The sequence below is a fragment of the Xanthomonas sp. F1 genome, from assembly GCF_014199855.1.
The window spans coordinates 158684-216354 of record NZ_JACHOK010000002.1 but is presented as its reverse complement, the minus strand read 5'-3'; the positions used below and the strand labels follow the sequence as shown (position 1 = coordinate 216354).

The window sequence follows — 57671 nt, the reverse complement described above, 5'->3', positions numbered from 1 at the left end:
CTGCTCTCGCTGCCGTCGGGCTTGCGCACGATCCAGGGCTGATAACGGAAAATGGCGAGGCGCGGCTCGGTCCAGGACTCGAGCTTGGCCTCGCCACGGATGCCGAACGCGCCGAGGACCCGACCGAGCAGGATGCGGCGCTGGCTGTCTTTCATTGGCGCAAACGCAAGGGCCGCGCCAGGCGCGGCCCGCGGGATCAGGCCGCGGCGGCCTGGTTCTTGGTGGCTTCCCTGTACAGGTTGCGCACCTTGTCGGTCAGCTGCGCGCCATTGGACACCCAATGGTCGACGCGGGCCAGGTCCAGCACCACGCGCGGCTCGGCGCCCTGGGCGACCGGGTTGTAGTAACCGACGCGTTCGATGTTGCGGCCGTCGCGCGCGCTGCGCACGTCGGTGACGATGATGTGGTAGAAGGGGCGCTTCTTGGCGCCGCCACGGGTAAGGCGGATCTTGACCATGGTGAGTTTCCGGTATTGCCCAGTCGCCAGGATGGCGCGGTGAACCGACGATTATAGCGGCCGGCCCCGGCTCTGCCAAGTCTGGGCTGTGGCCTGCGGCCGCGGGATTGGGGATTCGAGATTGGGGATTCGCCAGGAGCGGCAGCCATGCCGCGATGGCCGTCCACGGAGTGCTCAGATCGCCTGCCAGGGCTGGGTGTGCAGCGCATCCTCCAGCAACGCCAGCAGTTCCTCGGGCGGGCGCAACGCACGCCCGTCCACTGACGCCACCGCCTGCTGCCCGCGGGCATTGCAGGTGAAGGCGGCCACGTCCGGACCGAATTCGTGGAGCGACAGCGGCCGCACTGCCTGCGCCACGCCCAGCGCGGCGAGCCCCGCCTGCAGCAGCCGTTCCTGGGTACCGCGCAGCGCCGGTGCCTGCGGCCAGTGCAGGCACGCCCCATCCCACAGCCCCAGGTTCCAGGTCGGCCCTTCGGCCACCTGCCCCTGCGCGTCGACGAACAACGCGTCGTCGCTACCAGCCTGCAGCGCCAGGCGGCGCTGGTGGAACGCGCCGAAGGTACCGACGTGCTTGAACTGCGCCGCCTCGCGTGCGAACACGCTGCTGCGCAGCCGCAGCAGCGCAGGGTCGGCCTGCGCCGGTTCCGCCAGCGACACCAGCAGCTCCGCCGCGCAGTCGGCGTCGGCCCGGCGCAGGGTGAATGCCGGCGAGAACACGGTGACGCGCAGGGACGCGTCGCCCCTGCCGAACGCAGCCAGCGCCGCGCGTAACTCGTCGCGCACGCGCTCGGCCGCCAAGGCGCTGCCGAACAGCGCCGTATTGGCCTGTTGCAGCCGCTGCAGATGCAGGTCGAACCCGCGCACGGCGCCATTGCGCACCTGCATGGTGCTGAAGTGCCCGTAGTTCACCAGCGCGGCCGCGGCCAGCAGTTCGGCGCCCGCCGGCTGCCCGTGATGGAAGACCTGTGCGCTCACAACAAGGCCTGTGCCTGCACCCACCAGCGCACCAGCAGCTCTGCCGCGGGCTCGCCCGGCGCCATCCAGGCCGACTGCCCGGCCCAGGCCTGCATCGTCGCCAGGCGGTCGGCGCGCTGCGCGGCCTGGCGCATCGGCGCGGTCAGCCCACGCTGCACCGGGTACGGCCGCGGCGGCGGCGCATCCGGTGCGGCGGCAGCGCGCACGTAGTCGGTATCCAGCGCCCGGCCCAGGCGGCCCGAGAAGGCGCGGGTCAACGTGGTCTGCTCGGGTTCGGCCTGGGCCAGCGCGGCCGCCCAGGCCGGTGCCAGCGCCGCCTCCGGACTGCGCAACAAGGCGGTGCCGATCTGCACCGCGCTCGCGCCCAGGGTCAATGCGGCGGCGATGCCGCGGCCGTCGCCGATGCCGCCAGCGGCGATCACCGGGATCTGCAGATGGTCGGCCAGCCGCGGCAGCAGCGCGAACAGCCCGGTCAGTTGCCGCTCGGCGCTACCGGCTTCGAAGGCGCCGCGGTGACCACCGGCCTCGGCCCCCTGCGCGACCACCGCATCGGCGCCGGCGGCCTGCGCGGCCAACGCCTCGTCCAGGGTGGTGGCGCAGGCGAACCAGGCGATCCCGGCCTGCTGCAGGCGTTGCACCTGGTCCGGCCGGAACAGGCCCATGATCGACGAGGCCACCGCCGGACGCGCCGCGAGCAGGGCCTCGAACTGGGCGTCGAAGTCGGCCGGCGCCGCGTCGCCGGCGGCGGCATCGACCGGCGGACCCCAGGTACCGAGCAACGCACGCATCGCGGCTTCCGCGGCGGCATCGCGCACGGGCGGTGGATCGGGCACCCAGAGATTGATCTGCGCCGGGCCGTCGCCGGCAGCGCGGAACGCGTCCATCCACGCCACGATGTCCTGCGGCGCCGACAGCACCGCGCCCATCGCGCCCATGCCACCAGCCGCGGCGACCGCGGCCGACAGCGGCACCGGGCAGGCGCCGGCCATCGGGCTGAGCAGAATCGGCAGGCGCAGGCCGAAGCGGGCGCAGAAGGCGCTGACGCGGTGCTGGAGAGCGTCGTTCATGGCATCGGGGCTGCGGTCGCGGCGCGTCGGAGGATGCCGCGAATGATATCGCCGGCGTCTGCGCCGTGGTCGCGTCGCGACAGGCGCAGGCGGCAACGCGGCCGGATGGCGTCCGGATGGTGCGATGATTGAGGGCGTCGCTTCGCGGTTGCGCCGACACACGCCCCGCTTGTCTCCGGCACTGTCGCGCCGCGCGTCGTTGCTTGGCTGGGTGGCTTCGCCCCGCACCCTCACCCCTCTCCCGGGGGCGAGGGGCTTCTCGAGGCTCAGCGGAACGGCAGGCCGCCGCGGCCGCCCATGCCGCCCATCATGCCCTTCATGCCGCGCATCAGGCCCTTCATGCCGCCGCCGGCCATCTTGCTCATCATCTTTTCCATCTGCTGATACTGCTTCATCAGCTTGTTGACGTCGGCCGGCTGGGTGCCGGAGCCGCGGGCGATGCGCGCGCGGCGCGAGCCGTTGAGCAGGCCCGGGTTGCGCCGCTCCTTCTTGGTCATCGAGCCGATGATGGCGATCATCCGCGGCACGTCCTTGTTGCCGGCGACCTGCTGCTTGAGGTGCTCGGGGATCTGGCCCATGCCCGGCAGCTTGTCCATCAGCCCGGACAGGCCGCCCATGTTCTGCATCTGCTCGAGCTGGTCGCGCATGTCGTTGAGGTCGAACTTCTTGCCCTTGGCGACCTTCTCGGCCAGCTTCTGCGCCTTGTCCTTGTCGACCTGGTGCTCGACCTGCTCGACCAGCGACAGCACGTCGCCCATGTCGAGGATGCGGCTGGCCAGGCGATCGGGATGGAACACGTCCAGGCCGTCGGGCTTCTCGCCGACGCCGATGAACTTGATCGGCTTGCCGGTGATGTAGCGCACGCTCAGCGCGGCGCCGCCGCGGGCGTCGCCGTCGGTCTTGGTCAGCACCACGCCGGTCAGCGGCAGCGCCTCGCTGAACGCCTTGGCGGTGTTGGCCGCGTCCTGGCCGGTCATCGCGTCGACCACGAACAGCGTCTCGGCCGGGACGATCGCGGCGTGCAGCGCCTTGATCTCGGCCATCATCGCTTCGTCGATGGCGAGGCGGCCGGCGGTATCCACCAGCAGCACGTCGACGAAGGACTTGCGCGCGTCGGCGATGGCGGCGCGCACGATGTCCACCGGCTTCTGCGAGGCCTCGGACGGGAAGAACAGCACCCCGACCTGCTCGGCCAGGGTCTTGAGCTGCTCGATCGCGGCCGGGCGGTACACGTCGGCCGACACCACCATCACCTTCTTCTTGCGCTTTTCCTTCAGGTGCTTGGCCAGCTTGCCGACCGTGGTGGTCTTGCCCGCGCCCTGCAGGCCGGCCATCAGCACGATCGCCGGCGCCGGCACGTTGAGATTGAGGTCGCTGGCGGCCGAGCCCATCACCGCGGTCAGCTCGTCGCGCACCACCTTGATCAGCGCCTGGCCCGGGGTCAGGCTCTTGAGCACTTCCTGGCCGACCGCGCGCACCTTGATGCGCTCGATCAGCGCCTGCACCACCGGCAGGGCGACGTCGGCCTCGAGCAGCGCGATGCGCACTTCGCGGGTGGCTTCGCGGATGTTCTCCTCGGTCAGGCGACCGCGGCCGCGCAGGCGCTGCATGGTGCCGGAGAGGCGTTGGGTGAGGGATTCGAACATGCGGGCAGGTCGCGGACGGGAAACGGCCGTCGATTATAGCCGGGCGCGCCGGCGATCCCCCGGCGCCGCCGTCACGGCCGCCGGCGCGATATGCGAAACTGACCCGATGCTCATCACCGTCCTCGCCACCCTGCTGTACCTGGCCGCCAGCGGCCTGCTGATCGCCGCGGTGGTGCGCGACCGGGTGGACCGCAGCCGGGCATGGCTGTGGCCGGCCCTGCCGGCGGTGGCCCTGCATGCGGGCTATCACGTGCAGGTCGCCCTGCATACCGCCGGCGGCCCGGACATGCACTTCTTCGCCGCGCTGTCGCTGGTCAGCCTGGGCATGGCGCTGATGACCGCGCTGGTCGGCGCCAGCGGGCGCATGGCCGCGCTGGGCGTGGTGGTGTTCCCGCTGTCGGCGGCGCTGCTGCTGGCCTACCACGGCTACGGCCATGAGCCGGCGCCGGTGCTGGACTGGCGGCTGCAGTTGCACGCCTGGCTGGCGCTGCTGGCCTACGCCACGCTGGGCATCGCCGCCCTGCTGGCGGTGATGCTGTGGCTGCAGGAGCGCGCGCTGCGACGCCGCGACTTCCATCCCTGGCTGCGCGCGCTGCCGCCGCTGACCGCGCTGGAGACGCTGCTGTTCCGCACCATCGTGGTCGGCTTCATCCTGCTGACCCTGACCCTGCTGACCGGCGTGCTGTTCGTGCAGGATTTCCTGGCGCAGCGGCTGGTGCACAAGACCGTGCTCAGCGTGCTGTCGTGGATCGTGTTCGGCGCGCTGCTGTTCGGCCGCTGGCGCTACGGTTGGCGCGGGGTCAAGGCGGTGCACTGGACCCTGGCGGCGATGGTGTTGCTGCTGCTGTCGTTCTTCGGCAGCAAGTTCGTGATCGAACTGGTGCTGGGGCACGCGCAGTAGGCTGCACAGCCTGGCGCAGCGCATGTTTGCAGGAGCGTTCAGCCGCGACCGGGCATTCCCAGGAACGCCCGGTCGCGGCTGAAGCCGCTCCTACGACGTCCCACGCATCAATCGCGGCCCTGCCCCGCCAGCGCCGCCTCCACCGCCGCCCAGTCGGCGTCGCGGCCGACTTCGGCGAACTGGTACGCGATGCGGTGCCGATAGACCTGGCCTGGGCGCAGGATGCTGTCGGGGAAGTCCGGGTGGTTCGGCGCGTCCGGGTAGCCCTGCGGCTCCAGGCAGATACCGCGGCCCAGCGCCGGATGCTGCCGGTCCAGGCCCTGGCCCTCGTACAGCTGCACGGCCGGCATCGGGCTGGCGATGCGCATGGCCACGCCGCTGTGCGGCGAGTACAGCAGCGCCGTGCAGTCGTGGCCGTCGGCCAGCACCAGGCAGTGGTCGTAGCCAGCGCTGATCGCCAGTTGCGGATCGGCGGCGATGTCCTTGTCGGCGATGGATCGCGCGTGGCGGAAATCGAACGGCGTGCCGGCCACCGTGGCGACCTCGCCGCGCGGCAGCAGCGCCGCATCGCGCACCGGCAGGTAGCGATCCGCCGGCACCCGCAGCCACTGCGCCGCGGCGGGCACCGCGGCATCGCCGGCCAGGTTGAAATAGGGGTGATGGGTGAGATTGAGCGGGGTCGGTGCATCGGTCTGCGCGACGAACTCGACGCTCAGGCAGCGGCCTTCGACGCGGTAGGTCGCCTCCACCGACACGTTGCCCGGGTAGCCTTCCTCGCCGGCCGGCGAGTCGTAGCGCAGCTGCAGCATGCGCTCGGTCTGCGCCAGCACCGTCCACACCCGGCGGCCGAAGCCCAGCGCGCCACCATGCAGGTGATTGGCGCCCTCGTTGGCGGTGACCACGTAGTGCCGGCCATCGAGGGTGAAGGCCGAGCCGGCGATGCGGTTGCCGAAGCGCCCGACCAGCACGCCCAGGTAGGCCGGATCCTGCAGGTAGTCCTGCAGCGTCGGCAGCCCCAGCACCAGCTCGGTATCGCCGTGCGCGCCCTGCAGGCGCAGGCTGCGCAGCAGGCCGCCGTAGGTCAGCAACTCGGCGCGCAGGCCGTCGCCACTGTCCAGGACCATGCGCTGGATGGCGGTACCGTCGGGAAGATGACCGAAGAGCGAGGACATGCAGGAGCCTGGGGGGTGGATGCGCATGCGCGGGGTCCGCAGCATAACCAGCGATGGCGCGACGCGGCCATCGCTGCGCGGGCATCGGCGGTGCGCTGTGCGATATCGCGCACGTTCTGGGAACGAACCGCGTGCAGCTACGCGCCGCGCATTGCAATTCCGATATGGCGGCGTCGCATTTGAGCATTGGTTCGCCCTTCGCGTGTCTTCTATGCTCGGGCCAGGGGACAGACCGCGGTAACCGGGGACAGCGCAGCGAGGCGGCGCGGACGCGATCGCGTCGGGGTTGCCGCCCTGCACGCGACCTCCTCTTGGCGCCACGCCCACGCCGCGCGCCGGCCGTCACTCACACGCAGCGCTGGCGATGGCGCCGCCCTACCCGACAAGGAGCTCCCGATGCGTTCGCCCCGTTTCCTGCAGCAGCGTGCGGCATGTTGGCGGCGACTGCCGCGGATCGCCGCGACGCTCGGCCTGGCACTGGCCGCCACGCTGGCCCAGGCCGCCGACGTCGAGGTGCGCGCCACCCTGCATGCCGACCAGCCCGGCGCCGCGGTGTCGCGCCATCTGTTCGGGCAGTTCGCCGAGCACCTGGGCACCGGCATCTACGGCGGCGTCTGGGTCGGCCCGGACTCGAAGATCCCCAATACCCGCGGCTACCGCAACGACGTGGTGGCCGCGCTGAAAGCGCTGGATGTCCCCGACATCCGCTGGCCCGGCGGCTGCTTCGCCGACGAGTACCACTGGCGCGACGGCGTCGGTCCGCGCAGCCAGCGCCCGACCAGCGTCAACACCCACTGGGGCGGCGTGGAGGAACCCAACAGCTTCGGTACCCACGAGTTCATGGATTTCACCGAACTGCTCGGCACGCAGGCCTACGTGGCCGGCAACGTCGGCGACGCGGCGCCGGACGAGATGGCGCAATGGGTGGAGTACATGACCGCGCCCACGCGCTCGACCCTGGCCGAACAGCGCCGCCGCAACGGCCGCCAGGCGCCGTGGAAGGTGCCGTTCTTCGGCGTCGGCAACGAGCTGTGGGGCTGCGGCGGCAACATGCGCGCCGAGTACGCCGCCGACGTGTTCCGCCGCTACCAGACCTTCGTCAAGGCGCCGGCCGACCAGACGATCCTCAAGATCGCGCCCGGACCGAACGAGGACGACTACCACTGGACCGAGGTGATGATGCGCGAGGCCGGCAAGTTCATGGACGGCCTCAGCCTGCACTACTACACCGTGCCCGGCGGCTGGCCGCCGCGCGCCTCTTCCACCAGCTTCGACGAGGCGGCCTGGATCGAAACGCTGTCGCGCACGCTGCGGATGGACGAGCTGATCAGCAAGCACAGCGCGATCATGGACAAGTACGACCCGGACAAGAAGGTCGCGCTGGTGGTCGACGAATGGGGCACCTGGTACAAGGGCCTGCCCGACGTGAACCCGGGGTTCCTGCGCCAGCAGAACACCTTGCGCGACGCACTGGTGGCCTCGCTCAACCTGGACATCTTCGTCCAGCACGCCGACCGCGTGCGCATGGCCAACATCGCGCAGATGGTCAACGTGCTGCAGGCGATGATCCTCACCGACGGCGACAGGATGCTGCTCACGCCGACCTATCACGTCTTCATGCTGTACAAGCCCTACCAGGACGCGACCGCGCTGCCGCTGCAGATCAGCACGCCGGACTACCGGCATGCCGGCTACACGGTGCCGGCGGTGCACGGCTCGGCGGTGCGGGCCAAGGACGGGCACGTGTATGTGGCGCTGACCAATCTGGACCCCAACCGCAGCGCCGACGTCGCGGTGCAGGTCGACGGCGTGCAGGCACGCGGCGTCGACGGGCAGATCCTGACCGCCCCGGCCATCGACGCGCTCAACACCTTCGCCCAGCCGCAGGCGGTGCGCCCGGCCGCGTTCACCGGCGCGCGCCTGCAGGGCGACACGCTGCAGGTGGCACTGCCGGCCAAGGCGATCGTGATGCTGAAGCTGCAGTAGTCCCAAGCCACTGCCGCACTGCCAGCCCCTCTCCCGCCGGGGCGACTGGGCACGACTTGCGCGCCACTGGCGCGCGTGCCCTGGAGCGCCCGCGCCGCAAGCGCGGGCCGGGGCGCGGAGCGGGGGCTGGGGTGAGGGTCGGCCCGCGCCGCACACCACTACTCATCCCAATCCCGAACCGCCGCTCGACAGCGTGTGCGCGTGTGTGTGAGGGAGACCTGCCCGCCAGCGCCTCCCTCCCTGCCACCCAGCGAGGGCGCAATGCGTCCATGCGCACGGCACACTGCCCCATCCCCAGAAGAGGGATTGGGATTTCCTGTGCGTTGCGACCTTCTGCGCGCTTAGTCCTGCGGATCGGTCAGCAGCGCGAACAGCGACTGCCCGTCCGGTGCGATCAGGTCGCTGACCGCCCAGCAGCCGTTGCCGCGGCGCTGCAGTTCGATCTTGACCGAGCGCGCCCGCGCGGCACGGCCGCCGAGCGCGAGCCGGTAGTCCATCCGCACCTCCACCTCGGTGGCCTGCGAACCGCCCGCGACCAGGGTGAAGGTCGGCGCGCCCTGGATGTCGCCGTCCTGCGCGCTGGTCCACGGATCGAAGTCCAGGCGACACACGCCCTCGCGCGCGGCGCAGCGCTGGTCGGCCTGCAGCGCGTGTGCGAAGGACGGCGTCAGCAACCCGTCCAGGTTCTGCGGCTGCCAGTAGAAATCGCGCGCCTTGTACAGACGCTCGGCCATCTGCAGCGGCGTCGCGCATGCCGGCGGCTGCGCCGCGGCGAGCGCCGACGACAAGGCAAGCAGGGTCAGAAGGGCTAAACGGCGATGCATGGGCGGCTCCGGCGATCGGGGCCGGCTATGAAGCCCGGTTCGCGGCGTCGACGCAAGCGCCGGGCATCTACATGGCGAACAAACATCGTGCGCCGTCGCCAAGTCGGCACGGACGATATACAGGACTCGCTGTGGACGCGTGATCCGTGAGGATTGCGCGCGCAGTCCACGCCCGCCTGGACTGCGTCGCGGTATTGCTTGCCCTCCGCAAAAAAAGAGGAGCCGGCGAACCGGCTCCTCGTCCTCCTGCCGCATTGCCAGATGGCCATCCGGCTCACGCGGCCTTGACTGGCGCATAGCCGTCGAAGGTCATGCTCGCCGATGCCCGTCCCTGGGTCAGCGAGCGCAACGCGGTGGCATAGGCCTGCAGTTGCGCCAACGGCGCCTGCGCGACGACCTCGGCATGGGCTCCGCGCTCTTCGATCGCCACGACGCGTCCCTCGCGCCGCTGCAGATCGCCGAGCACGTCGCCGACGCTGCTCGCCGGCGTCTCGATCGCCACCGCCATCACCGGCTCCAGCAGCAGCGTGCCGGCCTGCGCCAGCGCCGCCTTCACCGCTTCGGACGCGGCGCGCTGGAACGCCAGGTCCGACGAATCCACCGCATGCGCCTGGCCATCGACCAGCACCACCTCCGCGCCGACCACCGGATGGCCGAGCGGACCTTGCGCCAGCGCCGCCCGCGCGCCCTTCTCGGTGGCGGCGACGAAGGCCTTGGGCACCACGCCGCCACGGCTGCGGTCGACGAAGGTCACCGCACCGTCCGCGCGCGGCAGCACATCCAGCACCACCTGCGCGAACTGGCCCTGGCCGCCGTTCTGCTTGGACAGCCGTGCGGCCACGCCCAGCGCGGCCGCACGCGGCGTTTCCTGGTAGGCCACGCGCGGCGCACCGGTGCGCACGTCCACGTGCCACTCGCTGCGCAGCCGCTCCACCATCACCTCCAGGTGCAGCTCGCCCATGCCCCAGATCACCGCCTCGCCGGTCTCCGGATCGCTGTCGACGCGGAACGAGGGGTCTTCCTGCGCCAGCCGCGCCAGGCCCTGTCCCAGCCGCACCAGTTCGGCCGCGTTGGCCGCACCGAGCCGCCACGCCAGCACCGGCGGCTGCGTGCGGATGCGTTCCAGCACCCACCGCGCATCCACGCCGCTGAGCGTCTCGCCGCTGACCGCGTCCTTCCAGCCGAGCACGGCAACGATCTCGCCGGCCTGCGCCTGCGCCACGTCGTGGGTCCGCTGCGCCTGCACCACCGCCAGCCGCCCGACCCGGCGCGGCCGTCGCGCATGCGAGGTCCACACCGTGTCGCCGACGCGCAAGGTGCCCGAATACACACGCACGAAGGCCAACGGCCCCTGCGCGGTATGCGCGAACTTGAACACCAGCGCCGCCAGCGGACCGGACGGATCCGGCGCCAGCAACGTGTCGTGTCCGTCCCCGGCATCGATGTCCGCGTCGGCGCGGGCGGCGACCGGCGGGCGGTCCAGCGGCGACGGCAACCAGTCGACGATCGCGTCCAGCAACGGCTCGATGCCCTTGCGCTTGAACGCCGAGCCGGCCAGCACGGGCACGCCGGCGCCGGCCAGGGTGGCCCGGCGCAAGGCGGCGCGCAGCAGATCGGCGTCGATCGCGCGCTCTTCGAGATAGGCCTGCGCCAGCGCCTCGTCGTGCTCGGCCACGGCAGCGATCAATTGCTCGCGCGCGTCCGCGAAACCGGCTGCCTCCTCGGCATGCCAGTCGCGCATGTGCAGTTGCCCCGCGTCGCTCCAGGTCAGCATGCTGCCGCCGACCAGATCGCTCCAGCCGTCGAAGCCGGAGTCGCCCGGCACCGGCACGCCGACCGCCCAGACCGTCGCGTCGAGTTTGCTGCGCAACTGCGCCAGTACGCCGTCGAAGGACGCGCCGGCACGGTCCATCTTGTTGACGAACGCGAGCATCGGCACGCCGTGGCGACGCGCCTGCCGCCACACGGTTTCGGATTGCGGCTGTACGCCGTCGACCGCGGAGAACACCGCGACCGCGCCGTCGAGCACGCGCAAGGAACGTTCCACCTCGATCGCGAAATCGATGTGTCCGGGGGTATCGATCAGGGTCAGGCGATGCGTCGGCTGTCCGGCCGGCGCCCACTGCACCTGCACCGCAGCCGCGCCGATGCTGATGCCGCGCGCGCGTTCGATGTCAGAGAAGTCGGTGGTGGCGGCACCGTCGTGGACTTCGCCGAGACGGTGGATCGCACCGCCGGCCCACAGCAGGCGTTCGGTGAGGGTGGTCTTGCCGGCGTCGATGTGGGCAATGATGCCGAGGTTGCGCCAGCGGGATAGGGTTTGGGTGTTCATGAGAGAGGTTCCGCATTGCCAACACTGGGGAAGCCGCATGCCCCGGTTGGCGAGGCGGGCATGCGGCTAGGTTTCGGGTTCGGCGGCGTAGTGCATGGCACGTTCTCCTTGGCGTGTCGGAACAGTGGAACAGCGAAAAACAGGCAATAAAAAAGCACCCGTCGGGTGCTTGTCTGCGTCGGATCGGCGATGGCCGGCGTTAGCGCACGGCGTCGACCACTCCTTCAGGCAGGCGCACCCGGCCTGCGCTGACGCGCAGGGCGTTGGGCAATATCAGCAGCGGTGCGTGGGCCATGGCGGCGTGGGACGTTCGAATGGAAACTGGGCCGCAAGTCTGAACCTGCGCGCTGGCCTGGTCAATGCGGCCAGCGCAGCGCCGCTGGAACGATCAGAGGCGGTGCATGCAACGCTGGCGCGTGTATGCATTGCCGGGCGCGACGCAGGCGCACTGCCGCGTCCCCATCCAGTGCAATGGGCGGGACATTCAGGCCGCACCGCCTCCGTCTCGTCGCCTCGCGTCGCGTCGGTGCGACTGGTGGCCCGCCGGCACCGACGCAACGCGCGCATCACCACCCGATGTTGGTGTTCTGGACCAACCCGGCAGCGGCGTTCGGGCCCTTCCAGAGTACGTTGCCCATCGCCACGCCGTACTGGCCGCCGCCCCAGAACAACGATTCCTTGCCGCTCGCGCGGCAATGGTTGCCGATGATGCTGACCCTGGAAATGTTGTTGAAGAACATCGCCGTGTCGCGCGTGTTGTTGAAGATGTTGTTGTGGACGGTGATGTCGTGGATGCGGCCGAGGGTGTCGGAGACCACCGACAACTGGAAGTCGCCGCCCTCGAAGGTGTTGTCGGCGAAGGTGATCGAGTTGGCGTCCTGGCTCAGCGAGCACACCACCGTGCCGGGCTGTCCCGACAGCCAGTTGCCGATGCATTTGACGTAGGAACTGTTGTTGGTGATCTGTACGGAGGCCACTTTGACCTGGTCGATCACGTTGTGCGAGATGTTGATCTCCAGGCCTCTGTCGACATAGACGCCGATGCCCGAACCGGCGGAGGCGAGAATGGTGTTGTTGACGATCCGGACGCCCTCCGGCTGCGCCGACGTGGACCCCAGATAGACGCCCCCGCAGCCGAGCATGTAGTTGCCCTCGACGAACGAATTGATGCCGCCATTGCGGTTGTAGACCGCGTAGTCGCCGATGGAATTGAAGAAGCACTCGCGGATCTGGTAGCCCTCGCCGCCGACGCAATGGAAGCCGTTGGACAGGAAGCGCGAGAACGCCACACCACGGATCAGGATGGTGCGATCGTCCGGGCGATCCGGTGCGGAGTACGCGTACTCCACACCGTTCTGCGCGCGATTCATGCCGTCCAGCCCCAGGTCGAACAGCGCGGCGTTGCCGCCGAGCACGTAGACCAGGGCCACGTTGGCAGGAAAGTTGTCGCCAGCACGAATGGCGCAGTTCTGCCCGGAGCCGGCCACCACGAAGCCTGCGGCGCTGTTGACCTTGCTCTTCACGAACAGGGGCGAATCGACCCGATAGGAGCCCGCGGGAAAGAACACATAGCCGCCATCGGTCCCCACGCTGTCCAGGGCCGCCTGGATCGCCGGCTGGTCGTTGGTGGCGCCATCGCCGACTGCGCCGAAATCCTTGACGTTGGCGATGGGGGAAGGTGTCGCTGCCGCCTGCGTGGTGTTGGCGCCGGCCACGTCCACGCCGGCGAGCGCCGCGACCCCGGCCATGCCGCCCAGTCCCACGAAGCGGGAAAAATCACGGCGCGACATTCCCGCCGCAGGACGCTGTCCATCCGAACGCTGTTGCATGTCCATCTCTCGTTTTGGTGAAAAAGCGTATTGGCGGAAGCCACATGGGCGGCATCGCATGTGATCCGAAGAATGTTTCAGCCTGCACCCGCAGCGACCACGATCGTGGCGGAGAGTCCCGATGCGTGGCCCCGCAGCCGCACGACGTCACACGCTCCAGATCTCGCCGAACACCCGTTCGAAGTTCAGGCCCAGCACTTTTTCGGCGACGCGGGCACCGTAACCCTGGCGCAGCAACGCGTCGGCGACGCGTTCGAGCTTGCGCGGGGTGTTGGCGTCGGGCAGATAGGGCAAGCGGTTCTCGCCCGGGGCGCCGATGCCATCGCGACGGCGCTGCACCAGGTCCGCCTCGAAGGCGCGCCGGTCCTGCTCGGTGATCGGGAAGAACAACGAATCGGTGCCGATGCCGACATGGTCCTCGCCGCAGACGTCCAGGGCGTGCTGCAGGTGGCGCATGTAGTCGGCCAGCTGCGGTTGGCGGCTGTCCTCGGTCAGGAACGGCAACATGTACACGCCCATCACCCCGCCCTTGTCGGCCAGCGCACGCAGTTCGGCATCCGGCTTGTTGCGCGGATGCGCGAACACCGCGGCGCATCCAGCATGGGTGATGACCGGCGGGCGCTGCGACAGGGCGATGCCGTCGCGGGTGGTCTGCAGGTTGCAATGGCTCAGATCCAGCGCCACCCCGAGCCGGTTCATGTGCGCGATCGCATCGCGGCCGAGCGCGGTGACACCGCCCGTGTCGCCGTCCAGGCAACCGACGCCGAACGGCGTGGTGCGGTTGTAGGTCAGTTGCATGACCCGCACCCCGAGCTGGCGGAACAGCTCGATACGCGCGGGCTTGTCCTCCAGCATCGCCGCCGACTCGAAGGAGAAGATCAACGCGACGCGCCCCTCGCGCTTGGCACGGCGCAGGTCGGCCGGCTGCAGCACCTTGAGGAAGTGCTGCGGATAGCGCTCGACCAGTGCCTGCGCGGCGGCGATGTCCTGGACGGCGGTCTCGAAGCCGCCGGATGCACCGCCCAGCGTGGTCTTCAGCACAGACACGCCGGAGTCGCGCAGTTGCTGCAACAGCTGCGGCGCATCCGCGCCAGCGAACACCTCCCCGATCGACGCCAGGGCATTGGCATCCAGCACCAATGCGCGCCGGTACAGCGCAGCGGCGCCGCTCGCATCGGCAGCGTCCGCGATGGCGGCCCCTGGCAGCAGGCCGGCCACGGCGCCCGCGGCAGCGGCGCCCAGGCATTGCCGTCGCGTCCATCCCTTGCTCATCGCCTCGTTCCCCGGTGCGTCCTGCGGTGTCGGCCTACATGCGTGCCGCGCGCGCGATGCGGCGCGCGCGAGGCACCATACCGCAAACGCACCCCACCCCACCACGTGGCGCGGCGCACGCATGGATTTCGTGGCGCCGGCCTCCTATCATCCGCCGACACTTCCAGGACGGCCACCCATGACCACCCCGCAGATGTCGGTGTATTTCTTCCTGCAGGCGGCGGCGATCCTGCTGGCGTGCCGCCTGGTCGGCCTGCTGGCCAAGCGCCTGGGCCAGCCGCAGGTGGTCGGCGAGATGATCGCCGGCGTCGCACTGGGTCCGTCGCTGTTCGGCGCGCTGCTGCCGGACTTGCAGCAGGCGCTGTTCCCGAAGCCGACCCTGGACATGCTGTACGTGGCCGCGCAGCTCGGCGTGGGCCTGTACATGTTCCTGGTCGGCACCGATTTCCGCGGCGAGCACTTCCGCACGCGCTACCGCAGCGCGATGGGCGTGTCGCTGGCCGGCATCGCCGTGCCGTTCGTGCTGGCCTTCGTGCTGGCGCCGTGGCTGCTGCATGTGCCGGGCCTGTTCTCGGCCAAGGCCAAGCTGCTGGAGGCCTCGCTGTTCCTGGGCGCGGCCATCGCCATCACCGCGTTCCCGATGTTGGCGCGGATCATCCACGAGCGCGGCCTCACCGGCAGTCCGCTGGGCACACTGGCGCTGACCGCAGGCGCGGTCGACGACGCCGCGGCCTGGTGCATCCTCGCGGTGGTGCTGGCCAGCTTCGGCGGCAGTTGGGGCAGCGCCTATCTGGCGATCGGCGGCGGCGTGGGCTACGCACTGTTCATGATGCTGGTCGGCCGCCACTGGCTGCGGCGCCTGGCCGACCACGTGCGCCCCGACCAGCCGCTGAGCGCCGGCGTGCTGGCGGTGGTGCTGATGCTGTTCTGCGTCAGCGCCTGGGCGATGGACGCGATCGGCATCCACGCGGTGTTCGGCGGCTTCCTGCTCGGCGCCTGCCTGCCCAAGGGCGCGTTGACCGAGAAGCTGCGCGAGCAGTTGCAGCCGTTCGTGGTGGTGTTCCTGCTGCCGATGTTCTTCACCTTCTCCGGGCTCAAGACCGAGCTGAGCGTGCTGCTGGACCCGCAGATCCTGCTGGCCGCCGGCGTGGTGCTGCTGGCCTCGTTCCTGGGCAAGGGCATCGCCTGCTGGGCCGCGGCACGGATCAGCGGCGAGAACAACCGCAATGCGATGGCGATCGGCGCGCTGATGAACGCGCGCGGCCTGATGGAGCTGATCATCATCAACATCGGCCTGCAGGCCGGGGTGATCGAACAGGGCCTGTTCTCGATCCTGGTGCTGATGGCCATCACCTCCACGCTGATGGCGACCCCGCTGTTCAACTGGGTGATGCGCCGCGCGGGCGGCGACGCGCTGCCGGCGGTGGCTGGCGGGAGATCCTGAGGCACGCAGGCGCTCGACGGCGGCATCGCCGCAGCGCTGCATCCGGCGCAGACCCGGTTCACTGCGCAAAACGGCTGCAGGCACTGCAGCCGCCGCTCACGGCGAGCAGGTCAGGCCCGCTGCAAACGAATAGGGAATAAACGCGCTGTCAGAGCGGCGTCAGCCGCCACAGTCCATAGGGATTGGCGAACAGGTCGCCGGGCTGGAACTGGGTGCTGGCCTCGGCCTGGATCCGGTAGCGCGGCGCGTCTGCCGCGACCGCGAAGGTATGGCCCTCGCGCACGTCGGGCGCTTCGTTGAACAGGTAGGAAGTGAAGGTATGCAGCAGACCGACTGGATCAGATGCTGCCTGCGCCGCGACGATCGCGTCCTTCATGCCGAACTGATGCATGCCGCAGGAATGGACCTGCTCGCCGGTGATGTTCAGCACATAGGCGCGGTGGGCGCTGCCTAGCGACAGGTCCGCGCACAGCCGCCGCCAGTCGGCCGGACTGTGGGCGACGCCACTGCTCTCGACCTTCACCCCCAGACCGCCGGCATCCAGCAACGCCGCGGCCGCGCGCATCATCGTCTCGGCGCGCACCCGCGAGCCGCCGGCACCGATCAGGTAGACGACCGACGCATGCGTCCCGATGCGCGCCATGTCCGCCGAGCCGCGCCAGTGCGGCCCGGCCGCGGCGAACGCGGCGGCCATGCGTGCATCGTGCGGCTCGTACTGCAGCTCGCAGGCCTCGCCGCTGTCCATGTGCATCAGCACCTGCCCGGCGAACAGGTAGCCGCCGCTGTCCTGGACGATGCGCGCGAGCAGATCGGATCGACCCGGCCATGGGCCGGGAATGCAGAGCACGATCCTGGGGGTTTCGATCATGGGTCATGGCTCCTTGCCATCAGGGGGGACTGCACGCGCATGCGTCGCCGGCTTGCCGCCGCGACGACGCGCCGGCCTTGGGCGATGCCACTCAGGTCAGCGCCGTCATCACGCCCTTGCGGTAGGCCGGACGCTGCTGCAAACGTTGGTACCAGGCGTGCAGGTGCGGCAGCGCCGGGCGTTCGATCGGCATCTCGAACCAGGCATAGACGAAGCTGCCGAGCGGGATGTCGCCCATCGCGAAGTGCTCGCCCGACAGCCACGGCTGCTGCGCCAGCGCGGCATCGGCGGTGCGCAGCAGTTCGGCCGATTGATCCAGCGCGGCGGCGATCCTGGCGGCATCGCGCTGCTCTGGTGCCGTGCGCAGCACGCCCCAGAACAGATCGCGTAAGGCGCCGGCGAAGCGCGAGGTGGTCCAGTCCATCCACTTGTCGCCCTGTGCCCGCAACGCCGGGGCCTGCGGATAGAGCGTGTCCGGGGCGTAGCGCGCGGCGAGGTAACGCACGATCGCATTGGACTCCCACAGCACCAGGCCGTCGTCCTCGATCGCGGGCACCAGGCCATTGGGATTTAGCGCGCGATAGGCCGGCGCGTCGTTGCCACCGAACGCGCCACCGATCTCGATCGATTGGTACGCCACCCCGGCTTCCTCGGCACACCACAGCACCTTGCGTACGTTGCTCGAGTTGTGGCGGCCCCAGATGGTCAGCATGTCGGCGCTCCGGTTGCGATTGCCGAATTCTACGCCGGCCCGCCGCGCGAGCGCCCAGTGCAGACCCCGGGGCGGCAACCACTGCAGGCGGACGACAGCAGGCGACAGATCAAGGGTGGGCGGTCCTCCACGTGCGCGCCGCCCCATTCCGATTCGGATATCGCACGGCCGATTTACGTGATTGGTCGGCGCTGCGCGGCGGCCCTATCCTGCCTGCTACGGCCTAGCGTGCATGTGTTCGCCGGGCACCGGACGCATCGCTCCATTGCCGACCTCCCGCCCATGCACGCATCCGTTCGTTCCACGGCCTCGCGGCTGCTGCTGTCCCTCTCTCTCGCCGCCTGCACCGGCACGGCGATCGCCGCCGATCGCCTCATCGTCGACCTGGGGCAGGACACCGGCCCGTTCCATGGCGGTGCATCCGGCAGTCTCTACGGCCTCTACGACGCGCGCCTGCCGTCCCCGAACCTGGTCGAGGGCATGGGCCTGCGCAGTGTGGCGACCAAGGCACAGGACGGGCTGCAACATCCCGGCGCCGATGCGCTGGACGTGATCCGTTCGCTCGCCACCGGCTCCGGGGGCGATACCTACATCTACATGACCGACATCCACCGCGGCTTCCCCTACCGCTGGACGCAGGGCGACTGCGCGCAGTCCGTGGCGCATTACCTGGACGAGATCGCGCGTCAGGTCGAACAGGTCAAGGCGCTGCCCGCGCAGTACCGGCAGCACGTGGTGTTCGTGCCGTTCAACGAGCCCGAAGGCAACATGTTCGCCAAGGCCGCCGCGCCGGGGCATGCGGGTCCTGACAGCTGCAACGGCGTGGATTGGCGCAGCGACCCGAACGCCTATTTCGACGCGTGGGACCGTGCGTGGCGACGCATCCACGCCATCCTCCCCGACGCGCGCATCGCCGGCCCCAACACCAGCATCCTGTTCGACCAGGACAAGGGCTTCCTGCAGCATGCGCTGCGCGCGGGCACGCTGCCCGACGTGGTCACCTGGCACGAACTGACCGATCCGGCCTCGCTGTCGCGCAGCGTGGCCCGCTTCCGCGGCTGGGAACAGGAACTCTTCGCCGGGACAGCGCTGGCCGGCCGGCACCTGCCGATCAACATCGACGAGTACGCGTTCAACTACCACACTTCCGTGCCGGGGCAGATCGTGCAGTGGGCGGCGGCGATCGAAGCGGCCAAGGTCGATGCCGACCTGGCGTACTGGAACATCGACGGCAATCTGAGCGACTCGGCCGTTCAGGCCAATCGCGGCAACGGCCAGTGGTGGCTGCTGAACGCCTACGCCGCGATGCGCGGCATGCACACCGTGGCGGTGACGCCCCCGCATCCCGGGCAGGACGACAGCCTGCAGGCGGTGGCCGCGTTCGACCCGCAACAGCTGCAGGCGCGTGTCCTGTTCGGTGGCAGCAGCGGGCCTGCCACGCTGTCGTTGACCCGCATTCCGAACGCCTCGTTCGGCGAGCGGGTGCGCGTGGTCGTGCACGAAATCCCCTGGACCGGGCAGCTCGGTGACGCCGCTGCGCCACGCCTGGTCGCGGACGTGCAGGTGCCGGTGGTCGCGGGCCGCATCGATCTGGACTTCGGGCGCGGCGCGTTGCCGGCGCTGACCGCCGAATCGGCCTACAGCCTGGTAGTCATGCCCGGCATGCACGGCGGCCCTGCACAACCGCCGGCACTGCGCTGGCAGCAGCGGTACGAAGCAGAGGACGCCGCGCACCACGGCAGCGGCTACGAACGGCGTGGCCCGGAAGGCTCGCCGCAGGCGCTCGATCGCTTCTTCACCTCCGGCCGCTATGCCGTCGGCGGATTCGCTAGCGCGCGCGACGTGCGCCTGGACTTCGCCATCGAGGTGCCACAGGACGGTCTGTACGATCTGCGCATCCTCGCCAACAGTTTCAACCAGGATCCGCTGGTCGCCGCGCTCGGGCCGACCAATGTCTTCGTGCGCGTCGACGGGGATGCGGCCAGCGAACGGGAGGTGATGCTGCCGCTGGGCTACAAGCCGGTGGTGTGGGACCACGCCGACCTGCGCATCGCGCTGGCCGCGGGCCGCCACGTGCTCAGCATCGCGAGTGCGAGTGCGGATGGCCACCGACACACGCGCGGCAATGCGCTGATCGATCGCATCACGTTGTCGCTGCCCGATCCCGCTGCCGACACGCAGGTCTACGAGGCCGAACTCGCCACGCTGGCGGGCGGCGCGCGGGCGCGCTACGACCGCGACGACATCTCCGGCGCCGGCGCGGTGGCGTTGCCCGCCGGCGCCTCCGCCACGTTCTGGGTGTATGCGCCGCAGGAAGGAATGACGCCGCTGTCGCTGAACCTGGCCACGCCCGGCGCGCTGTCCCTCACCGTCAACGGCCAGACGCTGCAGGCATCTGCGCAGAGGGTATTCCTGCTGGGCGGGATCAACAAGATCGTGGTCGGCGGCAGCGCCGAGCGCCCGCTGCTGGATCGCCTGCGGGTGGGTCCCGGCGCCGTGCTCGGCCCACGCTACGAAGCCGAGCAGGCCACCCTCGCCGGGAATGCGCATCGCACCAAGGCCACGCTCGCCAGCGGCGGCGAGGCGGTGACCGGCATCGGTGGGGAACCCGGCAACGGCAATACGCTCACCTTCGCCGCGGTCACGGTCGATCGCGCCGGCCCGTACATGCTGACCCTGCGCTACGCCAACGACGAGCAGTCGAAGGCGAGCCACTACAATCCGGATCCGCTGGCGCGCATCGGGCGCATCCGCGTCAACGGTGCGCCGCCGCTCCTGGCGACCTTCCCGCACAGCTTCCACCGCAACAACTGGTGGGAACTGAGCGTACCGGTCGCGCTGCATGCCGGGCGCAATCGCATCCAGCTTTCCGGCGAGGAAGTGCCCGATGCCGATGGCGTCCACTACATCTCGCAACGCGCACCGGACATCCTGCTGCGCTCGAGGTATGCACCGGACATCGACTGGATCGCGGTCACCCCGCTGCAGGGCGACGCGGCGCCATCGGCACCTCGCTAGCGAGCGCGCCGTGGCGCGTGGCGATGCTCACCGCCACGCGCTGCCATCCGTCAGACAACCGCATCCATCGCCGGCAGGCGCCGGCTCAACAACCGCTGCAGCAGGCAGAACAGCAGCAGCAGGCCGCCGATCACGATGCGCGTCCACCACGAGCTGAGCGTGCCGTCGAACACGATCAGGGTCTGGATCGCGCCCAGGATCAGCACGCCGAACAAGGTGCCGATCACGTAGCCGCTGCCGCCGGCAAGCAACGTGCCGCCGATCACCACCGCGGCGATGGCGTCCAGCTCCAGGCCCTGCGCGTGCAGGCTGTAGCCGGACAGCATGTAGAACGTGCACACCACTCCGGCCAGCGCCGAGCAGAAGCCGCTGAAGGCGTAGACGCGCACCTGCGTCGCCTCCACCGGCAGGCCCATCAGCCGCGCCGAGGCCTCGCTGCCGCCGAGCGCGTACACGCAGCGGCCGAAGCGGGTGCACTGGGTCAGCCACATACCCAGCGCCACCATGGCCAGCGCGATCAGCGCGCCGACCGACAGCGACGCGCCGCCGCCCAGCGGCAGCCGCGCCTGCGCGATCGCGGTGTACAGCGGGTCGGTGATCGGGATCGAGTCGACGCTGATCAGGTAGCTGGCGCCACGCGCCAGGAACATGCCGGCCAGGGTGACCACGAACGGCTGCAGGCGGTAGCGCTGGATCAGCAGGCCCATGCCGGCGCCGAACACGCTGCCGAGCAACAGCACCAGCGGGATCGCCGCCAGCGGCGACCAGCCATGGCGCTCGACCAGCGACGCCGACAGCACCGTGGCGAAGGCCAGCACCGCGCCCACCGACAGGTCGATGCCGCCGCTGAGGATCACCAGGCTCATGCCGACCGCGGCGATGCACAGGAAGGCATTGTCGATCAGCAGATTGGCCAGCACCTGCGGCGCCAGGAAGCCGTCGTAGAGCACGCCGCCGGCCGCGAGCATGGCCACGAACAGCGCCACGGTGATCGCCAGCGGCAGGCGTGCGCCCTGCAGCATCCCTGTCGCCTTGCGCAGGCCGGAGATGGTCACGCGCGGGACCGCCGCACTCATGGCCGCACCTGCGGCGGCGGCCGCCTGATCCAGGCACGCAAGTTGGCGCGGAAGGTCGGCGATTGCAGCAGCATCACCGCGAACACCAGCAGCGCCTTGATCAGCATGGTGACCTGCGCCGGCACGCCGAAGGCGTAGATGGTCGCGGTCAGGGTCTGGATGATCAGCGCGCCGATCACGCTGCCGGCCAGGCTGAAGCGGCCGCCATCGAGCAGGGTGCCGCCGAGGGTGACCGCCAGGATCGCGTCCAGCTCCATCAGTTGCCCGGCGTTGTTGGCATCGGCGCTCTTGACGTTGGAGCTGATCAGCAACCCGGCCAGGCCGGCGCTGAACGCGCAGAACACGTACAGCAGCACCGCGATCAACCGCGCACGCACGCCCGCCACCCGCGCCGCGCGCGGGTTGTAGCCGATGGCACGCACGAACAGACCCAGCGCGGTGCGCCCCAGCAGCAGCTGCAACATCACGAACACCGCGGCGACCACGAACAGCGCGAACGGCAGGCCGAGCAGGAAGCCGTTGCCGAGATAGAAGTACGGCGGGTAGTAGATAGTCAGGATCTGCCCGTCGCCGATCAATTGCGCGATGCCGCGCCCGGCCACCATCAGGATCAGCGTGGCGATGATCGGCTGCATGCCGACCTTGACCACCAGCAGGCCGTTCCACAGCCCGCACAGCGCCGCCACCAGCAGCGGCGCCAGCAACACCGCCCACAGCGGGAAGCGGCTGTGTTCGCCGCCGCCGATCATCCATGCGGCCACCGTCGCGGCGATCGCCACCACCGCACCGACCGAGATGTCCAGGCCGCGCACCGCGATCACCAGGGTCATGCCCATCGCCACCAGCGCCAGCGGCGCGGCGCGGTTGCCGATGTCGACCAGGCTGCCGTACAGGTGGCCGTCGCGCCATTGCAGACTCAGGAAGCCGGGGTCGAACACGCCGTTGCCGAGCAGCAGTGCGGCCAGTGTCGCCAGCGGCCAGAACAGCGGATGCGCGCGCAGCCGCGCCGGCCAGCGCGGCGCGACGGCGTCGGGCGTGGTGGCAGCGCTCATGCCGTGCTCCCGGCGATCAGCTCGAAGATCGCACGCTCGCCGCAGCCGCCGGGCAGCTCGCCGACCAGGCGACGTTCGCGCAGCACCGCGATGCGGTCGGCGATGCGCGCGAGTTCGGCGACCTCGGCGGAGATGAACAGCACCGCCATCCCCTCGCGGGCCAAGGCCAGGATCCGGGTCATGATGTCCTGCTTGGCGGCGATGTCGATGCCGCGGGTCGGTTCGTCGAGGATCAGCAGCCGCGGCCGCGTCGCCAGCCAGCGCGCCAGCACCACCTTCTGCTGGTTGCCGCCGGACAGCAGCCCCACCGGCGTCTCCAGGCTGGCGGTCTTGATGCCCAGCACGTCCACATAGCCCTGCGCGATGCGCACCTGCTCGGCCGGCGCCAGGAACCGGCGCAGCCCCATGCGCGCCTGCAAGGCCAGCACGATGTTCTCGCGCACCGACAGCTCGGCGACGATGCCCTCGGTCTTGCGCTCTTCCGGACACAGCGCCAGGCCGTGGCGGATCGCATCGAGCGGGCCGCGCAAGGCCACGGCGCGGCCGTCGATCGCCACGCGGCCGCGATCGGCGCGGTCCAGCCCGAACAGCAGCCGCGCCAGTTCGGTGCGGCCGGCGCCGAGCAGGCCGGCCAGGCCCAGCACCTGGCCGCGGCGCAGTTGCAGGTCGATCGGCTGCAACTGGCCGCGCCGGCCCAGGCCCTGCGCCTGCAGCAGCGGCGCCGCGTCCTCGGGCGCCGCGGCGCGCACCGTGGCGGCCGCGGCGCTGGCCGGGTCGAGCGCGCGCCCGACCATCGCCGCGACCAGTTGCGGCGCGGGCAGCGCGTCGGGGGTGTATTCGCCGACCAGGCGACCGTTGCGCAATACGCCGATGCGGTCGGCCACCGCGTACACCTGATCGAGGAAGTGGGTGACGAACAGGATCGCCATGCCGGTCTCGCGCAGCGCGCGCATCACCCGGAACAACTCGGCCACCTCGCCTTCATCGAGGCTGGAGGTAGGCTCGTCGAGGATCAGCACCCGCGCCGATACGCCGACCGCACGCGCGATCGCCACCATCTGCTGCACCGCCACCGGATAGCTGCCCAGCGCGCGACGTACGTCGATGGCGATGCCCAGGCGCTGCAGGCCGGCCTCGGCCTCGCGTTCGACCCGGCGCCAATCGATGCGCCGCGGCCAGCCGCGCAGCGGGTAGCGGCCGGCGAACAGATTCTCGGCCACCGACAGGTTAGGGCACAGGTTCACTTCCTGGTACACGGTGCTGATGCCGAGCCGTTGCGCCTGCTGCGGCGAGGCCGGCGCGACGACCGTGCCGTCCAGCACGATGCGTCCAGCGTCGGCGGCGGTCACGCCGGTCAGCAGCTTGATCAGGGTCGACTTGCCGGCGCCATTCTGGCCCATCAGCGCGTGGATCTCGCCGCCGCGCAGGCGCAGCGCCACGTCCTCCAGCGCGGCCACGCCAGCGTAGGCCTTGCTCAGTCCCTGCGCCTCCAGCACCAACGGATGCATGCGCGCGCCCTCAGTACTTGCGCTTGGGCAATTCGGCCGCGGCCTGGTCCTGGGTGTAGACAGATTCCTCCACCACGATGCGCTTGGGCAGCGGCTTGCCGGCCTTGAGGTCGCGGATTGCCTGCACCAGTTGCGGGCCGAGCAGCGGGTTGCATTCGACGGTGACGTTGAGCTTGCCGGCCTGCATCGCCTCGAACGCGCCCTTCACCCCATCCACCGAGATCACCAGGATGTCCTTGCCGGGCTTCAGCCCGGCCTCCTCGATCGCCTGGATCGCGCCGATCGCCATGTCGTCGTTGTGCGCGTAGAGCACGTCGATGTTGCGCCCTTCCGCTTTCAGGAACGCCTCCATCACTTCCTTGCCCTTGGCGCGGGTGAAGTCGCCGCTCTGCGAGCGCACGATCTGGAAGCGCGGGTGCGCCGCCAGGACGTCCTTGAAGCCCTTCATGCGATCGATTGCCGGCGCCGAGCCGACGGTGCCCTGCAATTCGACGATGCGCACCGGCTTGTCGCCGTCCTTCAGCGGCGAGCGCTCGACCAGCCAGCGCGCGGCCTTGCGCCCTTCCTCGACGAAATCCGAGCCGATCAGGGTGACGTACAGGCTGTCGTCGGACACCTTCACCGCGCGGTCGGTGAGCACCACCGGGATCTGCGCGGCCTTGGCCTCGCGCAGCACGGTCTCCCAGCCCGATTCCACGACCGGCGAAAACGCGATCACGTCCACGCGCTGGGCGATGAACGAGCGCAGCGCCTTGATCTGGTTCTCCTGCTTCTGCTGCGCGTCGGAGAACTTCAGCTTCATGCCGGCATCGGCGACGGCCTGCTTGATCGAGGCGGTGTTGGCGGTGCGCCATTCGCTCTCCGCGCCGACCTGGCTGAAACCGACGGTGAGTTGCCCCGGCGTCTTGCCCGCCTCCTTGCCGCCGCCGGAACAGGCGGCCAGCGCCATGCCCAGCAGTGCCACGATTCCCAGCGCCCGCATTCCCGACGTGTGCTTCTGCATAGCCCCTCCTCGTTGATGGCACGCTGGCGGCGGACACGGCCCTGAGGCCGCGACGCGCCGCCCACCCTCCCAGGCCGGCGTGCGCTGGTTCGATCAGTTCATGGTGCGGACGTATAGGCGGTCTTGACCGTGGTGTAGAACTCCACCGCATACCGGCCCTGCTCGCGCGGGCCGTAGCTGGACGCCTTGCGCCCGCCGAACGGCACGTGCGGATCGACGCCGGCGGTGGGCAGGTTGACCATCACCATGCCCGCCTGCACATGCCGCTTGAAATGCGTGGCGTGCTTCAGCGAACGCGTGGCGATGCCGGCGCACAGGCCGAACTCGGTGTCGTTGGCCAGCGCCAGCGCGTGGTCGTAGTCGTCGGCCACCAGCACCGCGGCGACCGGGCCGAACACTTCCTCGCGGGCGATGCGATGCTGCGGCTGCGCAGCGACCAGCGCCGGGCGCAGGTAGTAGCCGCGGTGCGCGCACTCCAGCGCCTCGCCGCCATAAAGCACCTCGGCACCTTCCTCGCGGGCGATGCGCAGGTAGTCGCGGTCCTGCTCGAACTGGCTGCTGCTGGCGACCGGGCCGATGTCCACGCCCGGCTCCAGCGCATGGCCGATCTTCAACGCGGCCAGGCGCGTGCGCACACGCGCGACGAAGTCGTCGTGCACCGCGCGCTCGACGATCAACCGGCTCGAGGCGGTGCAGCGCTGGCCGGTGGAGAAGTAGGCACCGTTGACCGCAATCTCCGCCGCCAGGTCCAGGTCGGCATCGGCCAGCACCACCAGCGGATTCTTGCCGCCCATCTCCAACTGGATCTTCAGCCCGCGCTCGGCGGCCTGGCGCAGCAGCCGGTTGCCGGTGGGCACCGAGCCGGTGAAGCTCAGCGCATCGATGCCGCGTTCGGCGACCAGCGCTTGGCCGACCGTGCTGCCACTGCCGAGCACCAGGTTGAACGCGCCGTTGGGCAGGCCGGCGCGGCTGAGGATCTCGGCCAGCGCCCAGGCGCAGCCGGGCACCATCTCTGCCGGCTTGAACACCACGGTGTTGCCATAGGCCAACGCCGGCGCGATCTTCCACGCCGGGATCGCCAGCGGGAAATTCCACGGCGCGATGATGCCCACCGTGCCGACCGGCTCGCGGGTGATCTCGACGTTGACCCCGGGCCGCGTGGAGGCCAGCGTCTCGCCGGGAATGCGCAGGGCCTCGCCGGCGAAGAACTTGAAGATCTGCCCGGCGCGCGTCGCCTCGCCGATGCTCTCCGGCAGGGTCTTGCCCTCTTCCGAGGCCAGCAGCGCGCCCAGTTCCTGCTTGCGCCCCAGGATCTCGCTGCCGACCGCGTCCAGCGCGTCGGCGCGCTGCTGCGGCGTGCTCGCGGCCCAGGCCGGCTGCGCCGCGTTGGCCGCGGCGATCGCCTCGCGCACGGTGGCCGCATCGACACCGCCGGCTTCGCCGACCGGTGCCGACAGGTCCGACGGATTCTCGTCGGGGGCGATGGCATCGCCGGCCACCCAGCGGCCGTCGATGTAGCTCTGGAAACGTCGGGTCATGCCTACCTCCGTGCGGTTCTACAGCGCGCGCACGCCACCCAGGGCGAATCCGCTCTCGACGCGCTGCAAGGGATTGACCAGCGCCGCGCCGAACTCGGGCAGTTCGATCTCGAAACGGTCGCCGGGCTGCGCCTGCACGCCGTCGGCGAAGCTCAGCGTGGCGGTGCCGAAGAAATGCAGGTGCACGTCGCCGGGCACGCGGTGCGCGGCGTACTTGAAATGGTGGTATTCGAGATTGGCCAGCGAGTGGCACATGTTGGCCTCGCCGGTGACGAAGGGTTTCTCCCAGATCACCGCATCGCCGCGGCGGATGCGGCTATGCCCGCGCAGGTCGCGCGGCAGGTCGCCGCAACGCAGCTCCGGGCCGACCGCGCAGGCGCGCAGCTTGGAATGGGCCAGGTACAGGTAGTTCTGGCGCTCGGTGACGTGGTCGGAGAATTCGTTGCCCAGCGCGAAGCCGAGCCGGTACGGCACGCCGTCGGCGCCGATCACGTACAGCCCGACCAGTTCCGGTTCCTCGCCGCCGTCCAGGGCGAAGTCCGGCGACGGCAGCGGCGCGCCCGGCGCGACCAGGGTGCTGCCGTCGCCCTTGTAGAACCATTCCGGCTGCGCGCCGGGCTGGCCGTCGCGCGGGATGCCGCCTTCCACGCCAAGCTGGAAGATCTTCATCGAATCGGTGAGCGTGCCCTGCGCCGCCTGCTGCTGCAGGTTCTGGTGCATGGCATCGCGGGTCGCCGCGCTGCCCAGGTGGGTCAGGCCGGTGCCGGTGACGCGGCAATGCGCCGGGTCCGGATGGGTCAGCGGCGGCAGCACGCGGCCGGCGGCCAGCAGCGCAGCGTAGTCGAGCACGCGCTCGCCGCGCAGGTGCTGCGCATGCGCCTCCAGGCTGTCGCCGGCGGCCAGCGCCACGTTGGCCAGCGCGTAGGTCGACGCCACCTCGCGCAACAGCCGCACCTGGCGGCCCTCGTCCTCCACCACGCCGACGCCGGGGGTGCCTGCGTCATCGAGCAACTGGATCAATCGCATGAATCGGTCGCCTGTCGGAATGCGGGCGCGCAGCGCGCGACGCGGGACACGCGCGACGCGATGCGCCCGACCTATTCTGGCCGGACGACCTATATGCAACAAATATCGGTTTTGGCTTAACGTATACGAACATTCATATCGCTCTGAGCGCCATGCCCGCTGCCCCGCCCTGGTTCGTCCGCGCCCGCCTGAAGACCCGGCAATTGATGCTGCTGCTGGCGATCGAGGAGGAAGGCAACATCCACCGCGCCGCCGAGACCTTGAACATGTCGCAACCGGCCGCGTCCAAGCTGCTCAAGGACCTGGAGGACATGCTGGCGGTGCCGCTGTTCGAGCGCCTGCCGCGCGGCATGCGCGCGACCTGGTACGGCGAGGCGATGATCCGCCACGCGCGCATCGCCCTGGCCAGCCTCGGCGAGGCCGGCGCCGAGATCGCCGCGCTGAAGGCCGGCTATGCCGGCAGCGTCGGCGTCGGCGCGATCGCCGGCCCGGCGATGAGCCTGCTGCCGTCGGCCCTGGCCCAGGTCGGCGCGCAGCATCCGCTGCTGCGGGTGAGCCTGCGCGTGGACGGCAGCGACGTGCTGCTGGAGCAACTGGCGCAGAACAAGCTCGACATCGTGGTGGCGCGGCTGTTTGCGCGGCACGACAAGCGCCACCTGCACTACCAGGCGCTGGCCGAGGAAAAGGTCTGCGCCATCGCCCGCCCCGGCCATCCGCTGCTGGCGGCGCCGGCGCCGACACTGGCCGTATTGGCCGAGGCACCGTGGATCGTGCCGCCGGACGGCAGCGTGCTGCGCCACCGCTTCGAACTGATGTTCCAGAACGCCGGGCTGGAGGCGCCCAAGCGGGTGATCGAGACCTCGGCGCTGGTGGTGCTGCCGCAACTGCTGCGCCATGGCGACGCGCTGGCGGTGGTGCCGGAGGACGTGGCCCGGCATTTCGCCGACCACGGCAGCGTGGCGATCGTGCCGGTGGCGCTGTCCTGCCGCATGGACGCCTTCGGCCTGATCACCCGCCGCGACTGGCTGCTGTCGCCGGGCGCGCGGATCGTGCTGCAGGCGCTGCAGGAGGCGGCGGCCACGGTCTACGAAGTCCCCGTGGCAACAACCGCGCCGTCGCTACCGACGGACGGCTGATCGCGTCGGGACTGAAGTCCCTCCCACAATGCGCCGCCCATCAGCAGCGCTCGGCTGTTTGTGGGAGGGGCTTCAGCCCCGACGAGCGAAGCGGGACACCTCCCCGCTATGGCCCTGTCCGAGCCGACGCCACCTCGCAGGACATCCCCAGCACCACCCGCCGCCAGACCGACCTCAGGTCCAGCCGCCATCCACCACGAACTCCTGCGCGGTGATCGCGCGCGCCTCGTCCGAGGCCAGGAACAGCGCCATGCGCGCGATGTCCTCCGGCATCACCTTGTCCGGCAGGCACTGGTTCCGCGCAAGTTCGCGCTCGCCGGCCTCGTCCAGCCACAGGGTGACCTGGCGCTCGGTCATCACCCAGCCCGGGGTCAGCACATTGATGCGGATCCGCGCCGCGCCCAGGTCGCGCGCCAGGCCGCGGGTCAGGCCGTTCACCGAGGACTTGGCGGTGGCATACACCGGATAGCCGCCGGTCTTGCTCTGCCAGCCGGTGGAGCCGAGGTTGACGATGGAACCGCCACCCAGGCGCCGCATGCCCGGCACCACCGCCTGGATGGCGAAGAACGCCGCACGCTGGTTGATCGACACACAGCGCTCCCAATAGTCGGGGGTCACCGCCTCCAAGGCGTGGCGATCGTCGCTGCCGACGTTGTTGAGCAGCACGTGGAAATCGCCCAGTTCGGCCGCCGCTGCGCCGATCGCCGCCTGCAGCGCGGCCACGTCGGTGACGTCGCAGCGGCGCCACCACGGCGCGCTCAGGCCGGCCGCGGCCAGGCGCTCGGCCAACGCGGCACTGGGTTCGGCCGCGACATCGACGAAGGCCACCTGCGCGCCTTGGGCGGCAAAGGCCTCGACCAGCGCGGCACCGATGCCGGAGCCGCCGCCGGTGATGAAGACGCGGCGCCCGCGCAGGCTGCCGTAGGTTGCGTTGCCGAGGAGGGAAGGCGCCGCGCTTGCCGAGTTGTCCATGCCATTTCGCTCTAGGTGGATAGGTTTTTGATATATGAAAACAAATATCCATTCGAAGATATTTGCTATTTTTCACGTATCAATATGCCCGCTAGCATCCCCGGCGTAAAGCATCCGGGGGCGGCTTGCGCACAAGGCGGATCCCGGCGTCCTGGACTCGAGGAATCCGCCGACATGGGCTCACCCAGCAAACCGCCGCGCCGCAGCCAGGCGTGGTTCGGGCGCGAAGGCAAGCAGGGCTTCTACTACCGCAGCTGGCTCAAGAGCGCCGGCCATCCGCACGACATGTTCGATGGCCGCCCGGTGATCGGCATCTGCAACACCTGGTCGGAGCTGACCCCGTGCAACGGCCACCTGCGCGAGCTGGCCGAGCACGTCAAAAAAGGCGTGTACGAGGCCGGCGGGTTCCCGCTGGAGTTCCCGGTGATGTCGCTGGGCGAGACGCAGATGCGCCCCACCGCGATGCTGTTCCGCAACCTAGCCAGCATGGACGTGGAGGAATCGATCCGCGCCAATCCGCTGGATGGCGTGGTGCTGCTGATGGGCTGCGACAAGACCACTCCATCCTTGTTGATGGGCGCGGCCAGCGTGGACCTGCCGACCATCGGCGTGTCCGGCGGGCCGTCGCTGTCGGGCAACTGGCGCGGGCAGCCGCTGGGCTCGGGCACCGGGGTGATCGAGATGTCGGAGATGGTCCGCGCCGGCACGCTGGGCCAGGACGAGTTCGTCGAGGCAGAGGCCTGCATGCAGCGCTCCAAGGGCAGCTGCATGACCATGGGCACGGCCTCGACCATGGCCAGCATGGTCGAAGCGCTGGGCATGTCGCTGCCGGAGAACGCGGCGATCCCGGCGGTGGACGCACGCCGCGCGCGGCTGGCGCGGCTCAGCGGGCGGCGCATCGTGCAGATGGTGGAAGAGGACCTGCGCATGTCGCAGGTGTTGACCGTCGACGCCTTCGCCAACGCGATCAAGGTCAACGCCGCGATCGGCGGCTCCACCAATGCGGTGCTGCACCTGCTCGCCCTGGCCGGCCGCGTGGGCGTGCCGCTGCAGCTGGACGACTGGGACCGGCTCGGCTCGCGACTGCCGTGCCTGGTGAATCTCAAACCGTCCGGCCAGTACCTGATGGAAGATTTCTACTATGCCGGCGGGCTGCCGGCGGTGATGCGCGAACTCGGCGCCGAACTGGCGCTGGACGCGCGCACCGTCAATGGCCGCACCGTGGGCGAGAACGTGGCGCAGGCGCCGTGCTGGAACCGCGAGGTGATCCACCCGCTGGACGCGCCGGTCCGCGCGGAAGCCGGCATCGCCGTGCTGCGCGGCAACCTGGCGCCGGACGGTGCGGTGATCAAGCCCTCGGCCGCCTCGCCGCACCTGTTGCGGCACCGCGGGCGCGCGGTGGTGTTCGAGGGCATCGAGGACTTCAAGGCGCGCATCGACGACGAGGCGCTGGACATCGACGCCGACTGCATCATGGTGCTCAAGCACTGCGGTCCGCGCGGCTACCCGGGCATGGCCGAGGTCGGCAACATGCCGCTGCCGCCGAAGCTGCTGCGCGCGGGCATCACCGACATGGTGCGCATCTCCGACGCGCGCATGAGCGGCACCGCCTACGGCACCGTAGTGCTGCATGCCTCGCCCGAGGCCGCCGCCGGCGGCACCCTGGCGCTGGTGCGCGACGGCGACATCATCGAACTCGACGTCCCCGGCCGCGCACTGCACCTGGAAGTCAGCGACGAAGAACTGCTGCGCCGGCGCAGCGAATGGACACCGCCACCGGCGCCGACGCGCGGCTGGAGCAAGCTGTACGTGGAGCATGTGCAGCAGGCGCACCTGGGCGCGGACCTGGATTTCCTGGTCGGCAGCAGCGGCGACGCGGTGGCGCGCGATTCGCATTAGCGTCCGCGGCGAGAGGTATCCACAGCATTCGTAGGAGCGGCTTCAGCCGCGACAGGCGCCACCGGCAACGCCTCGTCGCGGCTGAAGCCGCTCCTACAGAAGCTTGCGGCGAGCCCGCCGTGTGCACTGTGGGAGGGACTTCAGTCCCGACGCATTACGCCCCGGGAACGCACACCGCTTCGCGCGTCGCGACTGCATGACGGTCGACTCCCACAGGAAGTGGCGAACACCGCCTTGCTCCCGCGCACCGCCCCCACGTCACCGAACCGTCATCTGCAGCTTCTAGCCTGCGCCGCACCCCAGGGACAAGGCAGGCTCGGTGGCGGCTCACCCCAAACGCGCATGGGCGCGCATGTTCGCGGAACACGGCCCGGTGCTGCGCGGCTTCTTCGTGCGCCGCGGCGCACGCGAAGACGCCGAGGACATGGTGCAGGAGACCTATCTGCGGCTGTTGCGCGCGCATCGGCAGCAGGGCGAGGCCATCGCCAATCCCGAAGCCTATCTGTACACCGTCGCGCAGAACCTGGCGCGCGAACAGGCCGCGCGGCGCCGCCAGGCGCCGCTGCGCATCGACGAGATGGAGCAGTTCTCGCAATTGCTGGCGGCGGGAGACGACGTGGAAGACAGCACACATCAGCGGCAGCGCCAGCAGCACCTGCAGGCCCTGCTCGCCGACCTGCCCTCGCGCACTCGCGCGGTGCTGGTGATGCAGTACCGCGATGGGCTGAGCTACAAGCAGATCGCCGAACGCATGGGCGTATCGCCGCACATGGTCAAGAAGCACGTGGTGCGCGGGCTGTCGGCCTGCCGACGCGCGCTGGCCGACAGCGGAGAACGCTGGTGAACGACAGCACCTTCTCGTCGCGCAGCGCCATCGCCGATGCCGCGCACTGGCATGCGGTGCAGCGCATGCAGCCGCTGGACGCGAAACAGGAACAGCAGTTGCTCGATTGGCTGACCGCCTCGCCGCAGCATCTGCGCGAGTATCTGGCGATGCAGCGCGTGGCCGGCGACCTCGGCGAGGCGCTGCGCGGCATGGACCTGGACGTGGACGCCTTGCTCGCCAGCGACGACACCGCCGATGGCGCGGCGAGCGGCAACGTGATCGCCCTACCCTTGCCGCGGCGCGCGCCAGCGACAGCGACGGTGGCGGCAGCACCAACGCGCGCCGCGCGCACCAATGCGGCGCCACGCTGGCGCCTGGCCGCAGCCGCCGCGGTGTGCGCGGTCGCGGTGCTGGTCGGCTGGAACTGGCCGACCAGCCAGACCTACACCACCGCGCTCGGCGAACAGCGCAGCGTGCAACTGGCCGACGGCAGCACGGTGCGGCTCAACGCGCAGACCCAGGTGCGCGCCACGCTGACGCCGTGGAGCCGGAAACTGCAATTGCTGCAGGGCCAGGCCAGCTTCTTGGTCGCCGCCGACCGGCGCCCGCTGCAGGTGCAGGCCGGCGGCCTGCGCGTGGAGGACATTGGCACCACCTTCGACATCGCCCTGCATCCGGACCAGGCACGCATCGAAGTCTCCGCCGGCCGCGTGCACGTGTGGCGTCAGGACCAGCCGCGGCAGCCGATGCTCGCCGATCTCGGCGCCGGCCAGAGCGCGCGCATCGACACCGCCGACGGCCGGGTCGAACTGGGCAACGAGGATGTCGCGGCGATGCATGCGTGGTGGCAACGCCGCATCGTGTTCCGCGACGAGCCGTTGGCCAACGTCGCCGAGGACTTCAACCGGCTCAATCGCACCCGCCTGCTGATCGACGACGCCGACGCCGGTGCGATGCGACTGACCGGCAACCTGCGTGGCGACGACGTCGCCGCCCTGCACGCATTCCTCGATGCGCAGCCGACGCTGCAGGTGCACACCGGTGCCGACGGCATCCACGTGCGCAGCCGCATACCCACGCAGGCACGCCTGCAGTAACGCGACAGGTGCGTCGTGCGCAATGCGCGACGCTTGTATCACGCACGCATCGTCCAGAACGAGCGGCCGGCGCGCAGTCGCGCGTCATCAGCGCGTCACACGCATCGTGCACGCGCGCAGTCGCGCGTACGCGACGCCAGCCCTCACGCACGTGTCACAGAAAATTCATCGAAAAGCGGTGCCCGATCGTCGCCGTCGCGCCTCGTAGTCCGGGGACAGCGCAGGCAATCGCCCGATAGCGATGCCGCGCGCACCACCACTCCCGCTCTCACAGGACCCGACGATGCGCCGTACCCTGTTCCTTTCCATCGCCCTCGCCCTGCATGCCGGCGTCGCCGGCGCGCAACCCGCGCCCGTCGCGGTCGATGCGATTCCCGCGCAGCCACTGGCGCGCGCGCTCAATGCGCTGTCGCGGCAGACCGGCCTGCAGTTCGTCTATGCCGCCGGCAGCACTGGCAACCCGCAGGCGCATGGCAGCCGCGCTGGCGCCGCGCCGGAACAGGCGCTGCAGCAACTGCTCGACGGCACCGGCCTGCGCTACCGCTTCCTCACCCCGACCACGGTGACGATCGAGGCAGTGAGCGCACCGGCGGAAACAGCGACCACTGCACCGGCGGCGATGACGGCCGCACCGACGCCGGCACCGGTGACGCCGGCGGACACGCCGGTCAAGCAACTGGACAGCATCCAGGTGCTCGGCAGCTACGCCGGCAGCCTCAGCGCCGCGCTGCGCGAGAAGCGCTACGCCGACAGCGTGGTCGACGTGATCGCCGCCGAGGACATTGGCAAGCTGCCGGCGCAGAACGTGGCCGAAGCGCTGCAGCGCGTGCCCGGCGTGTCGATCGTGCGCGACCGTGGCGAAGGCGTATACGTGCGCGTGCGCGGCCTCGGCCCCAACTTCCAGGTGACCACGCTCAACGGCCAGACCATGGCGGTCAACGAGAACGTGCGCACCTCCGGCCAGACCGGCCGCCAGTTCCGCTACGACACCCTGCCGGCGGAGCTGGTCGCCGGCCTGGAGGTGATCAAGAGCCCTACCGCCGACCTGGACGAAGGCGCGATCGGCGGCATCGTCGACGTGCGCACGTTCCGCCCGCTGGAACTGGGTAAAACGCTCACCAACGTGTCGCTGGAGTCGAGCCAGGCGCAGCGCACCCACGCCAACGATCCGCGCGTGTCCGGCCTGTTCAACTGGGTCAACGCCGAGGGCACCTTCGGCGTGCTGCTCTCCGGCGCCTACGCGCAGCGCAGCCTGCGCCAGGACCGGGTCAACGAAGTGAGCTGGGACTACTACCGCGACGGCGTGCCGGGCGTGCCCGGTGCCCACTACGTGCCCACCGGCCTGCGCCCGACGCTGGAACTGGAGCAACGCGAACGCACCGGCATCGCCGCCTCGCTGCAGTGGAAACCGAGCGCGGCCTGGGAGACCAACCTGGACCTGCTGTACGCCAAGCAGACCGTGCACTACGACGAATACAGCCTGGGCGTGGGCTTCGACAGCCTGGCCAAGCTCAGCAACCTGCGCGTGGCGTACGACGGTATCGCCGGCTTCGACTACCGCAACGGCCAGGTGCAGATCTCGCGCGAGACCTCCGGCATCACCGACGACAACCGCAGCGCGCGCCTGTCCAGCACCTGGAGCGGCGATGCGTGGACGCTGGGCGCTGTGGCGTTCCACTCGCAGGCGCACAGCTACGACTCCGATCCGATCCGGCGCACGCGCCTGCGCAGCGGCACCAACCTGTCCATGCGCGTGGACATGCCGCAGGCCGATGGCGACGACGTGCCCGACTGGCGCTTCACCAACGGCTTCGATCCGACCAATCCGGCCAGCGTGGCCGGGCGCCGCCTGGAGTGGCGCGAGATCGACGCGCGCGACAAGGAGGACGCACTGCAGTTCGACGCCAAGCGCACGCTCGGCGAAGGCTTCTTCCGCGACCTCAAGGTCGGCGCCAAGTACCGGCAGCGCTCGCGCACCTACGATCGCGCCGACCTGCTGCTGACCAGCATCGCCGGCGTGCGCTTCCCGGCCGGCAACTTCACCGCGCTGCCGGTGGACGACATGCTCGCCGACGCCAACGGCACCCTGCCGCGGCAGTGGCTGGCGCCGGTCGAATCGACCTTCTTCGGCACCTGGCCGACCGCCGCGGACCTGGTCAACACGCCGAACAGCGCCGACCTGCAGAACTCCTACGAGGTGAAGGAGAAGATCGGCTCGGCCTATGCGATGGCCGACTTCGGCAGCGAACTGGCCGGACGGGAACTGCGCGGCAACCTCGGCGTGCGCCTGGTGCGCACCGAGCAGACCACCGACGGCCACGCCGACGTCAACGGCAGTGCGCAACCGGTGCACTTCGCGCGCAGCTACAGCAACGCCTTGCCCTCGTTCAACGCCGCCTGGGACGTGCGCGACGACATGGTGCTGCGCAGCTCCGCGGCCAAGGTGATCACCCGTCCCGACCTCACCGACCTGTCGTCCAAGCTCACCTTCAATTCCAGCGGCGAGATCCTCACCGCCAGCGGCGGCAACCCGTCGCTGCGTCCGTTCGAGGCCTGGCAGTACGACCTGACCTTCGAGTGGTACATCGACGGCACCTCGGCACTGACCGGCGGCGTGTTCTACAAGGACATCTCGCGCTTCATCCAGACCCAGATGTCGAACCTGCAGTACCAGGGCCAGACCTACCTGCTCTCGTCCAAGACCAACGGCAGCCAGGCCAGCGTCAAGGGCGTGGAAGTGGCCTACCAGCAGGTCTTCGCCGGCCTGCCGACGCCGCTGGACGGGTTGGGCATGCAGCTCAACTACACCTGGACCGACAGCAAGGCCACCTACCGCGACGGCAGCCGCACCTTCACCGACAGCCTCGAAGGCGTGGCCAAGAACACCTACAACGCCGTGTTGTTCTACGAGAAGGGGCCGCTGATGGCGCGGGTCAGCTACGGCTGGAGCGACGACATCGTCAACGCGGTCGGCACCGCCAACGTCGCCACGCTCAACAGCGACAAATTCGGCAGCCTCGACGCGAACGTGGCCTGGAAGGTCAACGACACCCTGTCGGTGTTCGTCAACGCGATCAATCTCACCGGCGCCGTGCAACGCCAGTACGTCGGCGACCGCCTGTTCGGCGGCTACACCGACTACGGCCGTACCTGGTCGGTGGGCCTGCGCGCACGTTTCTGATCCGCCGCGCTGCCGCCCACGCGCGGCAGCCAGCCGGCGACCGCGGCCTGCTTGGCCGCGGTCCCGAGCCACCGCACCGTGCGCCGCGCACCGCCGCGCGCGGCGCACCGCCTCTGCCTGGAGCTTGCCGATGCCATCGCTGTCGCGCCTCGCCACTCTCGTCCTGTTCGCCTTCGCATCGCTGGCCTGCACCGCGGCACGCGCGCAACCGGCCACGACGGAGACCCTGGAAAAAGTCCTCATCCTCAAGCGCCACGGCGTGCGTGCGGCGATGTCCAGCGCGGAGCAACTGGAGCGCTATTCGGCGCGCCCGTGGCCGCGCTTCGCGGTACCCGCCGGATCCCTCACCGCGAATGGCGCGGCGCTGGAACGGCTGTTCGGCGCCTACTATCGCGCCCACTACGCACCGCTGGGGCTGTTCGCCGGCGACGGCTGCACGGCCGCGTACTATTGGGCCAACCGCACCCAGCGCACCCTCGCCTCGGCGCAGGCGTTGGCCAGCACGCTCACGCCGGGCTGCGCCAACCCGGTGCACAGCGTCGCCGACGGCGCCTCCGATCCGCTGTTCGACGGTGTACCCGCCCTGCGCGATCCCGTCGCGGTGGCGCAGATGCGCGCGGCCATCGCCGGCCGCATCGGCGGCGATGCGCAGGCCTGGAACGCGGCCCAGGCCGATGCCATCGACAGCCTGCAGCAACTGCTGTTGCAGTGCGCGCAACGGCCCTGCCCGGCCGACGCCGGCAGCGGCAAACAACGCCTGGATGCGGTGCCGGCACGGCTGGGCGACGCCGACGATGCGATCCCCGGCATCGAAGGCCCGGCCGCGGCCGCCTCCGGCCTCAGCGAAAGCCTGCTGATGGCCTGGGCCGACGGCCAGGACTTCGCCGCACTGGGCTGGCAAGGTGTGGATGAAGCCAGCCTGCTGCGCGCCTTCGCCCCGCACCAGGCCGAGTTCGCGCTGCGCCTGCGCGCGCCGGCGGTGGCGCGCATGGCCGCCTCGCCGCTGGCGGCACGGCTGCTGGCGACGCTGCTGGACGGCAGCGGCCAGGCCACGCACGCCGCGCCGATCGGCGGCGCGGCGCGGCTGGTGGTGCTGTCCGGCCACGACGGCACCCTGACCCTGCTGGCCGGCATGCTCGACCTGCACTGGCAGTTGCCCGGCTACCAGCCCGACCAGACCGTGCCGGGTGGCGCGCTGGTATTCGAGCGCTGGCGCCGCGCCGACGGCGAACGGGTGATCCGCCTGCGCTACACCGCGCAGAGCCTGGCGCAACTGCGCGAACGCCGCGCGCTGACCGTGCAGGCGCCACCGCTGGCGTCGGCGGTGTTCATTCCGCAGTGCAGCCGCGCCGATGCCGCGTACGACTGCCCGCTGCCGGCCTTCGCCGCCGCGGTGGAGGCCGCGCTCGATCCGCAGTTCCTCACCCCATGACGCCACGTGCGCCGGCCCCGGCCGGTCGCGCGGCGGCATCGGTGCTTTCCGGCACCGCTCCCTGGCGCTCGCGCCATCCGCTGTTCCTCCCAACCCGCAAGAGGCGATTCATGATCCAGCATCTACGCACCCTCGTGAGCTACGGCATCGGATTGAGCCTGGCCTGCGCCGGCGTGGTCCACGCGCAATCGGACGTCGGCGTGCTCGACGTGCTCACCTACAACGTCGCCGGCCTGCCGCAGGGCATCTCCAGCAGCAACCCGGCCGCCAACACCGCCCAGATCGCACCGAAGCTGGCGCCGTACGGCCTGATCAACGTGCAGGAAGATTTCAACTACCACGCCACGCTGTACGCGGGCGACAAACACCCCTACCGCACGCCCACCAGCGGCGGCGCGGCGATCGGCGACGGCCTCAACACGCTGAGCAACTACCGCTTCGACGACTTCACCCGCGTCAAGTGGGACAAGTGCAACGGCACCGACTGCCTCACCCCCAAGGGCTTCAGCTACATGCGCGTGCGCTTGGACGACGGCGTGCTGCTGGACGTGTACAACGCCCATCCCAACGCCGGCACCGAGAGCGGCGACCTGGCCGCGCGGCGCGCCAACATCAGCCAGCTCTCGCAGTTCATCCAGACCTGGTCGGCCGGCAACGCGGTGCTGGTGATGATGGACTCCAACACCCGCTACACCCGCGCCGACGACAACATCCGCACGCTGATCGCCGCCAATGGCCTGACCGATGCGTGGGTGGAACTGGTCAAGGGCAGCGCACCGGCGGCCGGTGCCGCGCCGCTGCTGTGCGGCACGCCGCCGACCAACGACTGCGAGGTGGTGGACAAGATCCTGTACCGCGACGCGCCGCAACTGACCCTGGTCGCCAACCGCTACAAGCTCGACGACGGCAACTTCTACGACAGCGCCGGCAAGCCGCTGTCCGACCACTACCCGCTGGCCGCGCAGTTCGGCTGGGCGGTCGGCACCACCGTGCGCACCAGCGACCAGTTCGGCGGCCCGCACGGCACCCCGTTCAACGACATTGCCAAGGGCGCGGAGCAACGCACCATCGCCAGCGTGACCCTGCGTGGCGCCTCACGCCTGGACGGCATCGCGCTGGGCCTGGACAACGGCAGCACCCTGGCCCACGGCGGCAGCGGCGGTGACGCAGTCACGCTGCGCCTGGGCAGCAACGAGCGGCTGACCTCGGCCACGCTGAGCGTGGGCCAGTACAACGGCCACACCCGGCTGTTCTCGCTGAGCCTGCGCACCAACCAGGGCCGCAGCCTCAGCGCCGGCACGCCGACCGCAGAGACCTACACGCTCACCGCGCCCAGCGGCTGGCACATTGCCGGCTTCACCGGCCGCGACGGCGACGAGATCGACAAGCTCGGCGCGATCTACCGCAAGGATTGACGGAACCACGGCGCCATCGCGCCCTCGGCAATGCAACGGCAACGGCGCGCGTGGCGACGCGCGCCGTTCGCCTTCGAAGATGATGCGCCGGCTGCGATCCGTGGCCCGTCGCGCGCATCGACGTGCAACGAGCGGATGCAGCGTGGCTGACGGTGCGGATAGAAAATCTCCACACCAGGCCGCGCGATGCGGCGGGCGAGTCTACGTGAGCAGCACTAACGCACACGCCACCACGCCGCGATTCGAAGCAACACAGCACACGCGGACGGCGAGACGCTGCCCGCCGACACCGCGGTCTATTCGCTCGCCGCTTCCAAGGCCTGCGCCAGCCGCTCCACCGCGATCACTTCCATGCCCTTGACCGTGCCGGTCTTGGGCGCATTGGCCTTGGGCACGATGGCGCGCTTGAAGCCGTGCGTGGCGGCTTCGCGCAACCGGTCCTCGCCGTTGGGCACCGGTCGGATCTCGCCGGACAGGCCGACTTCGCCGAAGGCGATGGTCTTCTCCGCCAGCGGCCGGTCGCGCAGCGACGACAACACCGCCAGCAGCACCGGCAGGTCGGCCGCGGTCTCCTGCACGCGGATGCCGCCGACCACGTTGACGAACACGTCCTGGTCGCCGACCACGATGCCGCCATGGCGGTGCAGCACCGCCAGCAGCATCGCCAACCGGTTCTGCTCCAGGCCCACCGCCACGCGCCGCGGATTGGACAGCGGCGAGGCATCGACCAGCGCCTGCACTTCCACCATCAACGGCCGCGTACCCTCGCGGGTGACCATCACGCAGCTGCCGGGCTGGTGCGCGCTGCCGCCGGAGAGGAAGATCGCCGACGGGTTGGAGACTTCCTTCAGCCCCTTCTCGCCCATCGCGAACACGCCCAGTTCGTTGACCGCGCCGAAGCGGTTCTTGAACGCGCGCAGCAGGCGGAAGCGGCTGCCGCTTTCGCCCTCGAAATACAGCACCGCATCGACCATGTGCTCGAGCACGCGCGGGCCGGCGATACCGCCCTCCTTGGTGACGTGGCCGACCAGGAACACCGCCGTGCCAGTCTCCTTGGCATAGCGCACCAGCCGCGCCGCGCTCTCGCGCACCTGGCTCACCGAGCCGGGCGCGGCGGTCAGCGCCTCGGTCCACAGGGTCTGCACCGAGTCGGCGACGATCAGCTTGGGCCGCGCCGCGCTGGCGTGCTGCAGGATGTGCTCGATGCCGGTCTCGGCCAGCGCGTTGAGGCCGTCCAGCGGCAGGTCCAGGCGCACCGCGCGCCCGGCGACCTGGCCCAGCGATTCCTCGCCGGTCACGTACAGCACCGGCAGGGTGCCGGCCATCTTCGCCAGCGCCTGCAGCAGCAGGGTCGACTTGCCGATGCCCGGATCGCCACCGATCAGCACCACCGCGCCCTCGACCAGACCACCGCCGAGCACCCGGTCGAACTCGCCGATGCCGGTGGACACGCGCGCCTGGTCGCGATGCTCGACGTCCTTGAGCGCGGTGATCTTCGGCGTCTCGGCCTTGCCGGCCCAGCCGCTGCGCCGCGCCGCGGCCGGCGCCTTGGCCGTGGCCGCGCTCTCCAGCACGATCTCGCTCAGCGTGTTCCAGGCACCGCACTCGGCGCACTGGCCCTGCCACTTGGTGTATTCGGCGCCGCACTCGCCGCAGACATAGGCCGTTTTCGCTTTCGCCATCTGCTTCTGGTCCGCTCAGACAATGCATCAGCATAGTGGCTGGCGGTCTCAAGGTCCGCGACGGCGGTGCGCCGCGATCGTCCGGCGGCCTCGGCGGGCCGGCAAACCACGCATTTCCGTAGGAGCGGCTTCAGCCGCGAACGGGCGTTACCGGTCATGCCCCGTCGCGGCTGAAGCCGCTCCTACGACAGACGCACCGCACGCTTCCTCACGCCGCGGCGGCGATCGATCACTCGCCGCACAGCGCGACGTGGACGTTGCGCGCCCCGCCACCCGGCGTGACGACGCCGGGCGGGTGGCGTTCGCTACCTCAACGCGCCTTGTACAACTCGCTCAGGCGATCCGGCGTGCCGGCGATGCGCTCAAGGTGCGGATACTGCAGGCCGCCGTAGTAGGCGATGCGCAAGGTGTCGTAGCGGTCGCCGCGCTTGACCAGCAGTTCGATCGGCGTGCTGCCGCCCTTGGCCGCGGTGATCGCATCCTTGAGCGCCTCGGCGCTGTACTCACGACCGCCGACCGCGACCACGCGGTTGCCGGCGATGAGGCCGGCGTTGAACGTCGGGCTGTCCCACAGCACGGCCTGCACCCGGCCCTGCTCGTCCAGGCTCAGGCCCAGCGAGTAGCTCAGGTCCAGGCTCTTGCTGCGCGACTCGGAGGTCTTGCTGGCCACGTTCGGCTGATCGGTATAGACCAGCTTCCAGCCGCTGGCCTCGATGCCGCCGACCAGCGAACCGTGGTCGTCGAGGCGGCTGCGCAGCAGGCTCGCCCAGTCGTACTTGGCGATCCCATCGAGCGTGGCGACGATGTCGTCGAAGGTGTAGGGGTTCACGTCCCAGGCGCCGTCGTGCATGCCGAAGAACGCCTTGGCGAAGTCGTCCAGCGAGCGCTTGCCGCCGCTGAGCTCGCGCAGCTTGGCGTTGACCTCCAGCCACAGCATCTGCCCGCCGGAATAGTAGTCCTCGCTCAACTGGTAGCTGCGGTAGGCACGCGGCCGGCGCATCGACATGGTCGGATCGTTGGTGGTGTCCTGCAGTGCGCGCCAGGCCAGGCCAGGCCGCCCTCGCTGGTAGACCGCGGCGACGTTGGCGAGCATGTCGCGGGCCTGGTCCTGCGTCCACAGCCCCGCGCGCGCGGCGATCACCTCGCCCCAGAACTGGGTCTGGCCCTCGTACAGCCACAGCAGGCTGTCGCCCATCGGCACGTTGAAATTGGGCGTGGCCAGGTCGGCGCCGCGCCGGTACTTGCCGTTCCAGGAGTGGTTGAACTCGTGCGCGAGCAGGTCGCGCATCTCCCAGCTCTGGTCCCAGTCGGTGAAGTAGTCGAGCGGACCGCTGTTCTCGCTGGAGCGGTGGTGCTCCAGGCCGATGCCGCCGAGCTTGTCGGTCAGCGCCAGCAGGAACTCGTAGTGGTCGAAGTGGCGGGCGCCGTACAGTTTGTCCATCTGCTGCACCAGGGCCACGTGCGCCTGCACCTGCGCGGGCTTGGCCTCCAGCGACTTGGGCTTGTCGGCGAACACGTTCAGCGCCACCGGCGCGGTGGCCTTGGCGTCCAGCACGATGCGCTTGTAGTACTTGCCGGCGAACATCGGCGAGTCGACCAGGTCGTCGAAATCGATCGGCTTGAACGTCACCGTATCGCCGGTCCGCGTGGCGGTCTCCAGCGCGGTGGCGTAGCTCCAGCCGGCCGGCAGGGTCACGCTGGCCTGCGCCTTGATGTTGCGCGCGTACACACCCGCCGGATACAGCGCGGTGGTGTTCCACTGCAGGTTGAGCATCTCCGGGGTCATCATCACCCGGCCCTGGCCGTCGCCCTGCGAGGACAGGAACTGGTACTCGGCGACGATCTCGCTGACGCCGGCGGGCACGTCGATCTTGAACGCATAGACGTCGTACTGGTCGCGCGTCCACGGCAGCACCTTGCCGTTGGCCTTGATCACCAGCCCGGCGATCTTGTCGATCGGACCGGTCGGCGAATGGTTGCCGGGGATCCACTGCGGATACAGCAGGGTCATCGGTCCCGGCCTGGCCGGGATGGTGCTGCGCACGCGGAAGATGCGATGCGCCAGGTCGGTGGCGTCGACGTCGATCTTCAACGTACCGGCGAACGGCACGTCGCGCGGCGGTGCGGTCTGCGCCGTGGCCTGGAACGCGACAGTGGCGGCCAGCAGCAACGGCGCCATCCAGGCGGTGGACTTTCTCATGGGGTCTCCAGGGGGCGAACGACAGCGGACAGGCAAACCCCCATGCTATGCCTGCGCCACCGCCGCGTGCCATGCCATAGGTCATGCCCGCGGCGATTGCGGCGCACGATGGCAGCCACACAGCGGCAGCCGGAGCGTGCTCGCGCGCTCAGCGCCCGGCCAGTTGGCTGCGCCGCTCGACGATGCGCGCCACCAGGCCGTAGTCCATCGCCTCCTGCGCCGACATCCAGCAGTCGCGCTCGATGTCGGCCTCAACGCGCTCCAGCGGCTGGCCGGTCTCGCGGGCGATGACCCGCGCGATGCGGGCGCGCGCCTTGAGGATCTCGCTGGCCTGGATGGCGATGTCGCTGGCCGGGCCGCCGGCGCCGCCGCTGGGCTGATGGATCAGGAACCGGGTCTGCGGCAGGCACACCCGGCGCTCGCGCGGCACACCCAGGAACACGTGCGTCGCCGCGCTGCCGACCCAGCCCGACCCGATCATGTCGACCGGTGCGGAAATGAAGCGCAGCGCATCGTGGATGGCGTCGCCGGATTCGAGATGGCCGCCCGGCGAGGACACGATCATCGCGATCGGCGCATCGGATTCGGCATCCAGCACCAACAGCTGGCGCACCGCCTGGTAGGCGCTGGCGTCGGTGATGGTGCCGAACAGCAACAACGTGCGTGCGCGGAATGCCCTCTCCTCGAGGAAGGCGGCGGACGGCGATTGCGCGGCGGGCGCGGCAGGGGAGGTCTCGTCGGAACGCAGCATCGGCCTGTCTCCATGTATGGTGGGTTTCCCTCCCAACGAACGACGGGGCCGCGACGTGACATTCCCGACCGACGCGCAGGCGGCGAGCAGCGACGACGCGCTGCGCCGCCAGTTGCTGGCCCTGGCACACCGCTGGCTCGGCCAGGGCGAGGACGCCGAGGACCTGGTACAGGAGGCCTATCTGCGCGCCGTGCGGAGACCGCTGCCGGCCAGCGGCCGCGACGCCTGGCTGACCACCGTGCTGCGCCATCTGTGCATCGACCGCCTGCGCCGCCGCGGCCGCCACCGGGTCCTGCTGGAGCGCATCGCACAGGAACACGCGCTGTCCGTCACCGACAATCCGGACGGACCGGTGCGCCACGCCCTCCACAGCGCGGACGTGGCGCAGGCTGTGGCGACGCTGGTGCGCACGCTGCCGGCCGGCGACGTGGCGATGCTGCTGCTCGCCGAGGCCTTCGACTTCAGCCATGCCGACCTGGCGGCGTTGTCGGCGCGCAGCGAAAGCGCCTCGCGCCAACACCTGCGGCGCCTGTTGCAGCGCGCGCGTGCGGCGATGGAGGACGCCCCCGCGCCGGCGACTGCCGATCCGCACGACGACGATGCCTGCCTGCTGGCGCTATGCCGCCATGCCTTGCGACACGGCGATCCGGCCGGGCTGGTCGCCACCTTGCGCGTGGCGCGGCCGCAGACCCTGCTGGCCAGCGCCTTCCCGGTGTCGGCCTCGGCGTACGTTGGCGCGCCCAGCCCCGCGCCGGTCTACGCCCAGCCACTCCAGCAACACGGCCAACTGGGCCTGCTGATCCGTAACGGCGACGGTGTGCTGACCTGGCTGCCGTTGTGCGAACTCGCCGAGGCGCACTGCCTGGCGTGATCGCGGGCATTGCCAGCGCTACCGGCTCGCCGCAAACGCAACGGGCCGCCAGTCGCCTGGCGGCCCGTTGCGTTGCGCGGCAGGAACGCCCGCTCAGTGCATCATGTTGACGTTGAGGTTGTGCATCACCCACAGCGAGCCGACCACCACGATGCCGATGATCAGCAGCGAGAACAGGCCCACGTGCACGTTGGAGCGCTGTTCGGCCGAACGGTCCATGTGCAGGAAGTAGATCAGGTGCACCAGCATCTGCACCGCGGCCAGCACCGCGATGACGATGACGGTGACGCCGCGCGGGAACGCCCCGCTCATCACCATGCCGAACGGGATCACGGTCAGGATCACCGCCAGCACGAAGCCGACCAGGTAGGACTTCAGGCCGCCGCCATGGCCGTGCTCGGCGTGCGCATCGGAGGAAGGATGGTGGTTGGCCATTACAGCGCTCCCAGCAGGTAGACGATGGTGAACACGCCGATCCAGATCACGTCCAGGAAGTGCCAGAACAGGCTCAGGCACGCCAGGCGGGTCATGTTGCGCGGGGTCAGGCCGTTCCTGGCGATCTGGATCACCAGCACGGTCATCCACAGCAGGCCCGAGGCCACGTGCAGACCGTGGGTGCCGACCAGGGTGAAGAAGGCCGACAGGAACGCGCTGCGGCCGGGACCGGCGCCCTCTTCGATCAGGTGATGGAACTCGTAGATTTCCATGCCCAGGAAGCCCAGGCCCAGCGCCGCGGTGACCGCCAGCCAGCCGTACAGGCCGCCCATGCTGCGCTTGTTCGCCGAGATCATCGCCAGGCCGAAGCCCAGGCTGCTGAACAGCAGCAGGAAGGTTTCCACCAGCACGAACTTCAGGTCGAACAGTTCCTTGGCGGTCGGGCCGTCCACCGTCGCGCCGGCCAGCACCGCGTAGGTGGCGAACAGGCCGGCGAAGATGAGGCAGTCGCTCATCAGGTAGACCCAGAACCCGAAGACGGTGTTGCCGCCCGCGTCATGGTGTTCGTGGTCGTGGTCGTGGCCGCCCGCGTGGGCGGCGTGGGGATCGAGCGTCGTGGAAGCCATGGTTCAGACCGCCTTTGCGGCGTTGGCCGCGTGTTGCTGTTCCAGCAGGGCGAAACGCGCGTTCTCGATGCGTTCCACTTCCTCCGCCGGGACCCAGTAATCGATGTCGTCATCGAAGGTGCGCGCGATGAAGCTGCCGATCATGCCGACCAGGCCGATCACCGCCATCCACCAGATGTGCCAGGTCAGACCGAAGCCCATGACGATGCTGAAGGCGCCGATCCAGAAACCCGCCGCCGTGTTGCGCGGCATGTGGATCGGTTCGTACTTGGCCGGACGCGGCCAACCCTTGCCCTTGAGCTTGTCTTCCCAGAACTGGTCGCGGTCGTCGATGTGCGGCAGCACCGCGAAGTTGTAGAACGGCGGCGGCGAGGAGGTCGCCCACTCCAGAGTCCGGCCGTCCCACGGGTCGCCGGTCAGGTCCAGGTTGTCCTTGCGCTTCCAGATGCTGTAGCCGATCTGCACCAGGTTCAGGAAGATGCCGGTACCGATGATCGCCGCACCCGCGGCGGCCACCATCAGCCACGGCGCCCACTCCGGGTGGTTGTAGCTGTTCATGCGCCGGGTCATGCCCATGAAGCCGAGCACGTACAGCGGCATGAAGGCGACGAAGAAGCCGATGATCCAGCACCAGAACGAGGCCTTGCCCAGCGTCTCGTTGAGCTTGAAGCCGAACGCCTTCGGGAACCAGTAGGTCAGGCCGGCCAGGTAGCCGAACACCACGCCGCCGATGATCACGTTATGGAAGTGCGCGATCAGGAACAGGCTGTTGTGCAGCACGAAGTCCACCGCCGGGATCGCCAGCATCACGCCGGTCATGCCGCCGATGACGAAGGTGATGATGAAGCCGATGGTCCACAGCACCGGCGCGGTCATGTGCACGCGGCCGCGGAACATGGTGAACAGCCAGTTGAAGATCTTCACGCCGGTGGGGATCGAGATGATCATCGTCGTGATGCCGAAGAAGGCATTGACGTTGGCGCCCGAGCCCATGGTGAAGAAGTGGTGCAGCCACACGATGAACGACAGCACGCCGATGCACGAGGTCGCGTACACCATCGAGGTGTAGCCGAACAGGCGCTTGCGGCTGAAGGTGGCGATCAGCTCGGAGAAGATGCCGAACGCCGGCAGGATCAGGATGTAGACCTCCGGGTGGCCCCAGATCCAGATCAGGTTGACGTACATCATGGCGTTGCCGCCACCGTCATTGGTGAAGAAGTGCGTGCCCAGGTAGCGGTCCGCACCCAGCAGCGCCAGCGCCACGGTCAGGATCGGGAACGCGGCGATGATCAGGATGTTGGTGATCAGCGCGGTCCAGGTGAAGATCGGCATGCGCATCAGGGTCATGCCCGGCGCACGCATGCGCATGATCGTCACGAAGAAGTTGATGCCGGTGAGCAATGTGCCCAGGCCTGATATCTGCAACGCCCAGATGTAGTAGTCGACACCGACGCCTGGACTGTATTCCAGCCCGGACAGCGGCGGGTAGGCCAGCCAGCCGGTCTGCGCGAACTCGCCCACGCCCAGCGAGATGTTGACCAGCGCCGCGCCGGCCACGAACAGCCAGAAGCTCAGCGAGTTCAGGAACGGGAACGCCACGTCGCGCGCGCCGATCTGCAGCGGCACGATCAGGTTCAACAGGCCGGTCATGAACGGCATGGCCATGAAGAAGATCATGATCACGCCGTGCGCGGTGAAGATCTGATCGTAGTGGTGCGGCGGGAAGATGCCCTCGTTGCCGCCGTGCGCGATCGCCTGCTGGGTGCGCATCATCGCCGCGTCGGCGAAGCCGCGCAGCAGCATGACCAGCGCCACCACGATGTACATGACGCCGATGCGCTTGTGGTCGACCGAGGTGAACCACTCCTTCCAGAGGTAGCCCCACAGCTTGTACTTGGTGACCGCGGCCACCACCAGCAGGCCGAGCAGTCCGGCGCCGCCGAGGGCCGCCATGATGATCGGCTCGTGGTACGGAACCGCCTCGAGCGTGAGTTTGCCTAGCATCACTTGTCTCCAGAAGTGCACATGGCGACCGGCTCAGCAGCCGATGCCGGATGAGCGTCGTGGCCTTCCATCTTGTGGCCCTTGCCCATCATGTATTTGTCGATCAACGACTTGAACAGACCGTCCTGCACCGAGGCGTAGTACGTCACCGGGTAGGCGGCCTTGTCGTTGCGGTTGGCCGCCAGCACCTGGAACTCGGCCTGGTCCAGGCTCTTCTGCGACGCCTTGACCTTGGCCACCCACGCGTCGAAGCCGGCGCGGTCGGTGGCATGCGCGGCGAAGCCCATCTTCGAGAAGCCGTGGCCGCTGTAGTTCGCCGACAGGCCGAACATCTCGCCCGGCTCGTTGGCGATCAGGTGCAGCTTGGTCTCCATGCCGGCCATCGCGTAGATCTGCGTGCCCAGGTGCGGGATGAAGAACGAGTTCATCACCGTGTCGGAGGTGATCTTGAAGTTCAGCGGCGTGTCGACCGGGAACGCGATCTCGTTGACCGTGGCGATGCCCTGCTCCGGATAGATGAACATCCACTTCCAGTCCAGCGCCACCGCCTCGATGGTGATCGGCTTGACGTCCGAATCCAGCGGCTTGTACGGATCCAGCGCATGCGAGGAGCGCCAGGTCAGCACCGCCAGGACCAGGATGATCATGCACGGAATCGACCACACCACCACCTCGATCGCGGTGGAGTGCGACCAGTTCGGCTCGTAGCGGGCCTTGGTGTTGGAAGCGCGGTAGCGCCAGGCGAAGGCCAGGGTCATCACGATGACCGGGATCACCACCAGCAGCATCAGCACCACCGAGGTGATCAGCAGCGTCTTCTCGTCGTGACCGATCTGACCCTTGGGGTTGAGGATGGCCGCGTCGCAGCCGGCCAGCAACAGCACAGGCAGGAGCGACAGACCGGAGCGCAGCGAGCGCCGGAGTTGTTTCAACGGAATCATCGAACGATCCAATTGCGTAGGGGATGCGAACCGCGCGGGAGCTGGAGCGGGGGCCGTGGAGAGGGCTGTCCCGCGTCCGCCGCGGCATCCGGGCCGGCATGCGCGATCAACGACGCATTTTATGCTGCCGTGCCGCAACTCCGGAAGTCATTGACAAGCCCGGGCGGGCGCCAGGCCGCGTTTTTATGTGCGACACATTGCCGCACCCGGCTGCGACACGACGTCGCAGGCCGCCGCACGCACGGACCTGCGTCGCAGAAACGGCCATCGCAGAAACCAGGAAGGCAGCCTCGCGGCTGCCTTCTGGGTGCAACTGGTGCCGGAAACAGGAGTCGAACCTGCGACCTACGCATTACGAATGCGCCGCTCTACCGACTGAGCTATTCCGGCGGAACTGGCAATTCTAGGCGTCGGCCCGGGCCGGGGTCAATCGCTGCCCGGGCCTTCGCGCGAGCGCCGCAATCGATGGGTTACCCTCCCGCCCCCGCCGTACGCATCCCCCGCTCATCGTGAAGTTGTTCGCTTGGTTCTGGCTCGCGTTTCTGCTGTTTTTCGCCATCCCCTTCCCCTGCATCCTCTATTTCGCCAGCGACTGGCCACGCGTGCTGGCCCAGCCCAGTTCGCCCGGGTGGGCGCTGACCCTGCTGGCGCTGTCGTTGGGCCTGTGGCTGCACCTGCTCTACGCCTACCTGGACACGCTGCTGCTGATGCCCGGGCGCGCACTGCAACGCGTGCGCAACCTCCTCGCCCACGGCGTGCGCCGCGAGGCGCTGATCGAACGCGCTGCCCCGACCGGGGTCGAAGTGAAAGGATGGCCTCAGCTGTCGCTGACCCTGGCCTTCGACAACCTGTCCGGCACGCCCATCCGCGACACGCTGGTGATCGTGGACCGCAAGCCGGCGCAACGCCGTTTCGAGAGCGGGCGCAGCGTGCCGCTGCGGCTGAGCACGACGCCGGGCGCCACCCCGAACCTGGTGCTGGAGGACGCCGAGCCGGCCCTGGACCGCGCCAGCCTGTGGCGACGCGCGGCCGGCGCGGTGCTGCTGGTGGCCCTGGTTGGCGCGGCCTACGTCGTGGCCTGGCGCCTGCAGAACCGCGGGCTGGGCTGGACCTTTCTGTCCTTCAACCACCCGCTGCTGATGAGTGCGCTGGTGCTCAACGGCTACGTGCTGGCGCTGCGCGTGATCCTGCGCGTGATCCGCCGCAACGCCACCGACGAGACCCTGAAGTACCGCGGCCTGCGCGCGCGTGCACGGGTGCTAGACGTGCGCCAGACCGGCACCACCCTCAACGAGCAGCCGCAGGTGGAGTTCCGCGTGGCGTTCGAGGACGCGTCGGGCAACAAGCACGAGGCGACGATGCGAAAGTTCGTGTCGCTGATCGACGTCGGGCAACTGCCGCGCGACACGGTGTCGGTGCTGTACGACCCGCAACACCCCACCCGCGCCGACCTGGAGCTGCCATGAAAACACCGCCTACCCCAGTGGTCTTCGCCGGCGTGGTGCTGCTGCTCGGCGGCCTCGCCTTCGCCGGCGGCGCCTGGGACACCATCCGCGCCACCCTGCAGGCGGGACCGCGCCTGCAGGCGACGGACCCGGCAGCGGCCCTGCGGGCCCCCTCCAAGCCGCAGTCGCTGGCGGCGTCCCCGGCCGCCCCTGCTGCCGACACCGACGCGGAGCCGACGCCGGCACCACGAGGCAACCTGCTGTTCGACCCCGAGCGGCTGCGCGCGGCGCGGCAGGCGCTGGCGGACCTGCCCGCCCTGCAGGGCCACGACCTGCGCGTGTTCCATGCCGTGCATTTCTACGACAACCGCATCGGACTCGAGCTGCTGGACCCCGCACAGCCGGACCACGTGGACGAATACAGCTTCCACGACGAGGGCTGGCACAAGGACGCGCCGGTCAATCCGCGCATGTTCGGGCCGTTCCTCAAGCCGGCCACCGACACCGCCGCTCTGCAGGACATCGATTTCGAGGGCGCTTACCGGGTGGCCACGGCCCTGAAGGAACAGGGCGAGGCGCTGCAGGCCGAACCGAAAAAAGTGGATCACGTGTACGTGCTGATCGGCCGGCACGGGCGCCTGCGCTGGATGCCGGACGGCGTGCAAGGCGATCGCGTCACCGTGGGCATCGACTTCGATGCGCAGGGACGGCCGCGCCGCATGCAGCGCCACTGAATCACGGCATCGGCGGCGCGGCCGAGCGCTGGACGCAAGATGTGCGATTCCGGCATCGCCGCAAGGACGCCTTGGGCTCACGTGCAGGAGCGGCTTGACGCACCTCTAATCCGCTATCGCCGCACATCGCGCTGCCCGTAGGAGCGGCTTCAGCCGCGACGGGCGTTACCGAGAATGCCCCGTCGCGGCTGAAGCCGCTCCTACAGGACGATCTGCATCAGGCTTGATCGTGGCGAAAGCGAATCGTTGCGGTGCCCGTCAGCCTCGACCGGCTTGCCGGGAAGGCGGGAGCAGTTCCTAGATCGCGACGAAAGCTCCAGCAACTCCATTGCAGGAACACCCGATCAGACGCGCCTGTCAGACACGCCTGTTAGTCGACCAGGCGCAGCCGCAGTTCCTTGGGCAGGGCGAACACCATCGATTCCGGCTCGCCCGCCAGTTCGGACACGCCGTCAGCGCCGAGTTCGCGCAGCCGCGCGATCACCCCGTCCACCAGCACCTGCGGCGCCGAGGCACCGGCGGTCAGGCCGACGCGGCGCTTGCCGGCGATCCACGCCGGATCGATCTCGTCGGCGCCGTCGATCAGGTAGGACTCCACGCCGTCGCGCCGCGCCAGCTCGCTGAGCCGGTTGGAATTGGAGCTGTTCGGCGAGCCGACCACCAGCACCAGGTCGCACTCCTTGGCCAGGTCGCGCACCGCGTCCTGACGGTTCTGGGTGGCGTAGCAGATGTCGTCGTTCTTCGGCCCCTGCATCGCCGGGTAGCGCGCGCGCAGCGCCTCGATGATGCCGCGGGTATCGTCCACCGACAGCGTGGTCTGGGTGGTGTAGGCCAGGTTCTCCGGCTGCTTCACGTCCAGCGTGGCGACCTGTTCGATGTCCTCGACCAGGTAGATGCGGCCGGTGCCGCACTCGCGGTCCCACTGCCCCATCGTGCCTTCCACCTCGGGATGGCCGGCGTGGCCGATCAGCACAACGTCGCGGCCGGCGCGGCAGTGCCGGGCGACCTCGAAATGCACCTTGGTCACCAGCGGGCAGGTCGCGTCGAACACCTTCAAGCCGCGCCGCTCGGCTTCCTGGCGCACCGCCTGGGCCACGCCGTGGGCACTGAAGATCACCGTGTTGCCGTCGGGCACCTCGTCCAGTTCCTCGACGAAGATCGCGCCGCGCTGCTTGAGGTCGTCGACCACGAAGCGGTTGTGCACCACCTCGTGGCGCACGTAGATCGGCGCGCCCAGGGTTTCGATGGCCCGCTTGACGATCTCGATCGCGCGATCGACGCCGGCGCAGAAGCCGCGGGGGTTGGCGAGCAGGACATCCATAACTAGATCCGCCGGCCGCGGGGGGCCAGGCGCTTCGACAGGGAGAGTGGCACCGATTATCCCGCTTTTCGCTTCGCCTTGCCGTCGAACACGCCAAACAGGGCAATGCCGATGGCACCGGCGACGATCGCCGAGTCGGCGATGTTGAACGAGGGCCAGTAGTGCTCGCCCACGTACCACTGGATGAAATCGACCACGTGGCCATGCATCAGCCGGTCGATCACGTTGCCGATCGCCCCGCCGATCACCAGCGCGTACGGCAGCGCGCTGCGCCACTCGCCGCGCGGCGTGCGCGCCAGCCACCAGGCCAGCAGGCCGCTGATGCCCACCGCCAGCGCGGTGAAGAACCACAGCTGCCAGCCGCCGGCCTGGCTCAGGAAACTGAACGCCGCACCGGTGTTGTAGGTCCGGTACCAGTTCCAGAAGCCGGGAATCACCGGCACCGCGGTGAACTCGGGCAGGCTGGACAGCACCCAGGCCTTGCTCCACTGGTCCAGGCCGATCACCACGGCCGACAGCAGCAGCCAGATCAGGGCGGAGGGGTTGGGTCGTGCGGTCATGCGGGAAGTCCGCCTTGGGCGAAGGATGAAAGAAGGGACGGCCGGCGCCGCAGCCACGGCGCCGCCGCTGACCCCGGCGACGCGCAGACCGCGCTGCCGGGGACGAAACTCAGAACCAGTGGCGCTCCTCGCCCGGCCCTTCGATGTTGCTGACGCAGCGGCCGCACAGTTCCGGGTGTGCCGGGTCGGCGCCGACGTCGGCGCGGTAGTGCCAACAACGCACGCACTTGGGCTTCTCGGTGGCCTGGGCGCTGACGAAGATCTCGTCGGTGCTGGCCTCGCGCACCACCACGTCGCCGCTGATGAACAGGAAGCGCAGTTCCTCCTGCAGCGGCTGCAGCTTCGCCGCGGTGGCGGCGTCGGCGGCGACGGTGATCTCCGCCTCCAGCGCCGCGCCGATCACGCCGTTGCCGCGCATCGGCTCCAGCACCTTGGCCACCTGCTCGCGCAGCGCCAGCAACTGCTCGAAGTCGGCCGCGCTCAGCGCCGCGTCGTCCGGCAGCGGCGCCAGGCCTTCGTACCAGGTCGCGAACAGCACGTTGCCCAGGTGCGCGCCCGGCAGGTAGCCCCACAGCTCGTCGGCGGTGAAGCTCAGGATCGGCGCGATCCAGCGCACGAAGGCCTCGGCCACATGGAACATCGCGGTCTGCGCCGAACGCCGGCCGAGCGAGTCCTCGGCCATCGTGTACAGCCGGTCCTTGGTCACGTCCAGGTACAGCGAGCCCAGGTCCACGCTGCAGAAGTTCAGCAGCGCCTGCACGATGGCGGCGAAGTCGTAGCGCGCGTAGGCGGCCTTGATCTGCTCCTGCACCTCGTAGGCGCGGTGCACGATCCAGCGGTCCAGCGCCACCAGCTCCGGCAACGGCCGCAGGTGCACGGCCGGGTTGAAGCCGTGCAGGTTGCCGAGCAGGAAGCGTGCGGTGTTGCGCAGGCGCCGGTAGGCATCGGCATTGCGCTTGAGGATCTCCTGCGACAGCGACATCTCGTTGCTGTAGTCGGCCGAGGCGATCCACAGGCGCAGGATGTCCGCGCCCAGCGTCTTCATGATGTCCTGCGGCTCGATGCCGTTGCCCAGCGACTTGGACATCTTGCGGCCGTGCTCGTCCACGGTGAAGCCGTGGGTCAGGCACTGCCGGTACGGCGCGGCGTGGTCCAGCGCCACGCCGGTCAGCAGCGAGGACTGGAACCAGCCGCGGTGCTGGTCGGACCCTTCCAGGTACAGGTCGGCCGGCTTGGGCAGGCCGCGCTCGGTCAGCACCGCCTCGTGGGTGACGCCGGAATCGAACCAGACATCGAGGATGTCGGTGATCTTGTCGTAGTCGGCGGTCTCCTCGCCGAGCAGGTCGGCGGCGTCGAGCGTGTACCACACGTCCACCCCGCCCTCCTCGACCCGGTCGGCGACCTGGCGCATCAGTTCGGTGCTGCGCGGGTGCGGCTCGCCGGTCTCGCGGTGCACGAACAGCGCGATCGGCACGCCCCAGGTGCGCTGGCGCGAGATCGTCCAGTCCGGGCGCCCGGCGACCATGCCGGCGATGCGCGCCTGGCCCCAGGCCGGGTACCAGTGCACGCCCTCGATCGCCTTGAGCGCGTCGGCGCGCAGGTTGGCCTGCTCCATCGAGATGAACCACTGCGGCGTGGCGCGGAACGCGATCGGGGTCTTGTGCCGCCAGCAATGCGGGTAGCTGTGGACCATGCTCGCGCGCGCCAGCAGCAGCCCGCGCGCGGCCAGCAGGTCGGCGATGACGTCGTTGGCCTTCCAGATGTGCAGCCCGGCCAGTTCGGTGCCATCGACCGCGGGGGTCGACGGCAGGTACACGCCACGCGCATCCACCGGGTTGATCTGCGCGGCGCCGTAGCGCTCCAGCAGCCCGTACGGCTTGACCGCCGCGTAGTCCTCCTGACCGTGACCGGGCGCGGTGTGCACCGCGCCGGTGCCGTCGGTGTCGGAGACGTGGTCGCCGAGGATCACCGGCACGTCGCGCTCGGCATAAGCATTCCCCTTTAGAGCAAAGGGATGCACCAGCACCTGGTGTTCCAGCGCCGCGCCGGCGACGCGGCCGTGCACCACCACCTCATCGACGCCGTAGCGCTGCAGCGCGCGCTCGGCCAGCGCGTCGGCCAGCACCAGCCAGCGGCGGCGGCCGTCGCGGGCCGGGCCTTCGACCAGCGCATAGACCAGCTCCGGCCCCAGCGACACCGCCAGCGAGGCCGGCAGCGTCCACGGCGTGGTGGTCCAGATCGGCACGGCCACTTCGGCGCCTTCCGGCAGGGTCGCGCCGAACGCGGCGGCCAGCGCCGCGCCGTCGCGGGCCGTGTAGGCCACGTCCACCGTCGGCGACTGCTTGTCGGCGTACTCGATCTCGGCCTCGGCCAACGCCGAGCCGCAGTCGAAGCACCAGTGCACCGGCTTGACGCCGCGGGTCAGGTGGCCGTTCTCGACGATCCTGGCCAGCGCGCGGATCTCGTTGGCCTCGAAATGGAAGTCCAGCGTGCGGTACGGGTTGTCCCAGTCGCCGATCACGCCCAAGCGCTTGAAGTCGCGGCGCTGGATGTCGATCTGTTCGTTGGCGTATTCGCGGCACTTCTGCCGGAACTGCACCGCGTCCAGCTTGACCCCGACCTTGCCGAACTTCTTCTCGATCGCGATCTCGATCGGCAGGCCATGGCAGTCCCAGCCCGGGATGTACGGCGCATCGAAGCCGGACAGGTACTTGGACTTGACGATGATGTCTTTGAGGATTTTGTTGACCGCATGCCCCAGGTGGATCGCGCCGTTGGCATACGGCGGGCCGTCGTGCAGCACGAACAGCGGCCGGCCCTGGGCGTTGTCGCGCAGCTTCGTGTACAGGCCCTCGTTCTCCCAGCGCGCCAGGATGTCCGGCTCGCGCTTGGGCAGGTCGCCGCGCATCGGGAACTCGGTCGCCGGCAGGTGGAGGGTGGCTTTGTAGTCCTGGGTCACGGGCAGTTACCGGTCGGTGGTCTTCAGGGGGAGGTCCGCGCGCGGGGCGGCGGACACGGGCGGCAGGCCCGTGGCGGCTGGCGCGGCGAGCAGTTGCCGCGCCAGCGCGGCGTCGCGGTGCATCTGCGCGGTCAGCGCCGGCAGATCGGCAAAGGTTTCCTCGTCGCGCAGCTTGGCGACGAACTCCACCTCGATGTGGCGACCGTACAGATCGCCCTGGAAATCGAACAGATGCGCCTCCAGCAGCGGCTCCACGCCCTGCACGGTCGGGCGGGTGCCGAAGCTGGACACCGACGGCCACGGCTGCGCCGCCACCCCGTGCACCCAGGTGGAATAGATGCCGGACAGCGCCGGGGTGCGGGCGAAGCGCAGGTTGGCGGTGGGATAGCCGAGCGTGCGCCCGAGCTGCTTGCCGCGCACCACGCGGCCGCCGATCGCGTACGGGCGGCCGAGCAGTTCCGCCGCATGGGCGAACTCCCCGGCCACCAGCAGCTCGCGGATGCGGGTGCTGGAGATGCGTTCCTCGCGCAGGTGCACCGGCGCGATCTCGTCGGCGGCGAAGCCGTACTGGCCGCCCAGTGCGCGCAGCAACGCGATGTCGCCGCCGCGCTTGTGGCCGAAGCGGAACGCCGGGCCGATCCAGACTTCGCGCGCGCGAAGGCGCTCGACCAGCACGCGCTGCACGAAGTCCTCCGCGCTCATCGACGCCATGCGCCGATCGAAGCGCAGCAGGCCGACGCTGTCGATGCCGAGCCGGTGCAGGCCCTGCACCTTGGCCCGGGCCAGGGTCAGCCGCGGCGGCGGCGCGGCCGGGGCGAAGAACTCCCGCGGCAGCGGCTCGAAGCTCAGCGCCACCGCCGGCACGTCCGCGACGCGCGCACGCGCGATCGCCTGCCGCACCAGCGCGCGGTGGCCCAGGTGCAGGCCATCGAAGGCGCCGATGCAGACCACGCTTCCCTGCGGGAACAGGGTCCCGCCCTCGACGTCTCTAAACAGCCTGCTCATTCCTCGGTCCGAAGCGCCGGCGCAGGAGGCGCCGGTCGGTGATGCGTAACCGTCGAGTATAGCGGGTGGGGCCACAGCCCGGGACCCGGGACCCGGGACCCGGGACCCGGGACCCGGGACCCGGGACGGCAGCATCGGCGTCCGAAGCCAAATCGCTGCCAAGCGATCCGGCAAAAAAAACAGAGTGGTCGTTTTTTGTGGGAGGGGCTTCAGCCCCGACGGGCCTTCCCGGGGAAAGCCCGTCGGGACTGAAGTCCCTCCCACAGTGCAATGGCAACCGCCGCGCACCCGCGGGACATCCCGGGCCCCAAGTCCCGGCACCTCTTGCTCTCGCCCGGAGCCAAACCGCTGCCAAGCGATCCGGCAAAAAACAGAGGGGTCGTTTTTTGTGGGAGGGGCTTCAGCCCCGACGGGCCTTCCCGGGGAAAGCCCGTCGGGACTGAAGTCCCTCCCACAGTGCAATGGCAACCGCC

At 69.7% G+C, this 57671-nt stretch carries 44 protein-coding genes and 1 tRNA gene (1 of these 45 cut by a window edge); 14 read left to right on the top strand and 31 right to left on the bottom strand.

Annotation, left to right across the window (positions count from 1 at the left end; all coding sequences use genetic code 11):
* The 5 genes from rimM to ffh form a co-directional block, all read right to left on the bottom strand.
* A protein-coding gene (rimM, locus tag GGR71_RS05655) for a ribosome maturation factor RimM (RefSeq protein WP_160962898.1) crosses the window boundary here: on the bottom strand, positions 1 to 155 show its beginning. 358 nt of this gene lie to the left of the window's left edge; the window shows 155 of its 513 coding nt (coding positions 1–155); it begins with the start codon at positions 153 to 155; its stop codon lies off the left edge, out of view.
* A 41-nt stretch (positions 156 to 196) separates the two neighbouring features.
* A complete protein-coding gene (gene rpsP, locus GGR71_RS05650) occupies positions 197 to 457 on the bottom strand; it encodes a 30S ribosomal protein S16 (protein ID WP_048492103.1) in 261 nt (86 codons plus the stop codon).
* A 174-nt stretch (positions 458 to 631) separates the two neighbouring features.
* Positions 632 to 1432 (bottom strand): aminotransferase class IV, encoded by an 801-nt coding sequence (locus tag GGR71_RS05645; protein ID WP_160962900.1) that lies wholly within the window; start codon positions 1430 to 1432, stop codon positions 632 to 634.
* Positions 1429 to 2499 (bottom strand): NAD(P)H-dependent flavin oxidoreductase, encoded by a 1071-nt coding sequence (locus tag GGR71_RS05640; protein ID WP_160962902.1) that lies wholly within the window; start codon positions 2497 to 2499, stop codon positions 1429 to 1431. Before GGR71_RS05640 ends, GGR71_RS05645 begins: the two co-directional genes overlap by 4 nt.
* Positions 2500 to 2765: 266 nt before the next feature.
* Entirely contained in the window at positions 2766 to 4145 is a 1380-nt protein-coding gene (gene ffh, locus GGR71_RS05635) for a signal recognition particle protein (protein WP_160962904.1), read from the bottom strand.
* A gap of 106 nt (positions 4146 to 4251) precedes the next feature.
* Between ffh and GGR71_RS05630 the strand changes: the two genes are divergently transcribed.
* A complete protein-coding gene (locus GGR71_RS05630; RefSeq protein WP_160962916.1) occupies positions 4252 to 5046 on the top strand; it encodes a cytochrome C assembly family protein in 795 nt (264 codons plus the stop codon).
* Between the two features lie 107 nt (positions 5047 to 5153).
* On the opposite strand, the gene GGR71_RS05625 is transcribed toward GGR71_RS05630, so the two are convergent.
* Positions 5154 to 6218, bottom strand: coding sequence for an aldose epimerase family protein (locus GGR71_RS05625; RefSeq protein ID WP_184451716.1), 1065 nt, complete (start codon positions 6216 to 6218; stop codon positions 5154 to 5156).
* A gap of 396 nt (positions 6219 to 6614) precedes the next feature.
* Between GGR71_RS05625 and GGR71_RS05620 the strand changes: the two genes are divergently transcribed.
* Complete coding sequence (locus GGR71_RS05620) at positions 6615 to 8204, top strand: alpha-N-arabinofuranosidase (protein ID WP_160962920.1); 1590 nt, start codon at positions 6615 to 6617, stop codon at positions 8202 to 8204.
* Between the two features lie 341 nt (positions 8205 to 8545).
* On the opposite strand, the gene GGR71_RS05615 is transcribed toward GGR71_RS05620, so the two are convergent.
* From GGR71_RS05615 to GGR71_RS05600, 4 genes are all read right to left on the bottom strand, one after another.
* Positions 8546 to 9028 carry a hypothetical protein gene (locus GGR71_RS05615; RefSeq protein WP_160962922.1) on the bottom strand — a complete coding sequence of 161 codons (483 nt, stop codon included), beginning with the start codon at positions 9026 to 9028 and terminating at the stop codon, positions 8546 to 8548.
* A gap of 274 nt (positions 9029 to 9302) precedes the next feature.
* Positions 9303 to 11360, bottom strand: coding sequence for an elongation factor G (gene fusA, locus GGR71_RS05610; RefSeq protein ID WP_160962924.1), 2058 nt, complete (start codon positions 11358 to 11360; stop codon positions 9303 to 9305).
* A 566-nt stretch (positions 11361 to 11926) separates the two neighbouring features.
* Positions 11927 to 13189: a right-handed parallel beta-helix repeat-containing protein gene (locus GGR71_RS05605; RefSeq protein WP_160962926.1), complete on the bottom strand. Its 1263-nt coding sequence runs from the start codon at positions 13187 to 13189 to the stop codon at positions 11927 to 11929.
* A gap of 147 nt (positions 13190 to 13336) precedes the next feature.
* Positions 13337 to 14461, bottom strand: coding sequence for a dipeptidase (locus tag GGR71_RS05600; protein ID WP_237474565.1), 1125 nt, complete (start codon positions 14459 to 14461; stop codon positions 13337 to 13339).
* Between the two features lie 178 nt (positions 14462 to 14639).
* Here GGR71_RS05600 and GGR71_RS05595 point away from each other — a divergent pair, with 178 nt between their 5' ends.
* A complete protein-coding gene (locus tag GGR71_RS05595) occupies positions 14640 to 15905 on the top strand; it encodes a cation:proton antiporter (RefSeq protein WP_048492139.1) in 1266 nt (421 codons plus the stop codon).
* A gap of 148 nt (positions 15906 to 16053) precedes the next feature.
* Here the strand turns inward: GGR71_RS05595 and GGR71_RS05590 are convergent, their stop codons facing one another.
* Together GGR71_RS05590 and GGR71_RS05585 are read right to left on the bottom strand one after the other, a co-directional pair.
* Positions 16054 to 16773: a hypothetical protein gene (locus GGR71_RS05590; protein WP_160962928.1), complete on the bottom strand. Its 720-nt coding sequence runs from the start codon at positions 16771 to 16773 to the stop codon at positions 16054 to 16056.
* A 91-nt stretch (positions 16774 to 16864) separates the two neighbouring features.
* Positions 16865 to 17485, bottom strand: a complete 621-nt coding sequence (locus tag GGR71_RS05585; protein WP_160962930.1) for a glutathione S-transferase family protein — start codon at positions 17483 to 17485, stop codon at positions 16865 to 16867.
* 282 nt (positions 17486 to 17767) lie between these two features.
* Between GGR71_RS05585 and GGR71_RS05580 the strand changes: the two genes are divergently transcribed.
* Positions 17768 to 20503, top strand: coding sequence for a carbohydrate-binding protein (locus GGR71_RS05580; RefSeq protein WP_160962932.1), 2736 nt, complete (start codon positions 17768 to 17770; stop codon positions 20501 to 20503).
* Positions 20504 to 20553: 50 nt separating this feature from the next.
* Here GGR71_RS05580 and yjfF read toward each other — a convergent pair whose 3' ends face one another.
* The 6 genes from yjfF to araD1 all read right to left on the bottom strand — a co-directional run bounded on the left by yjfF (position 20554) and on the right by araD1 (position 27706).
* Positions 20554 to 21579 (bottom strand): galactofuranose ABC transporter, permease protein YjfF, encoded by a 1026-nt coding sequence (yjfF, locus tag GGR71_RS05575; protein WP_160962934.1) that lies wholly within the window; start codon positions 21577 to 21579, stop codon positions 20554 to 20556.
* A complete protein-coding gene (locus GGR71_RS05570; protein WP_160962936.1) occupies positions 21576 to 22631 on the bottom strand; it encodes an ABC transporter permease in 1056 nt (351 codons plus the stop codon). The genes yjfF and GGR71_RS05570 overlap by 4 nt, the downstream gene beginning before the upstream one ends.
* Positions 22628 to 24139: a sugar ABC transporter ATP-binding protein gene (locus GGR71_RS05565; protein ID WP_160962938.1), complete on the bottom strand. Its 1512-nt coding sequence runs from the start codon at positions 24137 to 24139 to the stop codon at positions 22628 to 22630. Before GGR71_RS05565 ends, GGR71_RS05570 begins: the two co-directional genes overlap by 4 nt.
* A gap of 10 nt (positions 24140 to 24149) precedes the next feature.
* Positions 24150 to 25142 carry an ABC transporter substrate-binding protein gene (locus GGR71_RS05560; RefSeq protein ID WP_160962940.1) on the bottom strand — a complete coding sequence of 331 codons (993 nt, stop codon included), beginning with the start codon at positions 25140 to 25142 and terminating at the stop codon, positions 24150 to 24152.
* Positions 25143 to 25240: 98 nt separating this feature from the next.
* On the bottom strand, positions 25241 to 26680 hold the full coding sequence (locus GGR71_RS05555; RefSeq protein ID WP_160962942.1) for an aldehyde dehydrogenase family protein: 1440 nt from the start codon (positions 26678 to 26680) through the stop codon (positions 25241 to 25243).
* An 18-nt stretch (positions 26681 to 26698) separates the two neighbouring features.
* Positions 26699 to 27706: an AraD1 family protein gene (gene araD1 / locus GGR71_RS05550; protein ID WP_160962944.1), complete on the bottom strand. Its 1008-nt coding sequence runs from the start codon at positions 27704 to 27706 to the stop codon at positions 26699 to 26701.
* 152 nt (positions 27707 to 27858) lie between these two features.
* On the opposite strand from araD1, the gene GGR71_RS05545 reads away from it, so the two are divergent.
* Positions 27859 to 28842 carry a LysR family transcriptional regulator gene (locus GGR71_RS05545; protein ID WP_160962946.1) on the top strand — a complete coding sequence of 328 codons (984 nt, stop codon included), beginning with the start codon at positions 27859 to 27861 and terminating at the stop codon, positions 28840 to 28842.
* 174 nt (positions 28843 to 29016) lie between these two features.
* Here GGR71_RS05545 and GGR71_RS05540 read toward each other — a convergent pair whose 3' ends face one another.
* Positions 29017 to 29814 (bottom strand): SDR family NAD(P)-dependent oxidoreductase, encoded by a 798-nt coding sequence (locus tag GGR71_RS05540; protein WP_160962948.1) that lies wholly within the window; start codon positions 29812 to 29814, stop codon positions 29017 to 29019.
* Positions 29815 to 29988: 174 nt separating this feature from the next.
* Between GGR71_RS05540 and GGR71_RS05535 the strand changes: the two genes are divergently transcribed.
* From GGR71_RS05535 to GGR71_RS05510, 6 genes are all read left to right on the top strand, one after another.
* A complete protein-coding gene (locus tag GGR71_RS05535) occupies positions 29989 to 31713 on the top strand; it encodes an IlvD/Edd family dehydratase (protein ID WP_160962950.1) in 1725 nt (574 codons plus the stop codon).
* A 319-nt stretch (positions 31714 to 32032) separates the two neighbouring features.
* Complete coding sequence (locus tag GGR71_RS05530) at positions 32033 to 32557, top strand: sigma-70 family RNA polymerase sigma factor (protein WP_184451714.1); 525 nt, start codon at positions 32033 to 32035, stop codon at positions 32555 to 32557.
* 65 nt (positions 32558 to 32622) lie between these two features.
* Positions 32623 to 33636 carry a FecR family protein gene (locus GGR71_RS05525; RefSeq protein WP_160962982.1) on the top strand — a complete coding sequence of 338 codons (1014 nt, stop codon included), beginning with the start codon at positions 32623 to 32625 and terminating at the stop codon, positions 33634 to 33636.
* A 283-nt stretch (positions 33637 to 33919) separates the two neighbouring features.
* Positions 33920 to 36817, top strand: coding sequence for a TonB-dependent receptor (locus GGR71_RS05520; RefSeq protein WP_160962954.1), 2898 nt, complete (start codon positions 33920 to 33922; stop codon positions 36815 to 36817).
* Between the two features lie 130 nt (positions 36818 to 36947).
* Entirely contained in the window at positions 36948 to 38249 is a 1302-nt protein-coding gene (locus GGR71_RS05515; protein ID WP_237474566.1) for a histidine-type phosphatase, read from the top strand.
* Between the two features lie 110 nt (positions 38250 to 38359).
* Complete coding sequence (locus GGR71_RS05510; RefSeq protein WP_160962956.1) at positions 38360 to 39664, top strand: jacalin-like lectin; 1305 nt, start codon at positions 38360 to 38362, stop codon at positions 39662 to 39664.
* Between the two features lie 296 nt (positions 39665 to 39960).
* Here GGR71_RS05510 and radA read toward each other — a convergent pair whose 3' ends face one another.
* The 3 genes from radA to GGR71_RS05495 form a co-directional block, all read right to left on the bottom strand.
* A complete protein-coding gene (radA, locus tag GGR71_RS05505) occupies positions 39961 to 41346 on the bottom strand; it encodes a DNA repair protein RadA (protein ID WP_160962958.1) in 1386 nt (461 codons plus the stop codon).
* 310 nt (positions 41347 to 41656) lie between these two features.
* Positions 41657 to 43546, bottom strand: coding sequence for a M61 family metallopeptidase (locus GGR71_RS05500; protein ID WP_456362589.1), 1890 nt, complete (start codon positions 43544 to 43546; stop codon positions 41657 to 41659).
* A 148-nt stretch (positions 43547 to 43694) separates the two neighbouring features.
* The gene (locus GGR71_RS05495; protein ID WP_160962960.1) at positions 43695 to 44297 is read right to left on the bottom strand and encodes an ATP-dependent Clp protease proteolytic subunit; all 603 of its coding nucleotides are present in this window, start codon (positions 44295 to 44297) and stop codon (positions 43695 to 43697) included.
* 55 nt (positions 44298 to 44352) lie between these two features.
* On the opposite strand from GGR71_RS05495, the gene GGR71_RS05490 reads away from it, so the two are divergent.
* Positions 44353 to 45168, top strand: a complete 816-nt coding sequence (locus tag GGR71_RS05490; protein ID WP_343160851.1) for an RNA polymerase sigma factor — start codon at positions 44353 to 44355, stop codon at positions 45166 to 45168.
* Between the two features lie 93 nt (positions 45169 to 45261).
* Here GGR71_RS05490 and cyoD read toward each other — a convergent pair whose 3' ends face one another.
* From cyoD to GGR71_RS05465, 5 genes are all read right to left on the bottom strand, one after another.
* Complete coding sequence (gene cyoD, locus GGR71_RS05485; protein WP_160962964.1) at positions 45262 to 45603, bottom strand: cytochrome o ubiquinol oxidase subunit IV; 342 nt, start codon at positions 45601 to 45603, stop codon at positions 45262 to 45264.
* Complete coding sequence (gene cyoC / locus GGR71_RS05480) at positions 45603 to 46229, bottom strand: cytochrome o ubiquinol oxidase subunit III (protein ID WP_160962966.1); 627 nt, start codon at positions 46227 to 46229, stop codon at positions 45603 to 45605. Before cyoC ends, cyoD begins: the two co-directional genes overlap by 1 nt.
* 3 nt (positions 46230 to 46232) lie before the next feature.
* Positions 46233 to 48233, bottom strand: coding sequence for a cytochrome o ubiquinol oxidase subunit I (gene cyoB / locus GGR71_RS05475; protein WP_160962968.1), 2001 nt, complete (start codon positions 48231 to 48233; stop codon positions 46233 to 46235).
* Entirely contained in the window at positions 48233 to 49174 is a 942-nt protein-coding gene (cyoA, locus tag GGR71_RS05470) for a ubiquinol oxidase subunit II (protein WP_160962970.1), read from the bottom strand. Before cyoA ends, cyoB begins: the two co-directional genes overlap by 1 nt.
* Positions 49175 to 49488: 314 nt before the next feature.
* A tRNA-Thr gene (locus GGR71_RS05465) sits at positions 49489 to 49564 on the bottom strand.
* A gap of 119 nt (positions 49565 to 49683) precedes the next feature.
* Here GGR71_RS05465 and GGR71_RS05460 point away from each other — a divergent pair.
* Positions 49684 to 50640: a hypothetical protein gene (locus GGR71_RS05460; protein ID WP_160962972.1), complete on the top strand. Its 957-nt coding sequence runs from the start codon at positions 49684 to 49686 to the stop codon at positions 50638 to 50640.
* Positions 50637 to 51353 (top strand): hypothetical protein, encoded by a 717-nt coding sequence (locus tag GGR71_RS05455; protein ID WP_160962974.1) that lies wholly within the window; start codon positions 50637 to 50639, stop codon positions 51351 to 51353. The genes GGR71_RS05460 and GGR71_RS05455 overlap by 4 nt, the downstream gene beginning before the upstream one ends.
* Before the next feature lie 370 nt (positions 51354 to 51723).
* Here the strand turns inward: GGR71_RS05455 and ispH are convergent, their stop codons facing one another.
* The 4 genes from ispH to GGR71_RS05435 form a co-directional block, all read right to left on the bottom strand.
* Complete coding sequence (gene ispH / locus GGR71_RS05450) at positions 51724 to 52674, bottom strand: 4-hydroxy-3-methylbut-2-enyl diphosphate reductase (RefSeq protein WP_048491459.1); 951 nt, start codon at positions 52672 to 52674, stop codon at positions 51724 to 51726.
* 56 nt (positions 52675 to 52730) lie between these two features.
* Positions 52731 to 53234: a signal peptidase II gene (gene lspA / locus GGR71_RS05445; RefSeq protein ID WP_048491460.1), complete on the bottom strand. Its 504-nt coding sequence runs from the start codon at positions 53232 to 53234 to the stop codon at positions 52731 to 52733.
* A gap of 109 nt (positions 53235 to 53343) precedes the next feature.
* The gene (gene ileS / locus GGR71_RS05440) at positions 53344 to 56193 is read right to left on the bottom strand and encodes an isoleucine--tRNA ligase (protein WP_160962976.1); all 2850 of its coding nucleotides are present in this window, start codon (positions 56191 to 56193) and stop codon (positions 53344 to 53346) included.
* A 6-nt stretch (positions 56194 to 56199) separates the two neighbouring features.
* A complete protein-coding gene (locus GGR71_RS05435) occupies positions 56200 to 57198 on the bottom strand; it encodes a bifunctional riboflavin kinase/FAD synthetase (RefSeq protein ID WP_160962978.1) in 999 nt (332 codons plus the stop codon).
* Positions 57199 to 57671 lie beyond the last annotated feature (473 nt).

What these genes read in the sequence shown, in the direction of transcription:
- rpsP (WP_048492103.1), bottom strand. Translation starts at nt 457, where the DNA reads ATGGTCAAGATCCGCCTTACCCGTGGCGGCGCCAAGAAGCGCCCCTTC.
- GGR71_RS05640 (WP_160962902.1), bottom strand. Translation starts at nt 2,499, where the DNA reads ATGAACGACGCTCTCCAGCACCGCGTCAGCGCCTTCTGCGCCCGCTTC.
- ffh (WP_160962904.1), bottom strand. Translation starts at nt 4,145, where the DNA reads ATGTTCGAATCCCTCACCCAACGCCTCTCCGGCACCATGCAGCGCCTG.
- GGR71_RS05630 (WP_160962916.1), top strand. Translation starts at nt 4,252, where the DNA reads ATGCTCATCACCGTCCTCGCCACCCTGCTGTACCTGGCCGCCAGCGGC.
- GGR71_RS05625 (WP_184451716.1), bottom strand. Translation starts at nt 6,218, where the DNA reads ATGTCCTCGCTCTTCGGTCATCTTCCCGACGGTACCGCCATCCAGCGC.
- GGR71_RS05620 (WP_160962920.1), top strand. Translation starts at nt 6,615, where the DNA reads ATGCGTTCGCCCCGTTTCCTGCAGCAGCGTGCGGCATGTTGGCGGCGA.
- GGR71_RS05615 (WP_160962922.1), bottom strand. Translation starts at nt 9,028, where the DNA reads ATGCATCGCCGTTTAGCCCTTCTGACCCTGCTTGCCTTGTCGTCGGCG.
- fusA (WP_160962924.1), bottom strand. Translation starts at nt 11,360, where the DNA reads ATGAACACCCAAACCCTATCCCGCTGGCGCAACCTCGGCATCATTGCC.
- GGR71_RS05605 (WP_160962926.1), bottom strand. Translation starts at nt 13,189, where the DNA reads ATGCAACAGCGTTCGGATGGACAGCGTCCTGCGGCGGGAATGTCGCGC.
- GGR71_RS05600 (WP_237474565.1), bottom strand. Translation starts at nt 14,461, where the DNA reads ATGAGCAAGGGATGGACGCGACGGCAATGCCTGGGCGCCGCTGCCGCG.
- GGR71_RS05595 (WP_048492139.1), top strand. Translation starts at nt 14,640, where the DNA reads ATGACCACCCCGCAGATGTCGGTGTATTTCTTCCTGCAGGCGGCGGCG.
- GGR71_RS05590 (WP_160962928.1), bottom strand. Translation starts at nt 16,773, where the DNA reads ATGATCGAAACCCCCAGGATCGTGCTCTGCATTCCCGGCCCATGGCCG.
- GGR71_RS05585 (WP_160962930.1), bottom strand. Translation starts at nt 17,485, where the DNA reads ATGCTGACCATCTGGGGCCGCCACAACTCGAGCAACGTACGCAAGGTG.
- GGR71_RS05580 (WP_160962932.1), top strand. Translation starts at nt 17,768, where the DNA reads ATGCACGCATCCGTTCGTTCCACGGCCTCGCGGCTGCTGCTGTCCCTC.
- yjfF (WP_160962934.1), bottom strand. Translation starts at nt 21,579, where the DNA reads ATGAGTGCGGCGGTCCCGCGCGTGACCATCTCCGGCCTGCGCAAGGCG.
- GGR71_RS05570 (WP_160962936.1), bottom strand. Translation starts at nt 22,631, where the DNA reads ATGAGCGCTGCCACCACGCCCGACGCCGTCGCGCCGCGCTGGCCGGCG.
- GGR71_RS05565 (WP_160962938.1), bottom strand. Translation starts at nt 24,139, where the DNA reads ATGCATCCGTTGGTGCTGGAGGCGCAGGGACTGAGCAAGGCCTACGCT.
- GGR71_RS05560 (WP_160962940.1), bottom strand. Translation starts at nt 25,142, where the DNA reads ATGCAGAAGCACACGTCGGGAATGCGGGCGCTGGGAATCGTGGCACTG.
- GGR71_RS05555 (WP_160962942.1), bottom strand. Translation starts at nt 26,680, where the DNA reads ATGACCCGACGTTTCCAGAGCTACATCGACGGCCGCTGGGTGGCCGGC.
- araD1 (WP_160962944.1), bottom strand. Translation starts at nt 27,706, where the DNA reads ATGCGATTGATCCAGTTGCTCGATGACGCAGGCACCCCCGGCGTCGGC.
- GGR71_RS05545 (WP_160962946.1), top strand. Translation starts at nt 27,859, where the DNA reads ATGCCCGCTGCCCCGCCCTGGTTCGTCCGCGCCCGCCTGAAGACCCGG.
- GGR71_RS05540 (WP_160962948.1), bottom strand. Translation starts at nt 29,814, where the DNA reads ATGGACAACTCGGCAAGCGCGGCGCCTTCCCTCCTCGGCAACGCAACC.
- GGR71_RS05535 (WP_160962950.1), top strand. Translation starts at nt 29,989, where the DNA reads ATGGGCTCACCCAGCAAACCGCCGCGCCGCAGCCAGGCGTGGTTCGGG.
- GGR71_RS05525 (WP_160962982.1), top strand. Translation starts at nt 32,623, where the DNA reads ATGCAGCCGCTGGACGCGAAACAGGAACAGCAGTTGCTCGATTGGCTG.
- GGR71_RS05520 (WP_160962954.1), top strand. Translation starts at nt 33,920, where the DNA reads ATGCGCCGTACCCTGTTCCTTTCCATCGCCCTCGCCCTGCATGCCGGC.
- GGR71_RS05515 (WP_237474566.1), top strand. Translation starts at nt 36,948, where the DNA reads ATGCCATCGCTGTCGCGCCTCGCCACTCTCGTCCTGTTCGCCTTCGCA.
- GGR71_RS05510 (WP_160962956.1), top strand. Translation starts at nt 38,360, where the DNA reads ATGATCCAGCATCTACGCACCCTCGTGAGCTACGGCATCGGATTGAGC.
- radA (WP_160962958.1), bottom strand. Translation starts at nt 41,346, where the DNA reads ATGGCGAAAGCGAAAACGGCCTATGTCTGCGGCGAGTGCGGCGCCGAA.
- GGR71_RS05500 (WP_456362589.1), bottom strand. Translation starts at nt 43,546, where the DNA reads ATGAGAAAGTCCACCGCCTGGATGGCGCCGTTGCTGCTGGCCGCCACT.
- GGR71_RS05495 (WP_160962960.1), bottom strand. Translation starts at nt 44,297, where the DNA reads ATGCTGCGTTCCGACGAGACCTCCCCTGCCGCGCCCGCCGCGCAATCG.
- cyoD (WP_160962964.1), bottom strand. Translation starts at nt 45,603, where the DNA reads ATGGCCAACCACCATCCTTCCTCCGATGCGCACGCCGAGCACGGCCAT.
- cyoC (WP_160962966.1), bottom strand. Translation starts at nt 46,229, where the DNA reads ATGGCTTCCACGACGCTCGATCCCCACGCCGCCCACGCGGGCGGCCAC.
- cyoB (WP_160962968.1), bottom strand. Translation starts at nt 48,233, where the DNA reads ATGCTAGGCAAACTCACGCTCGAGGCGGTTCCGTACCACGAGCCGATC.
- cyoA (WP_160962970.1), bottom strand. Translation starts at nt 49,174, where the DNA reads ATGATTCCGTTGAAACAACTCCGGCGCTCGCTGCGCTCCGGTCTGTCG.
- GGR71_RS05455 (WP_160962974.1), top strand. Translation starts at nt 50,637, where the DNA reads ATGAAAACACCGCCTACCCCAGTGGTCTTCGCCGGCGTGGTGCTGCTG.
- ispH (WP_048491459.1), bottom strand. Translation starts at nt 52,674, where the DNA reads ATGGATGTCCTGCTCGCCAACCCCCGCGGCTTCTGCGCCGGCGTCGAT.
- lspA (WP_048491460.1), bottom strand. Translation starts at nt 53,234, where the DNA reads ATGACCGCACGACCCAACCCCTCCGCCCTGATCTGGCTGCTGCTGTCG.
- GGR71_RS05435 (WP_160962978.1), bottom strand. Translation starts at nt 57,198, where the DNA reads ATGAGCAGGCTGTTTAGAGACGTCGAGGGCGGGACCCTGTTCCCGCAG.